We start from the raw sequence: 55,316 nt of genomic DNA, 5'->3' as shown, positions 1-55,316 counted from the left end.
CGCGGTCGGATGCACGGCCGTCCATCGCACGCACGGCTACATCCCGCCGCGGGAGACGCTCGCGCAGCTCACCCCCGGCGAGGACACGCGCGCCACGGTCGAAGAGATCGCCGGGCCACCGACCACGGGCAGTGCCCTAGGCGATGGCAATTTCTATTACGTCCAGAGCCGGTTCCGGCATTTCGCTTTCACCGAAGCCACCGAGGTTGAACGGGAAGTTCTGGCCGTCAGCTTCGATTCGCGCGGCGTGGTGCGCAACATCGAACGCTTCGGCCTGGAGGACGGCCGCGTCGTGCGCCTGTCACGGCGGGTCACCGACGACGGTATTCAGGACACCAGTTTCCTCGGCCAGCTTCTGGGGTCGATCGGCAATTTCGACGCGGGCAGCCTGCTCGAGGCACCGGGCGGCTGACGCCCCGGGCCGCTTTCGGCACACGGTGGGCTGACCCGGCAACACAGGGAGCCGAGGGTGCGCCAGCCCCCCATCCTCGAACGCGGGCGCTTTGCGGCGCGGATCGCCCAGACCGGCGCCGATCTGGCCGCCGCGCAGGCGCTGCGCCGGACCTGCTTCGGCCGGGGCGACCGGGCCGGGGCCTCGGGCACGCCCGACGCGATCGACACCCTGTGCCAGCACGTTCTGATCTTCGATCGCGGCGGCGCGGTCGCCTGCACCTACCGGCTGCGCCTGTTCGAGACCGGCGCGGACCTGTCCGACAGCTACGCCGCCGGGTTCTACGACCTTGCACCGCTGGCCGCGCGCCCCGGCCCGCTGATCGAGCTGGGGCGGTTCTGCATCCGGCCCGGTGTCGGCGACCCCGACGTGCTGCGGCTGGCCTGGGCGGTGCTCACGGCCATCGTCGACCGGGCCGGGGCGGCGATGCTGTTCGGCTGTTCGTCGTTTCCGGGCACCGATCCCGCCCCCTATGCGGAGGGCTTCGCCCTGCTGGCGGACCAGCACGTCGCGCCGACGGCGTGGCGGCCGGGCCAGCGCGCGCCGCGGACCGTGGCGCTGGCCGGCGGGGGCCCGCCGGGGCCGCGGGCGGGGCAGGCCTTGCCGTCGCTGCTGCGCAGCTACCTCGGGATGGGCGGACGGGTCAGCGATCACGCGGTGATCGACGCGGTGCTCGGCACGCTGCATGTCTTCACCGGCCTCGAGGTTGCCGCGATCCCGCCCGCTCGGGCGCGGGCGCTACGGGCCATGGCCGCGGGGCTCGAGATGCCGGCGTTCCCGTCGGGCGCTGGCGTGAAGGCCGATGCCCGGCCCCTTGCAGGCGGCCGCACCTCGGCGTAGCAGGCGGGCATGGCCCGTGCTCCGCTTTTGCAGCTCTCCGACGTTTCGCTCACCTTCGGCGGCGACCCCGTCTTCGACGACCTGTCGCTTGTCGTCCAGCCCGGGGACCGGGTTGCCCTGGTCGGCCGGAATGGATCGGGAAAGTCCACCCTTCTCAGGGTGATGGCCGGTCTTGTTGAACCCGACCGCGGCAGCCGCGTGGTGCCGCCGGGGCTGTCGGTGGGCTACATGGAGCAGGACCCGACGATGGAAGGGTTCGCCACACTTGGCGACTTCGCGTCGGCCGCGCTGGACCCGGCCGAGGCCTGGCGCGTCGAGGCGGTGGCCGAGGGGCTCAAGGTGCAGCTGGACCAGGACCCGAGCCTGGCCTCGGGCGGGGAACGCCGCCGCGCGGCGCTGGCGCGGCTGATGGCCGAGGCGCCCGACCTGATGCTGCTGGACGAGCCGACCAACCACATGGACATCCAGGCGATCCGCTGGCTGGAACATGAACTGTCGCAGACAAGGGCCGGATTTGTAATGATTTCCCACGATCGGGCCTTCCTGTCGGCGCTAACGCGCGCGACGCTCTGGATCGACCGGGGCCAGGTGCGCCGGCAGGAGCGCGGCTTTGCCCGGTTCGAGGAATGGCGTGACAAGGTCTGGGAGGAAGAGGACCAGCAGCGCCACAAGATGGACCGCCGCATCAAGGCCGAGGCCCGCTGGGCCGTCGAGGGAATTTCCGCGCGGCGCAAGCGCAACCAGGGCCGGGTGCGTGCCCTGCAGGACCTGCGCGCCGAACGCGCGGCGATGATCCGCCGCCAGGGCACCGCGGCCATGGCGCTGGAGGACGGCCCGAAGTCCGGCAAGAAGGTCATCGAGGCCGAGGGGCTGGCCAAGTCCTACGACGGCACACCCATCGTCACCGGGTTCGACCTGACCGTTCACCGCGGCGACCGGGTCGCCTTCGTCGGGCCAAACGGTGTCGGAAAGACGACGCTCATCAAGATGTTGCTGGGCGAGGTTGATCCCGATGCAGGTTGGGTCAAGCACGGCACAAACCTTTCCGTCGCCGTCTTTGACCAGGCGCGCGCGCAGCTCGACCCGGACATGACGCTCTGGGACAGCCTGACCGGCGATCCGTCGATGCGGGTCAGCGGCCAGGCCGACCAGATCATGGTGCGCGGCCAGCCCAAGCACGTCGTCGGCTACCTCAAGGAGTTCCTGTTCGACGAACGCCAGGCCCGCGCGCCGGTGCGCTCGCTCTCGGGCGGGGAAAAGGCGCGGCTGCTACTGGCCAAGCTGATGGCGCGCGAGTCCAACCTGCTGGTGCTGGACGAGCCGACCAACGACCTGGACATCGAGACGCTGGACCTGTTGCAGGACATCCTCGGCGATTACGCGGGCACCGTGCTGCTGGTCAGCCACGACCGCGATTTCATCGACCGCGTGGCGACGACCACCGTCGCGATGGAGGGCGACGGGCGCGCGACCTTCTATGCCGGCGGCTGGACCGACTACCAGGCCCAGCGGGGTGCCGAGGCGGCGCCCGAGGCCGCCGCGAAACCGAAACCCAAGGCCGGCAAGGCCGCCCCCGCGCGCAAGGCGCAGCCGGGCCTGTCCTTTACCGAAAAGCATCGGCTGGAGGCCCTGCCTGGCGAGATCGACCGGCTGGAAGCCGAGATCGCCAAGCTGGAGCAGCTGCTGGCCGACCCCGATCTGTTCACGCGCGAGCCGGTCAAGTTCCGCAAGGCCACCGAGGCGCTTGAGGACCGGCAGGGCAAGCTGTCGGCGGCCGAGGACGAGTGGCTGCACCTGGCCGACAAGGCGGAAAGTGCTGACGGGGCGGCGGGGCCGCGCTAGCCTGCGCGGAATCGCTGCAACGGGGAAGGGCGCGCATGGCCGGGGATCGACCGCTTCGCGACAGGGTGCGGCTGCTCTATGAGGGGCGCAGCAAGCGGGCCTCGCGGTTCCGTTACGCGCTGCTTGCCTTCGACCTGCTCAGCATCGCGTTCTTCCTGGCCACGGCCGCCATGCCCATCACGCGCGAGCTGCTTGTCGCGGACGCGGTGATCGGCGGCCTGATCGCGCTGGACCTCGGGCTGCGGTTCTGGATCTCCGAGAGCAAGCTGCGCTTCCTGCGGCGCCTGCACGTGATCGTGGATATCGCCGTGCTGGCCGCACTGCTGGCGGCACCGTTCGTGGGGCAGGGGCTGGTGGTGCTGCGGGTGCTGCGCGCCCTGCGGTTGGTGCATTCCTACCACCTTATGCGCGATCTGCGCCGCGATTCGCTGCTGTTCCGGCGCCACGAGGACACCTTCGTCGCCGCGCTGAACCTGCTGGTCTTCATCTTCGCCATGACCGCGGTGGTCCTCGTGCTGCGCGGGGCCGAGGAACCGGGGATCGGAAGCTATGTCGACGCCCTCTATTTCACGGTTGCGACGCTGACGACGACCGGGTTCGGCGACATCACCATGACGACTGCCGCCGGGCGGCTGCTGTCTGTGGGAATCATGGTGGTCGGCGTGGGTCTGTTCCTGCAGCTGGTGCGCGCGATCTTCTCGCCCGCCAAGGTCAAGCACACCTGCGGCACCTGCGGTCTGACCCGGCACGACACCGACGCCATTCACTGCAAGCACTGCGGCGCGGACCTCAAGATCGAGACCGAGGGCGCGACTTGACCGCTTGGAGTGTGTCGCGTTCATTCGCATTCACGCGGCACACTCAAATTATATGACTCCTCATGTCCGAGGAGCGCAAAACCGGTTCCCACTTTCGCGCGACATGCTCTAGGGTCGGGCGAGGATCACCATCAGCGCCATGTGTACCGGAACATAGGTCAGCGCGATCACGACCAGCGCGGGCAGACCCCAGGTGGCCACCGACAGCACCAGGACGGTCAGCAAGATCACCAGGAAATACCAGACGTTGTCGCTGTCGCCGAAGGCCAGGTCGCGGGCGAGCCAGCCTATGACGGGCAGTTTGTAAAACGCCCTGGCATACCAGGGCTGGGCGGGGGGAACTGGGGTCAGTATGCTCATAGTGTCGAGATATAGACACCCGCGCGGGGCGCTATGCGCCACGCTGCCGCAGGCCGGCCACGCTCACGCTTTCTCGGCCCGTTTGGCAGCGGTCCAAAGCGCGTCCATCTCTTCAAGGGTGCTGTCGGCCGGGGTCTTGCCGATATGCGCCAGCGCGTCCTCGATCGCCGCGAACCGGCGCTGGAACTTGGCGTTTGCGCGGCGCAGGGCGGCCTCGGGATCGACGTCGAGATGCCGGGCCAAATTGGCCATGACGAACAGCAGATCGCCCATCTCGTCCTCGATCGCGTCGGCGCCCATCGCGTCGCGGGCCTCGGCCAGTTCGCGCGACTCCTCGGCAATCTTGTCGAGGACCTGCTCCACGTCCGGCCAGTCGAAGCCCACGCGCGCCGCGCGCTTTTGCAGTTTCAGCGAGCGCAACAGCGCCGGCAGGCCCAGGGCGACCCCGTCGAGCGTGCGGGTCTCGCCGCGCCGGGCGCGTTCGGCGGCCTTCACCGCCTCCCAGTCGCGGGTCTGCTCCTCGGCCGATTTCTCGCGGGTGTCGGCGCCGAAGACATGCGGGTGCCGGGCGACCATCTTGTCGGACATGGCCCCCGCGACCTCGGCGAAGGTGAAATGCCCGGCCTCCTCGGCCATCTGCGCGTGAAAGACCGCCTGGAACAGCAGGTCGCCGAGCTCGCCCTTGAGGTCGGCCATGTCGGCGCGGGCGATGGCATCGGCCACCTCGTGGGCTTCCTCGATGGTGTAGGGGGCGATGGTCCCAAATGTCTGTGCGATGTCCCAGGGGCAGCCCGTCTCCGGGTCGCGCAGGCGGCGCATGATTTCCAGCAGGCGGTCTATCTGGACCTCGGGCCGGGTGTCGCGGATCAGGTCGGTGCGCATGGCGGGCCTCTCATGGTTCGCCGCGACCCTAGCACTGTCACCCGGCGGGCCAAGGCCGGATCGGCGACGAAGGGCCTGTCAAATTGCGGCCCGGTGCGCTATGCCCCGCCCATGCGCTGGATCACCGTTCCCCTTGCCCTCGTCGCCTTGTTGGTCGTGCTCGCGGCGGCCTACGTCCGCCTCGCCCCCAGTGACCCGGACCGCTGGCACCGCTTCGCCCCGCCCGGGCCGCCCGGCGACGATCCGGCAACGGGCGGGTTCACCGCCCGGCGCGTCGTCAGTGGTGACCCCGCGGCAGTGATGGCCGCCCTCGACGAGATCGCCCGGGACACGCCGCGCACGCAGGTGTTGGCCGGATCGGCCGCCGAAGGGTTCGTCACTTATGTCACCCGCTCGGCGCTCTGGGGGTTTCCCGATTACACCACCGCCTACCTGACACGGAACGATGCGCAGGCCGATGGCGCCACGACGCTGACGGTCCACGCGCGGCTGCGCTTCGGCCAGTCGGACATGGGCGTGAACGCCGCCCGCGTGCACGCCTGGCTGGCGGCGCTGCCCGCGGGGGCCTTGCAAAGCGCGCCCGAATAGGCAAGAGCCTGCCGCATGATACCCCGGGACCGGCTGCAGCAGATCATCGACCGTTTCGAATACCTCGAGGCGCGCATGGCCGAGGGACTGTCGGGCGACGATTTCGTCGCGGTCGGCCGCGAATACGCCGAGTTGCGCCCGGTGGTCGAGACGCTGCGCGCCTACCAGGCCCTGACCGACGAGATCGCGGGGGCCGAGGCCATGCTGGATGATCCCGAGTTGGCCGAGATGGCCGAGGCGGAACTGGCCGAGCTGCGCGGGCGCCTGCCAGAGATGGAGCGGGCGGTGAAACTGGCCCTGCTGCCGCGCGACGCCGCCGACAGCCGCCCCGCCATCGTCGAGATCCGCCCCGGCACAGGCGGCGAGGAGGCCGCGCTTTTCGCCGGCGACCTGCTGCGCATGTACCAGCGCTATGCCGAAAGCCGCGGCTGGCGCGTCGAGGTTCTGGAAGAGGCGCAGACGGAACTCGGCGGCATCAAGGAGGTGACCGCCCGGATCAGCGGCGACAGCGTCTTCGCACGGCTGAAATTCGAATCGGGCGTGCACCGCGTGCAGCGCGTGCCGGAAACCGAAAGCGGCGGGCGCATCCATACCTCGGCCGCGACGGTGGCCGTGCTGCCCGAGGCCGAGGACGTCGACATCCGTATCGACCCCAACGACCTGCGCGTCGATACCATGCGCAGCTCTGGCTCGGGCGGCCAGCACGTCAACACCACCGATTCCGCGGTAAGGATCACCCATCTGCCTACGGGGATCGTGGTCACCAGTTCGGAAAAATCCCAGCACCGCAACCGCGAGATCGCGATGCAGGTGCTCAAGACCCGGCTGTTCGACATGGAACGCCAAAAGGCCGATGCCGACCGCGCGCAGGCGCGCGCCACGCAGGTGGGCAGCGGCGACCGGTCCGAACGCATCCGCACCTACAATTTTCCCCAGGGCCGCATGACCGACCACCGCATCAACCTGACGCTGCATGCGCTGGACAAGGTGATGGGCGGCGATCTGGACGAGGTCATCGACGCGCTGATCGAGGATGCCCAGGCCCGGCAACTGGCCGAGATGGGCGCGTGACCGAGGCCGAGGCCGCGGACCGGCTGGCGGCAGCCGATATCCCCGATCCGCGCCGCGAGGCGCGCCGTCTGGCCCGGGCGGGATCGGGGCGCGCGCTGGCAGAGATGGTGACGCGGCGCTGCGCGGGTGAGCCAATGTCGCATATCCTCGGCTACCGCGATTTCTGGCATCACCGCTTCGAGGTCACGGCCGATGTGCTGGACCCGCGCCCCGAGACCGAAACCCTCGTGGCCACGGCGCTTGAGGGCGCTGTCGAGCGGGTGCTGGACCTCGGCACCGGGTCGGGGTGCATTCTGCTCAGCCTGCTGGCGGCGCGCCCGGCGGCGCGGGGCACCGGCACCGACCTGTCATCGGCGGCGCTTGCGGTGGCGGCGCGCAACGCTCAGGCCCTCGGCGTGGCTGACAGGGTGACGCTGCACCCCTCGGACTGGTGGGACCGGGTGACCGGCCGTTTTGAGCTGATCGTGTCTAACCCGCCCTATATCGCGGCCGATGACATGGCCGATTTGCAACGCGAACTGGGGTTCGAGCCGCGCATTGCGCTGACCGACGGGGGCGACGGGCTGTCGGCCTACCGCGCGATCACCGCCGGGGTCGCCGCGCACCTGGCACCGAGCGGGCGGCTGTTGCTGGAAATCGGCCCGACGCAGGGGGCGGCGGTGTGCGCGATGGTGCAGGCGGCCGGACTGGGGCAGGTGCAGGTCCTGCCGGATCTGGACGGCCGCGACCGTGTCGTCACCGGCACACAGCCGCCCGGCGCCCCCTGATCGGGCGGCCCTGCACGCATTTTTTGCCGAATCCCCTTGCGGACCACGGCCCTCAATGCTTAGTCAGGTTTATCGGATGGATGTGGGCCGGACCCGCTCTTCGATCATCGCCAGAAAATCGCAGGCCGAAAATCACACGAAAGACCTCTGCACGAGGCGGGGTCGGGCCGCGACAAGAAACAGGCTGGAACCTTACATTCATGAAATCCTCACGATCCAGGTCGCGGAAAAACCGCAACAACCGGCCCTCGGGCGGCAATGTCATCAACCGGGTGTTCGACAGTTCGGGCCCCGAGGGCAAGGTGCGCGGCACGCCGCAGCAGATCATCGACAAGTATCAGCAGTTGCACCGCGACGCGGTACTGTCGGGTGATCGCGTGAACGCCGAGAATTTCGCGCAGCACGCCGAACACTACCTGCGCCTGCTGGCCGAGGCCCAGCGCGAGGTCGAGGCAAAGCGCGAGGAACAGGAACGCCAGAACCGCGAACGCCAGGCCGAGCGCGACCGCGAGCGCACCGAACGGCTCAAGGCGCAAGAGGCTGCAGCGGCTGGTGAGGCCGCGAAGACTGCCGAGGCCGACGACGCCAACACCACCCTTGTCGAGACACCCGAATCCAAGCCCGAGCCGAAGCCCAGGCCCAAGCGCAAGCCGCGCAAGCCCAAGGCGCAGCAGGGCGACACCGGTGGCGCGGCGACGGATGGCAAAGAGACGTCCGGCCCTGGCGGGACCGACAGCAACGGTGATACCACCAAGGCGGCCGAGTAGCGCGCGCTTTCAGCGCCGACGGGCACCACGCACCGGAAACCATTGGACAAGAACGAGGCGGCCGCGCACGGCCGCCCCGGGTCCGTTTGCCGCCTATTCCACGGTGAGGGGCGACCGGGCCGCGACGGTGTCGCCCTGTGCCAGAACATACCGGACCTCGTAATCGCCGGGCGCCTCGGGCACCGCAATCTGGGCCGGGTTGCCGCTCCCGCTGTAGCTATAGGTCTCGTAGCCGTCGTCGCCGACCCGCGAGATCGTGATGTAATCACTGCTGTAATCCGGCCCGTCCCAGCCGACCGTCAGGGTGCCGCCCGCCGGTGCGCGCGCGTCATGGGTCAACGCCACCTCGATCGGCGCGACGGTGATGGCGCGGCGCGCGGCCACGGTCCGGTCCTGTCGGACCACATAGCGGATCTCGTAGTCGCCCGGTTCGACCGGCATGGTCAGCTGCCCCGGGGCACCGCCGCTGGTGTAGACATAGTTGACGTAGCCATCCTCACCCGGTCTGGACACGGTCAGGTAGTCACTGTCGTAGTCCGGGCCGGTCCAGTCAACGGGGATGGTGGCACCCATCGGGGCACTCTCCTGCGCGTCCAGGGTGGCCTTGATCGGGGTCACCGTGATCGGCTGGCGGGCCAGAACCTGCCGGTCCTGCCGCATGACGTAGCGGATTTCGTAATCGCCGGGCTCCACCGGCATGGTCAACTGCCCCGGAGCGCCGTCGCGGGTGTAGACATAGTTGACGTATCCATCCGCGCCCGGTTCGGACACGGTCAGGTAGTCGCGGTCATGGTCCGGCCCGGTCCAGTCCACGGGGATGGTGGCGCCCGCCACGGCCTCGCTTGGCGCGTCCAGCGCGCTTTGCACATCCGTGACCGATATGGGCCGGCGGGCCAGAACCTCACGGTCCTGCCGCAGGACGTAACGGATTTCGTAGTCGCCCGGTTCCGGCGGCATGGTGAGCGTGGCCGGCGTGCCGTCGCGGGTATAGACGTAGTTGATGTAGCCGTCCTCGCCCGGCTCGGACACGGTCAGGTAGTCCCTGTCGCGGTCCGGACCCTGCCAGTCCACCGTGATATCCGCGCCGCGCGCGGCCTGGTCGGGCGCATCCAGCGTGGCGCCCACCTCCGTCACGGTGATCGGCGTGGTCGCCATGACCCGCCGGTCCTGGCGCATGATGTAGCGGACCTCGTAGTTCCCCGGCTGCGAGGGCATCTTGAGCGTCGCCGGCGCGCCGTCGCGGGTGTAGGCGAAGTTGACATAGCCGTCCTCGCCGGGGACCGAGACGGTTACGTAGTCCCTGTCGTAGTCCGGTCCTGTCCACTCGACGGGCACCTCGGCGGCGATCCCGGCCTCGGCCGGCGCGCTGACCGATGCCGCGACCGGCGTCACCTCGATGGCGGCGCGCGCCAGCACCTCGCGCCCCTCGCGGCGGACATAGCGCAGCTCGAACGTGCCCGGTTCGGACGGCATCTGCAGCAGCAGCGGATTGCCGTCGCGTGCATAGGTGAAGTTGACATAGCCTTCTTCGCCCGGTTCCGAGACGGTGATGTAGTCACGCTCCTCGTTCGGTCCGTCCCAGCCGACCTCGATCGTGGCCCCCTGGGCGGCGCTGGCCGGGCCGATGACTCGGGCCGAGGGGGCGGGGGTATCGAAGACGAGCGTCACATCGCGGCCGTCGCCCACGACGACGAACTGCGTGCTCTGTTCGATCTCCTGCGCGGTCCAATAGGCCGTGGCGGTATAGGCGCCCTCGCGCAGGTCCAACTCCAGCGGGTTGGCGGCTTCGCCCTCGGCGACCGCGCCCGACTCGCCGGTCACGTCCCAGAAAACGGGCGTTTCGATCAGGCTGTCATCGTCCAGCACGGCGGTGAAGGTGACCGGCAAGACCTGAGGCTCGGGTTCGGGCGCGGGGGCCACGGCCACGGTTTCCAGCGCGCTGGTCAGTTCGGCGGCATCGGCGGCGGTGGTGAAGCTGCCGCCCGTCTCGTCGGCCAGGCACTGCATCTGGGACAGCGCCTCGGGGTCGGTCACGTCGAAACCGACGACATGCGCGGTGAAGCCGATCCCGGCCTGTTCCAGCGCGCGGGCCGCGGCGCAGGGGTCGGGATTGCAGGTCTCGATCCCGTCCGAGACGAGGATCACCGTCGCCTCTTCCTCGGTATAGCGCAGCGCCTCGGCGGCGGCGATCACGGCGTCGGTCATGGGGGTCTTGCCGCGCGGGTTGATCCCGTTCACGGCCGCGCGAATCGCATCGCCCGTGCCGGCGCCGGGGGCGACGATCGTCTCGATATCCGAACAGTCGCCCCGGCTGCGGTGGCCGTAGACGGTCAGCCCGAGGTTTTCGCCGTCGGGGAAATCGTCGAGGATCGTGCCGACGACGTCGCGGGCGATGACGATCTTGTTGGTCCCGTCGATCTGGCCCCACATCGAGCCGGAGCCGTCGAGGACGAGGATCGTGTTCGGCCGGTCCTGCGCGGCGGCCAGCGCAGGGATCAGAAGGGCGAGGGCAAGGGTGACCAGGCGCAGCATGCGAAACCTCCGGGTATCCAGTATTTGACGCTGAGTTAACCACGTTGTCGCAGCCGACCCAAGGGCCAATGGCCCCGTGCGCGCGGGGTATCTTGCAGTTCCAGCATCGAGCCGCCCTGCCGTGCTCGTGACCGCTTTGGTCGGCCCCGAGCATGTTCGCGGATCGTTCCGTTTTTTTGGTTGGAGACTCCGCCCGGCTCCTCTATCTCTTGGCCAGTCTGACCGGGGGCGAGCATGGCCGAATTGAAGCAGATCGAGGTGCGCGGCGCGCGCGAGCACAACCTCAAGAGCGTGGACGTCGACATTCCGCGCGACCGGCTCGTGGTCATCACCGGGCTGTCGGGGTCGGGCAAGTCCTCGCTGGCCTTCGACACCATCTACGCCGAGGGACAGCGCCGCTATGTCGAAAGCCTGAGCGCCTATGCGCGCCAGTTCCTCGACATGATGGAAAAGCCTGACATGGACCATATCACCGGCCTGTCCCCGGCGATTTCCATCGAACAGAAGACCACCAGCAAGAACCCCCGCTCGACCGTCGGCACGGTGACGGAAATCTACGACTACATGCGGCTGCTGTTTGCACGCGCGGGCACGCCCTATTCGCCCGCCACCGGCCAGCCCATCGAGGCCCAGCAGGTCCAGGACATGGTCGACCGCGTCATGGCGATGGAGGAGGGCACGCGCGGCTACCTGCTGGCCCCCATCGTGCGCGACCGCAAGGGCGAGTATCGCAAGGACTTTCTGGAACTGCGCAAACAGGGATTCCAGCGTGTCAAGGTGGACGGCGACTTCCACGAACTCGACGAGCCGCCGACGCTTGACAAGAAATACCGCCACGACATCGACGTGGTGGTCGACCGGATCGTGGTGAAAGAGGGCATCGAGACCCGGCTGGCCGACAGTTTCCGCACCGCGCTGGACCTCGCGAACGGCATTGCCGTGCTGGAAACCGCCCCGCGCGAAGGCGACCCGGAACGCATCACCTTTTCCGAGAATTTCGCCTGCCCGGTCAGCGGCTTCACCATCCCCGAGATCGAGCCGCGGCTGTTTTCCTTCAACGCGCCCTTCGGGGCCTGTCCGTCGTGTGACGGGCTGGGGGTGGAGCTGTTCTTCGATCCGGCGCTGATGGTGCCGGATGCCACGCTGACGCTGGGCAACGGGGCCATCGCGCCCTGGCGCAAGGGCAAGTCGCCCTATTTCCTGCAGACGATCGAGGCACTGGCCAAGCACTACCAGTTCGACCGCGGCACCCGCTGGAAGGACCTGCCCGAAAAGGTGCAGCGCGTGTTCCTTTACGGGTCGGGCGATGAGCAGATCCGGTTCCGCTACGACGAGGGCGGCCGCGTCTACGAGGTCACACGCAGCTTCGAGGGCGTGATCCCCAACATGGCGCGCCGCTACCGCGAGACCGACAGCGCCTGGATCCGCGAGGAATTCGAACGCTACCAGAACAACCGCCCCTGCGGCGCCTGCGGCGGCTACCGCCTGCGCGAAGAGGCGCTGGCGGTCAAGATCGCTGGCCTGCACGTCGGCCAGGTGGTCGAGATGTCCATCAAGGAGGCGCTGGCCTGGATCGACAGCGTACCCGATAGCCTGACCCAGCAGAGGAACGAGATCGCCCGCGCGATCCTGAAAGAGATCCGCGAGCGGCTGGGTTTTCTCAACAACGTGGGCCTCGATTACCTGACGCTGTCGCGCAGCGCCGGCACCCTGTCGGGCGGCGAGAGCCAGCGCATCCGGCTGGCTAGCCAGATCGGCTCGGGCCTGACAGGCGTGCTCTACGTGCTGGACGAGCCGTCGATCGGGCTGCACCAGCGCGACAACGACCGTCTGCTGACCACGCTCAAGAACCTGCGCGACCAGGGCAACACCGTGATCGTCGTGGAACACGACGAGGAGGCGATCCGCGAGGCCGATTACGTGCTCGACATCGGCCCCGGCGCCGGGGTCCACGGCGGCGTCGTCGTCGCCCGCGGCACGCCGCAGCAGGTCATGGACACGCCCGACAGCGTCACCGGCGACTACCTGGCGGGTCGTCGCGAGATCGCCATCCCCGCCGCGCGCCGCAAGGGCAACCGCAAAAAGGTGACGGTCAAGAAGGCCACCGGCAACAATCTGCAGGCCATCGACGTGGACTTTCCGCTGGGCAAGTTCGTCTGCGTCACGGGCGTGTCGGGCGGGGGCAAGTCCACCCTGACCATCGAGACTCTGTTCAAGACGGCCTCGGTGCGGCTGAACGGGGCGCGCCAGACGCCCGCGCCCTGCGAGACGATCAAGGGGCTGGAACACCTCGACAAGGTCATCGACATAGACCAGCGGCCCATCGGGCGCACGCCCCGGTCGAACCCCGCGACCTATACCGGCGCCTTCACGCCGATCCGCGACTGGTTCGCGGGCCTGCCCGAGGCCAAGGCGCGCGGCTACAAGCCGGGCCGGTTCAGCTTCAACGTCAAGGGCGGGCGCTGTGAGGCCTGCCAGGGCGACGGCGTGCTCAAGATCGAGATGAACTTCCTGCCGGATGTCTACGTCGAATGCGAGACCTGCAAGGGCGCGCGCTACAACCGCGAGACGCTGGAAGTCCGCTTCAAGGGCAAGAGCATCGCGGACGTTCTCGACATGACCGTCGAAGAGGCGCAGGAGTTTTTCAAGGCCGTGCCGAGCATCCGCGAGAAGATGGATGCGCTGATGCGCGTCGGGCTGGGCTACGTCAAGGTCGGCCAGCAGGCCACCACGCTGTCGGGCGGCGAGGCGCAACGGGTGAAACTGTCCAAGGAGCTTGCGAAGCGGTCGACGGGCCGCACGCTCTACATCCTCGACGAGCCGACGACCGGCCTGCACTTCGCTGACGTCAAGAAACTGCTCGAAGTGCTGCACGAACTGGTCGATCAGGGCAACACGGTGGTGGTGATCGAGCACAACCTCGATGTCATCAAGACCGCCGACCACATCATCGATATCGGCCCCGAGGGCGGCGACGGTGGCGGGCAACTGGTCGCCACCGGCACGCCCGAAGAGGTGGCCGAGCAGGGTGACAGCCATACCGGCCGCTACCTCAAGCCGATGCTGGACAGGAACAGGCTCGCCGCGGAATAGGGCCGGGCGCTACTCTGCCGCGATCTTTATGACCGGCTCCATCGCCGCGAAGTCGGCCTCGCTCAGGTGGCATTTCACCTGGTGGCCGTCGGCCAGGGTCCGCACCGGGGGTACCTCGCTTTCGCACAGGGATTTGCCGGCCCGGTTCTTCCAGTGGCAGCGCGTCTGGAACGGGCAGCCCGAGGGCGGGTCCATGGCCGAGGGGATGTCGCCCTCCAGCACGATGTGCTGTTTCTGCACTTGGGTGTCGGCGATGGGCACCGCCGACAGGAGCGCCTCGGTATAGGGGTGATAGGGGGGCGAGAAGACCTGTTCGGTCGTGCCCAGTTCCACCACGTGGCCCAGATACATGACCATGACCCGGTCGCTGAGGTAGCGCACGATGGACAGGTCGTGGCTGATGAAGAGCAGCGTCGTCTTCTCTTCGCGCTGGATTTCCATCAACAGGTCGGTCACGGCGGCCTGCACGCTGACGTCGAGCGCCGAGACAGGCTCATCAGCCACCACGATCCGGGCACCCCCGGCAAAGGCGCGGGCGATGCCAACGCGCTGTTTCTGCCCACCCGAGAGCTGGCGCGGCATGCGGTCGGCAAATTCGCGTGGCAGCTTGACGAGGTCGAGCAGCGCGCGCATCTTCTCGCGCCGCTCCGGGTCGGTCCGGCCGATCCCGAAGACTTCGAGCGCGCGGGTGATCTGGCGGCCCACGGTCATCGAGGGGTTAAGCGTGTCGAAGGGGTTCTGGAACACCATCTGGATGTCGGCCACGGTGCGGGTGTCGCGGTCCTGGATCGGGGTCGCGCCGATTGATGTATTGTCCAGCAGGATATCGCCCTCGGTCGCCGTCTCGAGCCCCATGAGCACCTTGGCGAAGGTGGACTTGCCGCAACCCGACTCGCCCACGATGGCCAGCGTCTCGCCCTCACGGGCCTCGAAGGACAGGGTCTCGTTGGCCTTGACCACGCGCTTTTCGCCGCCGCCGAAGAGGGCATTGGCCGCGACCTCGTAGTATTTCTTGAGGGCGTCCATCTTGAGGACCACCTTGCCGGGTTCCGTTTCCCGCGTGCTTTGCGCGGCCACCGGCGGCGCGTCCCAGTCGATTTCCCCGAATCGCAGGCAGCGGCTCTCGTGCCGGTCGTCGCCGGGCACCGGTGCCATATGGACCGGCCCGGCGTCGCAGCGGCCGGCCTCGAAATAGTCGCAGCGCGGGCCGAAGTTGCAGCCCGGCGGGCGTTCGTGGGGCAGGGGAAAGTTGCCCGGGATCGCCACCAGCGGCCGCGTGGTCTTGTCCGCCCCGGGCAGCGGGATCGAGCGGAACAGCGCTTGCGTGTAAGGATGGCGCATCCTGTCGAAGACATCCCCGATGCTGCCGCGTTCCACGGCCTCGCCGGAATACATCACGCAGATGCGGTCGCAGGTTTCCAGCACCAGCCCGAGGTTGTGGCTGATGAAAAGCATCGAGGTGCCGTATTTCTTGCCCAGGTCTTTGACGAGGTCCACCACCGCGGCCTCGACGGTGACGTCAAGCGCCGTGGTCGGCTCGTCGAGGATCAGCAGGCTGGGCTTGGACATGAGCGCCATGGCGATGACGATGCGCTGTTGCTGGCCCCCCGAGAGCTGATGCGGATAGGCGCGCAGGATGCGCTCGGGGTCGGGCAGTTTCACGTCGGCGACCACGTCGAGGGCGCGCGCCCGAGCCTCGGCCCGTGACACGCCCTCGTGGATCATGGGCACTTCCATCAACTGCCGCCCGATCCGCATGGCCGGGTTCAGGCTGGCCATGGGTTCCTGGTAGATCATGGCGATCTCGCGGCCGCGGATGGCGCGCAGCTCGTCGGGGTCCATCTGCCCGAGGTCGCGGCCCTTGAACCGGATCGCGCCGCCGACGATGCGGCCGTTGGTGCCGAGGTCCTGCATCACCCCCAGCGCCACGGTGGACTTGCCGCAGCCGGATTCGCCGACCAGCCCCAGCGCCTCGCCCGGCATGACCCGGGCCGAGAAATCCATCACCGCCGGAATCTCCCGCAGCCGCGTAAAAAAGCTGATGGACAGGCGGTCGATCTCGAGGATGGGTTGATTGGTCATGGCTCGGTCCTTGTCAGTCGGGAAAGGCGATCCCTTGAAACGGCGGAAAATCGGCGTAAGCGGCGCGGCGGTCTTGCCGCGAAATCGGGGGCGGGCCGGCTGGCGTTGTCAGGTTGCCGCGCGGGGCGGCGTAGCTGCCAATGCGCCGCTCGGGGTTTTCGCGCCAGCACAGGTTGAACGCGGCGCGTTTCGTAAAGAACTGGACATCGTGAAACACGAGGTGATCGTAGAGCCACCAGGCCAGATCACGCCAGTCCCGGCCCTGTTCGAACCGCCGCGCGAACCACGGGATGACGACCGATGCCGATGCCCCCATGTTGCCCTGCGCATCGCGCTGATCCCAGATATGGGCGGCACGATTGGCTTCGTTCGACGAGCAGCTCTTGTAGTGCTTCTGGCCATAGGCGTTCACCTCCGGCGCCCTATAGGCCGAACGGACGACGATAGGACCGAATGTGGCAACCAGCGGCTCCAGCAGGTCTTGCGCCAGCCTGCGCCCGCTCTGGATCGCCAGCGCCGGATCATCCGGTATATTGTGCAGCCCGTGAACCGCCGCGATCTCACTGTAAAGAAAATCCCGCATGTAGAAGTGTGCCGACAGCTGTTCGCGCCCGAGTTTCTCGAGCGTGGGCACCGAGACCGGCTTGCCGCGATAGGATGGTGCGGGAAAATCGGGGGCATCTTCCATGAATCAATCCTTCAGGCTTTCCTCGCGCAGGCCGTCGGCCATCAGGTTAAGGCCCAGCACCAGGCTCAGCAGCGCCAGCGCGGGCGGCAGGGCCGGGTGGGCGTAGATCATCAGCAGCTTGCGCCCCTCGTTGATGGTCGAGCCCCAGTCGGGGCTTTCCGGCGGCAGCCCGAGGCCGAAGAACCCCAGCGTGCCCAGCAGGATAGTGGTATAGCCGATGCGCAGGCAGAAATCGACGATCAGCGGCCCGCGCGCATTGGGCAGGATTTCCCACAGCATGATGTACCAGGGCCGCTCGCCCCGGGTCTGGGCGGCGGCGACGTAGTCGCGCGTCTTGATGTCCAGCGTCAGGCCCCGGACGATGCGGAACACCGTGGGGCTGTTGACGAAGACGACGGCCACGAAGACCACGAGGATGCCGCCTGGGATGTCGAAAAAGTCCAGCGGCCAGAAATCCACCGGCGTGCCCGCCTGGTTGACGACCGACAGGTAGAGCAGGACCAGCGGCCCCAGCACGAGCGCCAGGATCGCCCGGCTCTGCCCGGCCCGGTTGCGGAACCGCGCGTGTATCAGCACCCCGAGGAAGACCAGCGGAAACACGAACAGCACCATCGCCATGAAGGTGGGCAGGCCGGTGGCGATGATCTCGGGAGTGACCAGCAGGTAGAACAGCAGGATCACCGGGAACGCGAGGATCAGGTTGGCGGCAAAAGACAGCACCGTGTCCAGCGTGCCGCCGTAGTAGCCCGCGGGCAGGCCGAGGGTGATCCCCACCATGAAGGCGAAGAGCGTCGCCAGCGGGGCAATCATCATCACCACGACCGAGCCTTCGACCATGCGGCTGAAGATGTCGCGGGCGAGGTTGTCGCCGCCCAGCAGGTATGTCGGGAACGCGGCCTCGTCCGCGGGCACCGGCACGCCCGGCGGCGCGTTCTTGAGCCCCGAGACCTGGGCGAGGGGATCATGGGTGCCGATCAGGTCGAACAGGCCCACGAAAAGGGCGGTGAAGACCCAGAACATGACCAGCCCGAAGCCGATCATGCCGATGGTCGAGTCGAACAGCTTGCCGTAAAGCCCCAGCCGGCGCTTGAACCGGATCGACAGGCCGAAGGTCGCGATCAGCGCGATCCAGACCGGCAGGAAGCGTTGGATCATGCCACCCATGATGCCGCCCGACTCGTGGCCGACGACCAGGCTGATCCCGGCAAAGGCCAGCATCAGGGCGACCAGCCCCGCGAAGATCAGCCCCGGTAGCCGGTCGAGCCGCCCGAAGATGTCGGCGCGCTGGCGCAACGTGCCGTCGTCGCGCGTCTGCGGCTTGTGATGCGGGGCGAAAACCCCAGCGATGAACTGCACCACCAGCGCGAGGCCCAGCGCGGCGGCACCGATCCCGAAGGCCGGTCCGAAAAACGGGGCCAGCGCCCCCAACCATGTCAGGCTGTCCATGCGCGTTCCCCCTCAGGACATGCGGATGCGCGGGTTGAGGAAGACATAGCCGATGTCCGAGATCAGCTGCGTGGCCAGGACCACGAAGACGGACACGACCGAAACGCCGAGCAGCAACTCGATGTCGTTGTTGCCCGCCGCCTGCACCAGCGTCCAGCCGAAGCCCTTGTAGTTGAAAAGCGTTTCGACGATGACGACGCCGTTCAGCAGCCATGGAAACTGCAGCATGATCACCGTGAAGGGCGCGATCAGCGCGTTGCGCAGCGCGTGGCGCAGCACGATGCTGCGAAACCCGACGCCCTTGAGGCGCGCGGTGCGGATATACTGCGCGGTCATCACCTCAGTCATCGCGGCGCGGGTCATCCGCGCGATGTAGCCCATCCCGTAAAGGGCCACGGTCAGCACCGGCAGGGTGAAATTCTCGAAGGTGATGTTGTCCATCGCCGAGGTCGCCGTGCCCTTGAACCACTGCATGTTGAAGGCCGCGGTCGCGAAGACGGCAATGAAGACCACGCCCGAGACGTATTCCGGTGTCGCGGTCGAGAGGATCGAGACCGTCGAGAGCGACCGGTCGGTGCGCGAGCCCTCGTTCATGCCCGCCAGGACGCCGATAACCAGCGCGCCGGGCACCATGACCAGCATCACGAAGAACATCAGCTTGGCAGTCTGCCAGCCCCTCTCGCCGAGGATTCGGGCCACCTCGTCGCGAAAGACGGTGGAATAGCCCCAGTCCCCCTGCAGCACGCCGCAGAAGGTCGCCGTCTCCGCGGTCACGGCGCCGCCGTCGGCGCAGCGCGCGCGTGTCTCGCCGTCGCGGCCCGTGCTGACATGGCCCGGCAGAACGCCGAGCCACTCTCCGTATTTGACAAGCACGTTGCGGTTGTAGCCGCGTTCGTCCAGCCACGAGGCGACCTGCGCATCGGTCATGCGCATGTTGCCCTGCGTCTTGGCCAGTTTCTCGAGGTTGGGCTGCAGGTTGGTCAGCCAGAAGACGATGAAGGTCAGGCACAGGGCCGTCAGAAGCATGACGCCGGCGCGGCGGAGTATGAAAACGCCCATGGGATTTTCCCTCTTCGGTCCGGCGCGCCCGGCGTGTGCAGCCGCGTGCCCGCACGCGGCCGCAGGATGGTGTCGTCAGGCGGCGAAGCCGAACTTGTAGAGGTGGAATTCCTGCGCGGGATGCTTTTCGACACCGACAAGAGTGCCGTTCTGGTGGCTGAAAAGCGACCGCCAGTAGGGCTGGATCATGACGCCGTCGTCCCGCATCACCTGCTCGATCCGCGCCATGACCTCGCGCCGCGCGTCAGCATCGGCGATGGACAGGGCCTCGTCCAGCAGGGCCTCGAATTCGGGGTTGGAATATGCCGACTCGTTCCAGGCCTCGCCCGAGACATAGGCAAGCGCGAGGACCTGAACGGCCAGCGGGCGATGCGCCCAGCTCGTGGCGCTGAAGGGGAACTTGTTCCAGTCGTTCCAGTATGTCGCGCCGGGCAGCACCGACCGGCGAACGGCAATCCCGGCATCGCGCAACTGCGCGGCGACAGCATCGCCCGAGTTGCGCTCCCAGTCGTCGTCGATCGTGACAAGCTCGTGCTCGAAGTCGGCGAAGTCGGTGGTGTCGAGCAGGGCGCGCGCGCCCTCGGGGTCGAACGGTGCAGGGCCGATATCGGCATAGGCCGGGTGGATGGGGCAGACGTGGTGATCCTCGCCGACCGAGCCGCGATCCGAATACCCCAGTTCGAGCACGATTCTGTTGTCCACGGCGAGGGCGAGCGCGCGGCGCACGTCGGCGCTGGCATAGGGGACGCGGCCATCGACCTCGGCCACCTGGTTGAAGCGGAAAACAAGGGTTGCAGCGGTGATGGTCTCGCTCTTGGTCCAGCCCAGCTGGTCGAACAGGTCGATGAATTCGCCCACGGTCTCGTAGGTCATGTCGACCTCGTCGGCGGCAGCAGCGGCCACCCAGGACGCCGGGTCGGTGCCGTAGTCGATGAACTCGATGCGGTCCAGGTAGGGTCCGCCATAGACCTCGGTGCCCCACCAGTCATGGTCGGGATGCCGCTCGATCACCGCCTTGACGCCCACCTGCAGCGACACCGGGCGGAAGGGGCCGGTGCCGATTCCGTGTTCGTAGATATCGCCGCCGTTGTAGCTTTCGTGCACGATCGCCGCGGGGTAGTCCGACATGTTGGCGATGATGGCGATGTCGGGCCTGGACAGCCGCAGCCGGACGGTCAGCTCATCGACGATCTCGATGGCGCCTTCGCGGGCTTGGCCGGTGTCCGGGTCGATCAGCCCGCCCATGCGGGCCGACATGGAGTTTTCCTCCAGGCTGGTATCGCACCAGCCGGCAATGTTGCGCGCCACGTCTGTGGCGGTGAAGGGGTCGCCGTTGTTCCAGGTGACACCGGGCCGGACGTTCAGCAGGTATTCCGTCGCGTCGTCGTTGACCTCCCAGCTTTCGAGCAGCATGCCGCGGAAGCTGCCGTCGGTGGTGTATTCGACGAGATATTCCAGAAAGCCCCGCGCCAGGTTGCCGACTTCCGACCAGTCGAAGGCGCGCGGCTCCTTCATGGCCTTGACACTCATCTGGATACGCAGGGTGCCGCCCTGTTGCGCTTGGCCGGCGGCCTGTGCGGGTTGTTCAAGGCCCAGCAGCCCGTAGGCCGCGGCCGAGGTCACGCCAAGCGCGGTGGTGCGTGCAAGGAATTCGCGGCGCGACAGTTTTCCGGCCTTGGCGTCCTTTACGTAGGTCGCCACCGCCGGGTGCAGCGGGCCCCCTGTAAGGGTCTGTTCGGTCATGACTTGTCTCCCTGTGACACATTGATCTCGGTGTGCGTCGGGCCGCAACCCATGGCCACCCACCACCCGCTATTGAACTTTGAAAACAGGCCTGTGCAGGGCGGCCTTGTCGGGTTTGGTTTCCCGCGGGGTCTCAATCGCCGCACTCGATCATCTCGACGTCAGTTTGCGACAGTCCCATGTTCCGAAAGCGACATCAAGACAGAAAACGTCCGCCCGGCCCCGGGGCGACCCGGGTGTCGGCGCCACCCGGCGTGCCGCTGCTCTTGCGAAAGGCCGAGGGCGTCTCGCCGGTGCGGCCCTGGAAGGCGCGGGTGAAATAGGCCGCCGAGCCGAAGCCGAGACTGCTGGCGATCTCGCGTATGGGGCGATCGCTGTCGCGCAGCAGTACCCGTGCCTCGTAGAGGATACGATCGTTGAGGAGGTCCAGCGCCGACTTGCCGCAGGTCTGCTTGCAGCACCGCGTCAGGTGCGTCGGCGTCACGCCCAGCCCGGCGGCATAGTCCGCCACCCCCTTGTGGGCGTGAAAATCCCGCTCGACCAGGTCAGTGTAGGCGGCCACCAGACGGGCGGCGGCGCTCTGGTGACGGCGGTCGAAAGGCTCGGTGCCCTGGGCGGCGAGCTGGCGCTCGAAGAAGACGGAAAGCAGGCTCAGGTGGTGATGCGCCGCGCGTTCGGCGCCCGGCTGGCTGGATTGCAGTTCCCGTTCCAGGTGGTCGAAATGGGTGGCAAGTTCCTTTTGCGCGGCGACGTCGCGCAGCCGCAGGTGCCGGCTTTCCTCGGGCCAGTCCGTCGTCATAGCGCGCGGGATGGTCACGATCTGGCCGAAGACCGCGGCGCCCACCTCGAAGCCGTACATCGTGCGCGCGGGCACGAAAATCAGGTTGTTCGGGCCGTAGCCGCTAGTCAGCCCCGCGACGGTGATACGGCCCTGACCCCTGGCGAAGAAGATCAGGCGGGCGCTGTCATGGCTGCGCATGGCCTCGGTGCGCCACTTGCTGCGGGCGCTGCCCTGGCCGAAGGCGGTCAGCGTCAGCCGGTTCGGGCCGTCAGGCGGCATGGCGCGTCCTCGAAAAGGTTCGATTTCGTCAATCATGCGTGGCAAAGCCCCAGCAATCAACGACTGATTTGTCGAAAAACTGCCAGTCGTGTGGATAACCCGGTGGACAGCCTGTGCGTTACTCCGATTCCGGCGGGGTCAGCCAGCGCCAGCGCCCCAGCCGCGCGCGGGCCCATGTGCGCTGGCGCTTGGCATAACGGCGCGAGGCGATCACGGCCCGCGTCCGGGCCGTATCCAGCGTGATCTCGCCGTCGAGGTGCGCGATCAGCTCTTTCGCGCCGATGGTGCGCGCGGATTGCTGTGCCGGGTCCCAGTGCGGGTGCATGGCGCGGGCCTCCTCCAGCGCGCCGGCGGCAAGCATGCGCGCGAAGCGGGCTTCGATGCGTGTGTTGAGCCAGTCCACCCCTGGCGCCAGCACAAGCGGTGCCGCCTCCGAGACGGGCAGCAGCGGCGGCGGCGTCGCCGCCTGCCAGGCCCGGATCGACCGGCCGGTGGCGCGCTGCACTTCCCAGGCGCGCTGGACCCGGGCCCGGTTTTGCAAGTCCAGCCCGGCGCGGGTCTCGGCATCGAGCGCCGCGATGAGCGCATCCAGCGCCAGCGCATCGCCGGCCTGCCGCACCTCGGCCGGGGTCGGCGGGATATCGGCCAGCCCCTCCGTCAGGGCCATGAAGTAAAGCCCGGTGCCGCCCACGATGATCGGGCGCTCCGGACCGGCCAGCAGGGGCGCGACATCGCGCAGCCAGTCGCCCGCCGAATAGGCCGCGTCATGGGGCAGGTGGCCGTAGAGGGCATGCGGCGCGGCGGCGCGGTCGGCCGCGTCCGGCTGGGCCGACAGCAGCGGCCATCCACGATAGACCTGCAGCGCGTCGGCGTTGACGATGACCCCGCCCTGCGCCCGCGCGATGCGCAGCGCCAGCGCGGATTTGCCGCTGGCCGTGGGGCCATGGATCAGCACCGGGCGCGCCGGGTCGATGGTCGTCAGGTCAAGCATCACTTTAAGCCGGGTCCGCCATTGCACAGGCCGGGGTTTTCCGACATTTTGGCGCTGGCGAAAAGCAATTGCAGGGGACCCCGATGTCAGACACCCGGAAGACGGCGTTCAGCAGGGTCCTTCTGAAAATCTCCGGCGAGGCCCTGATGGGCGACCAGGCTTACGGCCTGCATCCGCCCACGGTTGAACGGATCGCCCGCGAGGTGCAATCGGTCCACGAGATGGGCGTCGAAATCTGCATGGTGATCGGCGGCGGCAATGTCTTTCGCGGGTTGCAGGGCAGCGCCCAGGGCATGGAACGGACGACCGCCGACTACATGGGGATGCTGGCCACGGTGATGAACGCGCTGGCGATGCAGGCCGCGCTCGAGGGACTGGGGGTCTATACACGAGTGATTTCGGCGATCCGTATGGACGAGGTCGCCGAACCCTACATCCGCCGCCGCGCGGTGCGTCACCTCGAAAAGAAGCGCGTCTGCATATTCGCCGCCGGCACCGGCAATCCGTATTTCACCACCGATACCGCCGCGACCTTGCGCGCCAACGAGATGAACTGCGAGGCCATCTTCAAGGGCACCAAGGTCGACGGGGTCTATGATCGGGACCCGGTGAAATACGCCGACGCGGTGCGCTACGACCACATTTCCTATGACGAGGTGCTTCAGAAGCATCTGGGCGTGATGGACGCCAGCGCCATCGCGCTGGCCCGCGACAACACCCTGCCGATCATCGTCTTCTCTCTGGACGAGCCGGGGGGCTTTCGCGGAATCCTCGCGGGCGAGGGCGCCTACACCCGCGTCGGGGGGTAGGCGCGGCCGCGCGCGGGCGGTCGACCACCCGCCCTGCCGGCGTCGACGCAGACTGTCCGCGGGTCCCGCGGGCGATTTCGCCGCGCCCGCGACTATACAAGGCCCCGCCCTTGCCTGTATAGCGGGGCGAAACGCAAGACCGAGAGCAGCTACATGTCAGACGATTTCATCCTCGATACCGACGACCTAACCCGCCGCATGGAGGGCGCGATGTCCAACCTGCGCACCGAGTTCGCCTCGCTGCGCACGGGCCGGGCCTCCGCCTCGATGCTCGAGCCTGTCCAGGTCGAGGCCTACGGCCAAATGACCCCGATCAACCAAGTCGGCACGGTCAATGTGCCCGAGCCGCGCATGGTCACCGTCAACGTCTGGGACAAGTCCATGGTGAACAAGGTCGAAAAGGCCATCCGCGAAAGCGGGCTGGGCATCAACCCGCAACTCAACGGCACCATCATCATGCTGCCCATCCCCGAGCTGAACGAGGAACGCCGCCGCGAGCTGGGCAAGGTCGCCGGGCAGTACGCCGAGAACGCCCGCGTCTCGATCCGCAACGTGCGCCGCGACGGCATGGACCGCATCAAGAAGGCCAAGGCCGACGGCCTGTCCGAGGACGACCAGAAGTTCTGGGAACAGGAAGTGCAGGAGATGACGGACAAGTATATCAAGCAGGTGGACGACGCGCTGGAGCACAAACAGGCGGAGATCATGCAGGTTTGATCCGGCATCCCGGAAATGGTCCGGTGGACCAATTCGCCGGATCAAAGGGCGGAGCCCCGGACGCGGCCGTACCGACAAGAGGCGTCCGTCACGGCGCAACGAGTTCGGGGTACAGACATTCGGCGGTTCGCGCGACACACCCGCCCGGGGCGATGACAGACAGGCGGCGGGCACACGCCCGCGCAGGCAACGGAGGCCCGGGATGGGCACACAGATCAAGACCGGCGGACCGCGCCACGTGGCCATCATCATGGACGGCAACGGCCGCTGGGCGCAGATGCGGGGTCGGCCGCGGCTCTTCGGTCATCAGGCGGGGGCGCGGCGCGTGCGCGAGATCGTCCAGGCCTGCCCGGACAACAACGTCAAGTATCTGACGATCTTCGCCTTTTCGACCGAGAACTGGAAGCGCACCCAGGCCGAGGTCGCGGGCCTGATGAAGCTGTTCCGCCGCTACATCGAGCGCGAGGCGCAGGATCTTCTGCGCAACGGCGTGCGGGTGCGCTTCATCGGCGACCGCGTGCGGCTGGACGAAAAGCTTGTCGCAATGATGGACGAGCTGGAGCTTCTGACCGCCGACAACGACCGGGTGCACCTGACCGTGGCCATCAACTACGGCGGCCGCGACGAGGTGGCTCGCGCCACCCGCCGCCTGGCTCAGGACGTCGCCGCCGGCCGGCTGTCGCCGCGGGACGTGGGAGACGAGACCCTGCCGCGTTACCTCGATACCTGCTTTCTGCCCGACCCCGACCTGGTGATCCGCACCAGCGGCGAGGCGCGCATCTCGAATTTCCTGCTCTGGCAGTCGGCCTATGCGGAATACGAGTTCATCGACACGCTCTGGCCCGACTTCACCCGGGCCGAGTTCGCGCGGGTCGTGGCCGGCTACAAGACGCGCGATCGGCGCTTCGGGGCGGTCAGGGCCTGAGCCCCGTGACGATGCCGCCGCCCGCACGACCCGGCAAATGGGGGGATCTCTCCGCAAGGTTCTGGTCGGGGGTGGCCATGGGCGTTGTCGGCATCGGCGCGATCCTGCTGGGCGGGGTCTGGTTCCAGATGCTGGTGATCTTCGTCACCGCCGTGATGGTCTGGGAATGCTGGATCATGATCCGCGGCGCCTCGCCCGTCTCGGGGATGCTGGTTGCTGCCGGGGTCGCCTCGGTGATGGCCGCGCAGGTCTTCGACGGGCCCGAGACGCGGCAATTCCTGCCGCTGTTCCTGGTCGCGCCGCTGGTGGGGGCCTGCGTGCTGCCGCGCGAGCGGCTGACTTTTGCGGTCTTCGCGCTGGCCATCCAGGTGGCGGGCTGGGGGCTGGCGCATCTCCGGCTGGACTACGGTATGACCTGGCTGCTCTGGCTGGTTGGTCTCGTGGTGGTCACCGACATTGCCGGCTATTTCGCGGGCAAGGCCCTGGGCGGGCCGAAGTTCTGGCCCGCCGTCAGCCCCAAGAAGACCTGGGCCGGCACCCTTGCGGGTTGGGCCGCCGCCGCCGGGGTCGGGGCCGGTGTTGCCGCGCTCACCCCGGCGGGGGCGGGGATCGTCGTGCTGTCGGTTCTGCTCAGTTTCGCCGGGCAGATGGGCGATATCCTGGAAAGCGCCTTCAAGCGGCGCCAGGGGGTCAAGGACAGCTCGGCGCTGATCCCCGGCCACGGCGGGTTGTTCGACCGGTTCGATGCGCTGTTGGGCGCGGCGCTGGCGCTTTTGCTGGTGGCGGGCGTGGCGGGCCTGCCCGGAGGCCCGTCATGAAGCGGATCAGCATTCTCGGCGCCACCGGCTCCATCGGGCAATCCACGCTGGACCTGGTGCGCCGCGCGCCCGGGGCCTACCGGGTCGTGGCCCTGACCGGCGGGCAGAACATCGCCCGGCTTGCCGCCGATGCGCGCGAAGTCGGGGCCGAGATCGCCGTGACGGCCGACCCCGCGCGGCTGGCCGACCTGCGCGCCGCACTCGCCGGATCGGGGGTGGCGGCCGCCGCCGGCGCCGCGGCCATCGCCGAGGCCGCCGCGCGGCCCGCCGACTGGATCATGTCGGCCATCGTCGGGGCCGCGGGCCTGCCGCCGGGGCTGACGGCGCTGGAACAGGGCACCACGCTGGCGCTGGCCAACAAGGAATCTCTGGTTACCGCCGGGCCGCTGCTGCTGGGGCAGGCGGCCAAACACGGTGCCACGGTCCTGCCCGTGGACAGCGAACATTCGGCCATCTTCCAGGCGCTGGCGGGCGAAGACATCGCCACGGTCGAGCGCGTCATTATCACCGCCAGCGGCGGCGCCTTCCGGGATCGCCCGCTGGAGGATCTGGCCCGCGTCACCGTGGCCGAGGCCTCGGCCCACCCCAACTGGGACATGGGCCAGCGGATCACCATCGACAGCGCCTCGATGTTCAACAAGGCCATGGAGCTGATTGAAACCCATGAGTTTTTTGGCATCGCCCCCGACCGGATCGAGGCCATCGTCCACCCCGAGAGCCTGGTGCACGCGCTGGTGGGGTTTACCGACGGGGGCCTGATGGCCCATGTCGGCCCGCCCGATATGCGCCACGCCATCGGCTATGCGCTGCACTGGCCCGACCGCGGCCCGGTTCCGGTCGAGCGACTGGACCTGGCCCGCATCGGCCAACTGAATTTCCGCGCGCCCTGTCACGACCGCTACCCGGCGCTGGCGCTGGCGCACCGCGCGATGGCGCAGGGCGGGCTCGCCGGAGCCGTCTTCAACGGCGCAAAGGAGGCGGCGCTGGACGGCTTCATCGCCGGCGAGATCGGGTTTCTCGACATGGCGCGCGTCGTCGAGGCGGTACTCGACGACACTTTGTCCCGCGAGGGGCTGCAAAATGCCACGATTAGCCTAGATACCGTGCAGCACGCAGATGCGGTGGCCCGCCGGGCCGCCCGCGCCCGGATCGAGCAGAAAAGAGCCTGACACGTGGATTTCATCAATTTCCTTCCGAATTTCGGCAGCCCCGTCCTGACCATCCTGGCCTTCGTGCTGGCCCTTTCTATCATCGTGGCGATCCATGAATACGGCCATTACATTGTCGGCCGCTGGTCGGGGATCGAGGCCGAGGTCTTTTCCATCGGTTTCGGCCCGGTGATATGGTCGGGTACGGACCGGCGCGGCACCCGCTGGCAACTGGCCGCGCTGCCGCTGGGCGGTTACGTCAAGTTCCTGGGCGACGGCAACGCCGCCAGCGTGGGCGGTGACGATACGGCCGAGAAGGGCCGCAACACGATGCTGGGCGCGCCGCTCTGGGCGCGGGCGGCCACGGTGGCCGCCGGGCCGGTGTTCAACTTCATCTTGTCGTTCTTCATCTTCGCGGGGCTCCTGGTCTCGCTGGGTCAGCCGATGACGCCGCTGACCGTGTCCAGCGTGCCGGAGTGGCCCGAAAGCCGCGCCATGGGGCTGCAACCGGGCGACACAATCCTGCGAATCGAGGGCAAGCGGCTGAACTATCCCGAGGGTTTCGGCGCCGCGCTCGAGGCGCTGCCCTCTGAGCCGGCGCTGGCCTACGAGGTTCGCCGCGACGGCGAGCGCATTACCGTGCGCGGCCCGCATCCGGCCCCCTCGCGGGTGCAGTCGATCACGCCTCGCTCGGCCGCCGACGATGCCGGGCTGCGCATCGGTGACCTAATCCTGTCGATGAATGGCACCCCAGTCTACAGCTTCATGGACATGGTCGATGTGGTGAATGACACCGGTGCCGCACCGATCACCCTGTCTGTCTGGCGGGACGGCACTGTGCGCGAGGAAATCCTGACGCCGCGCATGGTCGCCATCCCGCAGGAGGACGGCTCGATGCGCGACGAGCCCAAGATGGGCATCGGCGATGGCGGGCTGTTCTTCGAGCCGCAGACCATGACGGTCGGCCTGTTGGAGGCCGTGAAACTCGGCGCGCAGCAGGTCTGGTTCATTATCGCGCAGTCGCTCAACGGACTCTGGCACATCCTGTCGGGGGCGATTTCCACGTGCAACCTGTCCGGCCCTGTGGGGATCGCCGAGACCGCCGGCTCGATGGCCAGCCAGGGGGCCGAATCCTTCATCACCTTTATTGCGGTGATGTCGACGGCGATCGGGCTACTGAACCTGTTCCCGATCCCGGTGCTGGATGGCGGCCACCTTGTCTTCCACGCCTGGGAGGCGGTGACCGGCAAGCCGCCCAGTGACGGCGCGCTGCGCGTCCTCATGGCGATCGGGCTGTCACTGATCGGCACGCTGATGCTCTTCGCGATCGCCAACGACCTGTTCCTGTGCCCCTGACATAACATGGCCTTGCCCTCTTTCGGTCACAATTGACGGCCATCCTAACGGCCAGGTAATCCGAAAGGAGGGAACCCATGCAGACGCTCACAGCCGGATACCGCGGGGTGTCCCTGCTGGTCGATCTCAACTGGGATCGGCTGCTTTACATCGGGACGCTCTTTGCCGCGCTGCTCTTCGGGGCCTGGCTCGGCAGCACGCTTTAGCGCCGCCACCGTCTGACACTGCAAGATCCCCGCGTGACCGGGCCCGCGGTTGCGCGGCCCCGGGGGCATGTCACCGCACACCGGCGCGACGCGGCTTTGACATCGTTGCTTTGACAAGCCCGGTGGCGGGGGATAGACCGTTCCCATCTGGGATGTCTGAACGAGCCAACAAAATGAGCAGTATTGCCGCGACCGCGCCGCCGCGTTTCTCCGGGTCTTTCCGAGTGTCGATCGGGGCCATCGCCTTTCTTGTCCTCTTGGCGATACTGGCGCTGCCCGCTGGCATGGCCCGGGCCCAGAGTTACAGCTTCTCCAACGTGCAGGTGCAGGGCAACCAGCGCATCGAGACGGGCACGATCCTAAGTTACCTGGGCTTCGGCCAAGGCGAGACGGTGTCGGCGGCCGAGGTCAACGCCGCCGCCCGGCGCATCCGCGACACCGGCCTGTTCGAGACCGTGTCCGTCACCCCGCGCGGCGGCACGCTGGTCATCGCCGTCGACGAGAATCCCACCGTCAACCGGATCAGTTTCGAGGGCAATTCGCGTCTGAGCGACGACGAACTGGGCCCCCTTGTGCGAAGCCAGCCGCGCCGGGTGTACTCGCCCGTCCAGGCCGAGGCGGACACCGCGCGGATCGTGCAGGCCTACATCGAGCAGGGCCGCGTCAACGCCAGCGTCACCCCCCGCATCATCGCGCGCAGCGACAACCGCGTCGACCTGGTGTTCGAGATCTTTGAGGGCGGCGTGACCGAGGTCGAACGCATCAGCTTCGTGGGCAACCGCACCTATTCCGACCGGCGCCTGCGGCGGGTTCTGGAAACCAAGCAGGCGGGCCTGCTGCGGGCCATCATCCAGAACGATACCTTCATCGCCGACCGGATCGAGTTCGACCGCCAGGTCCTCACCGATTTCTACCGCTCGCGGGGCTACGTTGATTTCGAGGTTCTCAACGTCGATGTGGCGCTGACCCGCGGCCGCGATGCTTACCTGATCACCTTCAACGTGCAGGAAGGCCAGAAGTTCCGCGTGGGCGACGTGCAGGTCACCTCCGAGGTGGCCGAGGCCAACCCGGCCCTGTTCGAACAGGCGCTGCGCCTTCGCAGCGGGGCGGTCTATTCGCCCACCCTGATCGAGCGTGACATCGCGCGGCTGGAACGCCTGGCCATCCGCGAGGGGCTGACGCTGGTCCGGGCGGACCCGCGCATTTCCCGCAATGACCGCGCGCTGACACTGGACGTGAACTTCGCGCTGGTGCGCGGCGAACGCATCTTCGTGGAACGGATCGACATCGAGGGCAACACCACCACGCTGGACCGGGTGATCCGCTCGCAGTTCGAGGTGGTCGAGGGCGACCCCTTCAACCCGCGCCAGATCCGCCAGAGCGCCGAACGCATCCGCGCGCTGGGGTTCTTTTCCAACGTTGACGTCAACACGAGCCAGGGTTCGGCCCCCGACCAGGTCGTCGTCGACGTGGACGTCGAGGAGGGCCCCACCGGGTCGCTGTCCTTCGGCGGCAACTACTCGACCGACAACGGGTTCTCGCTGCTGGCCTCCTACAACCAGCGCAACCTGCTGGGCCGCGGGCAGGCGCTGGCCTTCGACCTGCAGTGGTCGCAGGATGCCCAGAACCTGAGCCTGGATTTCACAGAGCCGCGTCTGCTGGGCCGCGACCTGCGCTTCGGCTTCGCGGTGAACTATCGCCAGACCGACAACGAGGGCGCCACGCTCTATGACACGCAGAATTTCGGTCTGCGTCCGTCGCTGAACTTCCCGGTCAGCGAGAACGGCCGCCTGACGGTCTACTACGAATACGACTACACCGACCTGTTCAACATCGACACGACCTCGGCCTATATCGCGGATGACGCGGGGTCGGTCGGCACCAACAGTCTCGGCTATACCTACAGTTTCGACACCCGCCGCACCGGGCTGAACCCGACGGCCGGCGTGCTGCTGCGTTTCGGTCAGCAGTTCGGCTTTGGCGACGATACCTTCGTCAAGACCTCGGCCGAGGCGACGGCGCAGACGCTTGTCCTCAACGAGGAGGTGACACTGCGCGCCACCATCGAGGGCGGGGCGCTGTCCTACAACGACGGGCAGAGCCGGATCACCGACCGCTATTTCCTTGGCAGCAGCATCATGCGCGGCTTCGAGCCGGGCGGCGTGGGGCCGCGAGACAAAACGACTGACGATGCCCTCGGCGGTAACTACTACGCGGTGGCGCGGCTGGAGGCGGAATTCCCCCTCGGTCTGCCCGAGGAATACGGGATCACCGGCGGTGTCTTCCTTGATCACGGGTCCGTCTGGGACATCGGTCAACCAACTGGCGGGAACGTTGATTACAACGACTACACGCCGCGCACGATCGCCGGTGTCTCGATCTTCTGGACCACGCCGATCGGGCCGCTGCGCTTCAACTTCTCCGAACCGATCGACGTCCAGCCCCGCGACGAGACGCAGGGCTTTGACCTGACAATCTCGACGGAGTTCTGATGGCCCGGGCCGGGCGGTGGCTGGCGATACTCGTGCTGGGGCTGCTGGGGCATGTCGCGGCCGCGCAGGATGCTCCCGAGGGGCCGTTGGACACTGACTTCCCCGTGGCCACCATGGACACGCCGATCCTGACCATCGACCTGGAGCAGTTGTTCCAGGAGTCGCGCTTCGGCAAAGCCGTGGTCGAGGATTACAACGCCGAGCGCCGGGCGCTGGCCAACGAGAACCGCAAGATCGCCGAGGACCTGCGCGCCGAGGAACTGGAACTGACCGAGCGCCGCCCGGACATGGATCCGGAGGTCTTCCGTGAGGAGGCCGCGGAATTCGACGAGAAGGCGCGCGGTATCCGCGAGGCCCAGGACGCCAAGGAGGCGGCGATCGAGGACAGCCTGGCGCGGGCGCAGGATGAATTCGTGCGCGTCATCCAGCCCATCCTCGGCGAGATCCTGACCGACCGGGGCGCCTCGGTCATCATGCACCAGCAGTCGGTCCTGCTGTCGCTCGACCGGATCGACATCACCGAGCCCGCCATCGACCGCATCGACGACCAGATCGGCGACGGTGCCGAGTTCCGCCAGGACTGAGCCTGCTTGCCCCCGCCGGGTCCAGTTGCTAACCCCGGTGCGATCATCCTGCAGGAGTTGCCATGACCGCGCCCGTCACGACCGCCGACATCCAGTTGATCCAGCGCATCCTGCCGCATCGCTATCCCTTCCTTCTGGTTGACCGGGTGGTGGATATCGACGGCACGTCCTCGGCGCGCGGGCTCAAGAACGTCACCATGAACGAGCCGCATTTCCAGGGCCACTTTCCCGGCACTCCGATCATGCCCGGCGTGACGATCATCGAGGCCATGGCCCAGACCGCCGCCGTCATGGTGGGCACCACGATGGGCCTGGCCGACAAGAATATGCTGATCTACTTCATGGGTATCGACGGGGCCAAGTTCCGCCGCAAGGTGGTCCCCGGCGACATTCTGGAAATGCAGGTCGACACGACGCGTGGCAAGCCCGGCGGCAAGGTCTGGAAGTTCCGCGGTGTCGCCACGGTGGAGGGCGAGATGGCCGCGGAGGCCGATTTCACCGCCATGATGGACCTGTCCGGGTGAGCGCCGAGGTCCACCCCAGCGCCATCGTCGAGCCCGGCGCCGCGCTTGGCGAAGGCTGCCGGGTCGGGCCGTTCTGCGTTGTCGGGCCGCAGGTGCGGCTGGGCGACGGGGTCGAGCTCAAGTCCCATGTCGTCGTCACCGGCGACACCCACGTCGGCGCGGGCACGACGATCTTTCCCTTCGCGGTGATCGGCGAGATCCCGCAGGACCTCAAGTTCGGCGGCGAGGACACCAAGCTGCGCATCGGCGCGCGAAATCGCATCCGCGAACACGTCACCATGAACCCCGGCACCGCCGGCGGTGGAGGGGTGACCCGCGTGGGCGACGACGGCCTGTTCATGGCCGGCTGCCACATCGCGCATGACGCGCAGGTCGGGAACAACGTGATCGTCGTCAACCAGAGCGCCATCGCCGGGCATGTCGTGCTCGAGGATGACGTGATCGTCGGCGGGCTGTGCGGCATTCACCAGTTCGTGCGCATCGGCAAGGGGGCCATCATCGGCGCGCTTTCCATGGTGGCCAACGACGTCATCCCGCACGGGCTGGTGCAGGGCCCGCGCGGCGAACTGGACGGGCTGAACCTCGTGGGGCTCAAGCGCAAAGGGGTCAAGCGCGACGACATCACCGCCCTGCGCGCCGCCTTCCAGACGTTGCGCGACGGCGAGGGCAGTTTCATGGACCGCGCCCGGCGCCTGTCCGAGGAAAGCGACAGCGCCCATGTCGCCGAGATGGTCGCCTTCATCCTTGGCGAGAGCGACCGCAGCTTCCTGACGCCGTGATGCTGGCGCTGGTCGCAGGGCAGGGCGGTCTGCCGCCCCATCTGGCCCGAGTGCTGGCCGACCAGGGCGCGGCGCCGATGATCTGCGAAATGGAGCAGTTCCCGTCCGAGGTGGCGGGCGATTTGCCGCGCCTGATCTTCCGGCTGGAAACCCTGGGCAGCGTCCTTGCCACGCTGGTGGACCGCGGCGTGACCCAGGTCTGCCTGGCCGGCGCGGTGCAGCGCCCGCAGGTGGACCCGGCGCGCATCGACGCGGCCACGACACCGTTGGTGCCGCGGCTCACGGCGGCCATGGCCCGGGGCGACGACGGCACCCTGCGCGAGATCATCGCGATCATCGAAGAGCATGGCCTGACGGTGGTCGGCGCGCATCAGATCGACCCCGATTTGCTGCCCTCCGAGGGTATCCATTGCGGCCGCCTGCCCGACGCGATCGCGAACGATCAGGCTGCCGCCCGCGCCGCGCTGGACCAGATGGGCCGCGACGATCAGGGCCAGGCCGTCGTCGTGGCCCGGGGCGACGTGATCGCGCGCGAGGACGCGCGCGGTACCGCGGCCATGCTCGACGACCTCGCCACAGGAACGCCGCCGCCGCCCGAGGAAGATGCCTGGGATACCCTGGCCAGCCCCTTCACGGCCATGGCTGACTGGTTCACTGGCCAGCAGCCCCCGCGCCCCGACCCGGCCGGCGGGGTGCTGTTCAAGGCCCCCAAGCCGGGCCAGGAGCTGCGCGCCGACATGCCGCTGATCGGGCCAGACACGGCCGATCGGGTGGTCCGCGCCGGTCTGGCGGGGATCGCGGTGCAGGCGGGCGGCGTCCTGGTGCTTGACCGGGTCCGCGTCGTCGAGACGCTGGAAGCGGCGGGCAGGTTCCTCTGGGTGATGCCGTGAAGGTCTTCGTCATCGCCGGCGAACCCTCGGGCGATCGGCTGGGCGCGGCGCTTCTGGCGGGGCTGAAGGAACTGGCGCCGGGCGTCGTAGTCGAGGGCGTCGGCGGGCCGCTGATGCAGGCCGAGGGGCTGGACAGCCTGTTCGACATGGACGAGCTGTCGGTCATGGGACTGGCCGAGATCCTGCCGAAATACCGTCACCTGCAACGCCGCATCCGACAGACGGCCGAGGCCGCCATCGCCGCGCAGGCAGACGTGGTCATCGGCATTGACAGCCCGGAATTCTGCCTGCGCGTGGCGCGGCGGGTCAAGGCGGGGTCCAATATCCGCACTGTGCATTACGTCGCCCCCACCGTCTGGGCCTGGCGGCCGGGCCGGGCGGACCGGATGGCGCAGGTGATCGACCAAGTGCTGGCGCTGTTTCCCTTCGAGCCGCCCTACATGCGCGCCGCCGGGATGGCCTGCGATTTCGTCGGCCACCCCGTCGCGACCGAACCGCCCGTGACCGCGGCCGAGATCGCCGCGTTCCGCGTTCGCCACGGGCTGGAGGCGGGGCGCGAGACGCTGATGATCCTGCCCGGCTCGCGCCGCTCCGAGGTCGCGCGGCTGGCCTCGCCCTTCCTTGCCGCGCATGACCAGGCCGGGCTGGGGGAGATGCAGGTGCTGGTGCCGACCCTGCCGCACCTGCGTGCCACGGTGGCCGAGCAGTTCGGCGGGATCGAGGCGCGGGTGATCGACGGGGCCGGGCAGGGCGCGGCGCAGGCCGCGCGCGAGCGGTTCGTGGCCATGGCCGTGGCCGATCTGGCGCTGGCCGCCTCGGGGACCGTGTCGCTGGAACTGGCCGCGGCGCGCACGCCCATGGTGATCGCCTACGACATGGCCTGGCTGAGCCGCCAGATCATCGGCCGGATGCTGCGCACCGACACGGTGACGCTGGTCAACCTCGTCTCGGACACCCGCGTGGTGCCGGAATTCATCGGCGCGGATTGCCGCCCCGCACCCATTGCCCAGGCCTTGCGCGCCGTCCGCGCCGCGCCAGAGACGCAACTGCAGGCGTTGGACCTGACGATGGACCGGCTGGGGCGCGGGGCAGCACCGCCGGGCCTGCGCGCCGCGCGCGCGGTTCTTGACCGGCTGGCGTGACTTGCCGGCACCGCCCGCGTGCCGCAAGGTGATCCGCGAAAGGAGACGCCGATGCCCGCACCGCGCAACACCCTCAAGGCCGCCCTGAACAGGGGCGAAATGCAATCGGGCCTCTGGCTGGCCATGGCCAGCCCGCTGGGCGCGGAACTGGCGGGCAATGCCGGGTTCGACTGGTGCCTGATCGATGCCGAACACGGGCCAAACACGCTGACGACGATCATGGCGCAGCTCCAGGCGCTGGCCGGCACCCGGGCCCAGCCGGTGGTGCGCGTGCCCTTCGGCGCGGACTGGATCCTCAAGCAGGTGCTCGACCTCGGGGTTCAGACGCTGGTGGTGCCCATGGTCAACACGCCCGAGCAGGCCCGGCAGGTCGCCGCCGCCGTGCGCTATCCGGGGCAGGGCGTGCGCGGCATGGGCGCGGTGCTGTCGCGCGCCTCGGGCTATGGCGAGATCGTGGATTACGTAACATCGGCCAATGACGAGATCTGCCTCTTCGTGCAGATCGAGAGCGCCGAGGCCGTCGCCAACGTGGACGAGATCGCCGAAGTCGAGGGCGTGGACGGGCTGTTCGTCGGCCCCGCGGACCTCTCGGCGGACATGGGGCATGTCGGCCAGCCCGGCCACCCGCAGGTGCAGGCGGCCATCGCGCAGGCCCACGCGGCCGCGCAGGCGGCCGGAAAGATCGCCGGCACGATCACCTTCGACCCGGCGGAGTTCCAGGCGCTCGCCGCGCAGGGCGTGCGGTTTCTCGGGCTGGGCGGGGATGTGCAGGTGCTGCGCACGGCGCTGGTGGCGCTTTGGGACCAGCGGCCGAGCCCCGAGCGGCAGGGTTTGGGGTGAGCTTTTCGGCAGGTGGGTCCGCCGGCGCGGGGGCCGGCGGCAACCGTCAAACCCCAGCCTAGACGCCCTGACACGGTTTCAGGCGGTCACCGGTCGCCTCCTCCAGTGCCCTGCCGCACGGATGCCGCATGGGCCACTGACACCGCACCACCGCCCGGCCCCCGCGCGACGGTTGGCCGTCAAACCCGCAACGCGTCAGCCGGCCCGGCGGCGGCGCCCGCCCGAGCGGCCGCCGCGGCCGCGGGCCTCTTCGCCCGGCTTGGGCGGCGCCTTGTTGAACCGGATCCAGGCGGCGCCGCCGTCGTCCTGGTTCATCAGGAAGTTGGCGGCGCGGATCGCCTCCATCTCCTTGCCCGGGCGCGGCTTGGTCGAGCCGAGGCCGAACATCTGGCAGAACACCTCGTCGTCCATCTCGGGGGGCAGCACGATCCCGGCGGCGGCGACCTCGGCCTTCTTGGCCTCGATCTCGGCCGCCTTCACCGGCAAGGCCACGGGGTTCATGATGGCACTGGTCATCCCCGTGGCCATGGCCATGGGCAGGAAGGCGTTGTTGATGCCGTGCCGGTTGGGCAGGCCGAAGGAAATATTCGACGCGCCGCAGGTGGTGTTGACGCCAAGCTCGTCGCGCAGGCGGCGCACCAGCGTGAAAACCTGCAGCCCGGCCGACCCCATCGCGCCGATGGGCATGACCAGCGGGTCGACCACGATGTCATGCGCCGGGATGCCGTAGTCGGCGGCGCGTTCCACGATCTTTTTCGCCACGGCAAACCGCACCTCCGGGTCCTCGGAGATCCCGGTGTCGTCGTTCGAGATCGCCACCACCGGCACGTCGTATTTCTTGACCAGCGGCAGCACCATTTCCAGGCGCTCTTCCTCGCCGGTGACGGAATTGAGCAGGGGGCGCCCCTCGGCGGTGGCCAGACCGTTTTCCAGCGCGCCGGGCACCGAGCTGTCGATGCACAGCGGCACGTCGACGATCTTCTGCACCACCTCGACAAGTTGCTTCATCAGCGTCGGCTCGACAAAGTTGTTGTCGGCATAGCGCGGGTCCTCGGCCATGCGGTTGGTGAAGACCGCGCCCGAGTTGATGTCGAGCACCGTCGCCCCGGCGGCCACCTGCGCGATGGCATCGGCCTCGACGCGGCTGAAGTCGTCCTGTTCCAGCTCGGCGGCGAGGATCTTGCGCCCGGTGGGGTTGATGCGTTCGCCAATCACGCAGAACGGTTCGTCAAAGCCGATAACGGCGGTCTTGGTCTTGGATTCGACAACGGTGCGGGTCATGATCGGTCCTTAGGCGTGAGAGGCGGGCACGGCAGCGGCGCCGCCGTGGTCGATGGCCCATTGGGCGGCGGTCTTGATGCCGCCCAGCGGGAAGACGTGCACGTTCGTGACGTTGAAATCGGGGTTGGCGGCCTTGTGCGCGGCCAGCCGCGTGACGACCTCGGTCGGCTCGAAGGGCAGCAGCAGCTTGGAGACATCCTTGGCCCGCCTCTGCAGCACCCGGATGGAGGGGCCGACGCCGCAGGCCATGGCGAACTTGATCATGGTCTGCAGCTTGGCCGGCCCGGCGATGCCGATGTGGACGGGCAGGTCGATCCCACCGGCCCTGAGGCTGTCGGCCCAGTCGATGATGGGCTGCGCCTCGAAGGCGAACTGCGTGGCAATGGCCATCTCGGCGTCCGTGGTCTCGGAAAACCGCTGCTTCCAGCGCAGCGCCGCGTCCACGTTCGCATTGCCGCCCGAGGGGTCGATGTCGCGATTGCCCTCGGGGTGGCCGGCGACGTGCAGGCGCTTGAAATCGCCGAAGAGGCCGGTTTCCAGCAGCTGCATGGAACTGTCGAATTGGCCGTGCGGCGTGTCCACGCCCCCGGCCAGCATCAGCGCCTGATCCACGCCGGCCTCGCCCTGATACCGGGCGATCCAGTCGGCCAGCATGGCGCGGTCCTTGATGATGCGGGCCGGGAAATGCGGCATAACCGGATAGCCCTCGCGCGCCAGGCGCCTGGCGGTGGCGACCATGTCCTCGATCGGCGTACCCTCGATGTGGGCGATGTAGACGCGGGTGCCGGCGGGCAGCCAGTCGCGGAAATCCTCGACCTTCTCGGCGGTGCGCGGCATCACCTCGATCGAGTAATCCTCGAGGAAGGCCGCGACCTCCGGGTTGACGTCCTGCGCGGTTGCAGGCGTGGCCTCGGTCGGTTTCTTCTTGAACTGCAACAGCGCCATGAGTGCCTCCTTCAGGCGGGAAACGGGGGGTGGGCCGGTCACGCCCGGCCGTCGTTGTCGATCAGGGCCTTCAGCCGGGCCGCGTCGTAGTCGGCCTCGATGCGGGCGACCTCGGCCTCGGCGACCTGCGCGGCGTCGCCCTCGCGCGTGTAGGGGGCCGCGCGGTGCCACTCGGCCAGGTAATCATCCGTCTCGGCGGCGCCTGACTTCATCGCGGCGCGGTCGATGGCCTGTTCGAACCGTTCGCTCAGCGGCAGTTTCGCTGCCCGGCGTCCCTTGCCGACGATGACCTGGGCCGGAATGTCCCGCCAATAAACGATGGTGACCTCGGCCATCTGCGCGATTCCCTCTCGTAGGGGTGATTTGCCCCTTACTATCCGCCTCGGCGGCATGTGCGGCGCTTGTTTTCGACATGACACCCCCGGTGAACGACGCCGTGGGCGCAAAGCGACGCGCGCCCGGCACAAGACTTGCGCATGACTCCCCGCCGCTCTACCTTATGAACAACTCGAAATCGGAGGGCGTGACGATGACGCCCAGGCGTCCCAATGGTGCGGGCGCTGTCCCGAACCCGGTCGAAAGCCCCGCGCCGACCCCGCCCGGTCCGCCAGAGCTCTATGCAGCGCTGGACCTGGGCACAAACAGTTGTCGCATGCTGATTGCCCAGCCGCGGGGCAGCCAGTTCGACGTGGTCGACAGTTTTTCGAAATCCGTCCAGCTCGGGCAGGGTCTGGAATCGAGTGGAAAGCTCTCGCGCGCCTCGGTCTGGCGCACGATCAACGCGATGCGCGTCTGCCGCCAGAAGCTGCAGCGCCACAAGGTCCGCCGGATGCGGCTGGTGGCGACCGAGGCCTGCCGACGCGCCATCAACGCACGCCAGTTCATCAAGCAGGTCCGCCGCGAAACCGGGTTGCGGCTGGAAATCATCCAGCCCGAGGAAGAGGCGCGCCTGGCGGTGATTTCCTGCGCGCCGCTGGTGTCGCGCAAGACCGAACAGCTGCTGGTGGTCGACATCGGCGGCGGCTCCACCGAACTGGTCTGGATCGACCTGACGCGGGTCCCCTCGCGCGACCGGCCACGCGCCATCATGCGACTGCATTCGGGGTTCCGTCAGGCCGCGGGCCCGGTCCCCTCGGCCGAGGTCGTGGACTGGATCTCGGTGCCGCTAGGCGTGGCCACCCTGCGCGACCAGTTTTCCGATGTCGAGGACGACTCGGCGCGTTTCGCGCTGATGAGCTGGTTCTTCGAGGAATCGCTCGAGAAATTCGCCCCCTCGGCCGCGGAACAATCGCGCGAGGGCTTCCAGATCATCGGCACCAGCGGCACGGTCACGACGGTGGCCGCCAGCCACCTGGGCCTGCGCCGCTACGACCGCACCAAGGTCGACGGGCTGCGCATGAGTTCGGACGAGATCGACTCGGTGATCCGGCGCTATTTGTCGCTGGGTCCCGAGGGGCGGCGCAGCGATCCGCGCATCGGCAAGGACCGACAGGCGCTGATCATGTCAGGCTCGGCGATCCTGCAGGCGCTGATGCGGCTCTGGCCCACCGACCGTTTGTCGGTGGCCGATCGCGGCCTGCGCGAGGGGCTGCTTTACCAGCAGATGAGCCTGGACGGCGTGCTCGACGAGGCGCCCGACTGACGTACGGGCGGCTTATCGCCCCAGCACCCGCATGCCGCGGTCGATCCCGTCGAGTGTCATGGGCACCATCCGCTCGGGGCCGAGAAGCTGGCGGATCATCCCGATTGACTGTGTGTGGCCCCAGTGGTGTTCGGGCACCGGGTTGAGCCACAGCGCGTCGGGCCATTGTGCCAGCGCGCGCGACAGCCAGACCGCGCCGGCCTCCGCGTTCCAGTGTTCGTTGGCGCCGCCCGGCCAGGCGATCTCGTAGGGCGACATGCTGGCGTCGCCCACGAAGATGCACTTGTAGTCGGCACCGTAGGTGCGCAGCACCTCCCATGTCGGAGTCTGCGCGGACCAGCGCCGGCGGCTGTCGCGCCAGACGCCCTCGTAGAGGCAGTTGTGGAAGTAGTAGTTTTCCAGGTGCTTGAACTCGGAACGGGCGGCGCTGAACAGTTCTTCGACCAGTTGCACATGCGGGTCCATGGAGCCGCCCACGTCGAGAAACAGAAGCACCTTGACCGCGTTGCGCCGTTCGGGGCGGGTCCGGACGTCGAGGTAGCCGTTCTCGGCGGTCGCCCGGATCGTGCCGGGCAGATCCAGCTCGTCCGCGGCCCCATCGCGCACCCATCTGCGCAGGCGTTTCAGCGCCACCTTGATATTGCGGGTGCCGATCTGGACCTGGTCGTCGTAGTCGCGGAATTCGCGCCTGTCCCAGACTTTCACCGCGCGCTGGTGGCGCGAGCCGTCCTGCCCGATGCGCACGCCCTCGGGGTTGTAGCCATGCGCCCCGAATGGCGAGGTGCCGGCGGTGCCGATCCAGGTGTTGCCGCCCTGATGGCGCTCGGTCTGTGTGCGCAGCCGCTCTTTCAGCGTCTCCATCAGCGTGTCGAAGCCGCCAAGCGCGGCGATCTCGGCGCGGTCTTCCTCGCTCAGCTGCGTTTCGGCCAGCTTTTCCAACCATTCCGCCGGCAGGTCCACCGCCTCGATCATCTCGGCGGTGTCGACCTGCTCAAGCCCCGCGAAACTGGCGGCGAAGGCGCGGTCGAAGCGGTCGATGAGGGTTTCGTCCTTCACCAGCGTGGCGCGGGCCAGGTAGTAGAAGGCGTCGATGTCGTAGGTGGCCATCCCCGTGGCCAGGGCATCGAGAAACGACAGGTGCTCGCCCAGCGACACCGGCACTCCATGCGCGCGCAGGGTCTCGAAAAAGCGCAGGAACATTGGGCCTAGACGGCCGCGCGCGTGATGCCCACGGTCACGAACATGCCCAGCACGCCGAGGATGATGGCCATCACTGCCGCCCATTGCAGCATGTCCAGCCGGCTGCCGCCCTTGCGCCGGGCCATCACGGCCCCGGCCAGGGCACCGATCACGAGGCCGCCAAGCGGGTAGATCATCGTCAGGGTCCTTGTGTCGGGGTCAGCGCCCGGATTTCGCGCATCCGCGCGCGCACGTTCGTTTCTGTGCCGAAGCCGTAGCGCGCCCATCCCAGAGAGTCCATGCGCATCGCCTGTGCCTCGGCGTCGCGGCCGCGCAGGGCCAGCGCCTCGGCCTTGAACATCATCAGCGTGGCCAGCAGCGCGGCGTTCTCGTGGCGCCGGGCCACGGGGATCGCGCCGTCGACCAGCCTCTCGACCATCGCCGCGTCCCCAGACGACAGCGCGAAGGCGGCCAGCTGCACGGCCACATGCGCGGCGTGCAGCCGCGTCAGGGGATTGCCCTGGTAGAACTGCATCGCCCGGCGGAAACTGGCCAGCGCCACCTCAGGGTCGTGGCTGACATTCAAGCGGCCAAAGGCGTAATGCGCGAAACCGTCGCGCGCGTCGCGCCAGTTCTTCGTCTCGCCAAGTCGGATCGCCGCCTGGGCCGCGTTGCGCCGCCGGGCGGGCGCCGCGCCTGCCGAAAGCGCCAGTTCGATGTCGTCGATCCAGTCGCGCGGAGTGTCGGCATGCGGCCGCACCGGCCGGGCCTGGCCGGCGGGGTTCAGCCGCGCCAGGATGCCGGGCAGGCGCGCGGCCACAGCGCCCCGGCGCATCCCGTTGGCCAGCGCCGGGTCGTAGTAGGCGCGCAGGATAAGCATGTCGAACCCGGTCAGCACCGCGTGGATATTGTCGTCGTTGAAGGTGCTGTCGGGCAGCCGGTAGAGATCGTTGAGCGGCCCCAGCGCCTGGGCCAGTTCCTCGTGCAAGCAGTCGCGGATCTCCTGCGGGGCGGCGTCGGAGGGAACAAAGACTGCGGCACGGTCGCGGCGCTGCAGCGTCGTCCAGTCTACCTGCGCGGTTCGGCGTGCGCGGTCGAACGCGGCCCAGGTCGAGACCCGCGGCACCACGAAGCAGGCCGCGCGCGGCACCGCGTCGTTGAGCACGGCCCGCGGCAGCGCCTGGACGGTGATCCCCGCGTCAGGGCCATCGGTCTCGAAGATCTCGATACCGGCCTCGCGGCGCAGGCGGGCCAGCAGCGCCCGCAGGTCACGGGTCAGGCTGGCGGGCGCCGGCCCGGTGACGCGCACGCTGACGGGGGTTTCGAAGCGGGTTAGCCGCGGGACCCGGCGTCCGCTTTCCATGCGGAAGGTCAGGTCCATGAAATCGCGGCCGATCTCGCGGTTCGAGCGGGTCGGCGTCTCGACGCGCTGACCGGGGAAGGACCGCATGGCGGGCAGGACCCGGTCGGGCAGGCCGCTGATCGCGCGCGACGGCGTCTCGGGCCCCGGCGGCACCGGCGTGCAGGCGGTCAGCAGCGCCATGCAGAGCGTGGCCAGGCGGCGCAGCGCGCGGCCGGTCATGGCGCGGGCCTCTGGTACTTGATGAAGGGGGTCAGGACCCCGACCCGGTCGTAGAGGTGGCGGGCGGCATGGTTGAAATCCTGCGTCAGCCAGTAGACCGCGGGCGCGCCGCCCGTGTCGGCGGCGGCATATACAGCCTCGATCAGGGCGCGGCCGACGCCATGGCCCCTGACGCGCGGATCGGTGTAAAGGTCTTGAAGGTAGCAGACGTTCTCGACCCGCCAGGCATGCCGGTGGAACAGGTAGTGCACCAGGCCGACGGGCCGGTCGTCCACCACCGCCAGGCGACAATTGAAATCGCCGGGGTCGTCGCCCAGCAGGCGGGCGAACGTGCTGGCATAGACAGCCTCATCGACGCCGGTGTCGTAAAAGGTCAGGTAATCGGTCCACAACCTGCGCCATTCCGCCGCGTCGGCCGAGGTCAGCGGGCGGATATCGACCGGCATCTTTGCCTTGGCCAAACCTGCTCTCCTTCAAACTTGAAGCTCCGGCGTGCCAGCGGACTGCGGCGCCTTTGAGAACGAATTGCGGCAATTGCGCGACCCGCGCGGGCGCGGGTCCTGTTAGAGCGCAGGGCAGGCGACCAAGGCGAGGGGCAACCGCGCCGGGTGCGGGCGTTCCTGGCCCGGTGTGATGCAAAAGACTCAACGCCTTAGTGGCAGCGCGTCACGGCGCCCCAACATCTTGGGCACGGGATCGCCGCGCCATCTTGCAGATCAGCCCCGCGACCTTCTCTGCGCAAGCGTCCGCTCGGACTGTTTCAGGCGCGCAGTCAGCGCCCGGCGCGCGCCATGAAGGCCAGGCGTTCGAAAAGCTGCACGTCCTGTTCGTTCTTGAGCAGCGCCCCGTGCAGCCGGGGCAGGGTCGAGGCCCCGTCGCGGGCCAGGTCATCCGGGTCCAGGTCCTCGGCCAGAAGCAGCTTGAGCCAGTCGAGCACCTCCGAGGTCGAGGGTTTCTTCTTCAGCCCCGCCTGGTCGCGAATCTCGTAGAATTGCGTCAGGGCCGTGGTCAGCAGCGCATCCTTGATGCCGGGGTGATGCACCGCGACGATGCGCTTGAGCGTCTCCATGTCCGGAAACCGGATGTAGTGGAAAAAGCAGCGCCGCAGAAAGGCGTCGGGCAGGTCCTTTTCGTTATTGGAGGTGATGATGACGATGGGGCGCTGGCGCGCGCGCACCGTCTGGCCGGTCTCGTGGACGTGGAATTCCATCCGGTCGAGTTCCTGCAGCAAGTCGTTGGGAAACTCGATGTCGGCCTTGTCGATCTCGTCGATGAGCAGGACCGTCCGTGCGGGTGCCTCGAAGGCCTCCCACAGCTTGCCGCGGCGGATGTAATTGGCCACGTCGTGCACGCGTTCGTCGCCCAGCTGGCTGTCGCGCAGGCGGCTGACCGCGTCGTATTCGTAAAGACCCTGCTGGGCCTTGGTGGTGGACTTGATGTGCCATTCCAGCATATCCAGCCCCAGCCCGGCCGAAACCTGGCGGGCCAGCTCGGTCTTGCCGGTGCCCGGCTCGCCCTTGACCAACAGGGGCCGTTCCAGCGCGATGGCGGCGTTGACGGCCACCATGAGATCATCGGTGGCGACATAGGATTCGGTGCCCGAGAAATGCATGTTTTCTGGCCTCTTGCAGCGAAACGGGGCGGAGGACGAGCGCGGAGCCTAGCAGGTCGCGCGGGACCTTCAAGCGGTGCGGGCAAAGCCCCAGATCGGGGGGTGACAGGTGGACATGATCGGGGTAAGACGCGCCACAGAAGGAGGCCGCACATTGTCAGACGAGTCCGATGCGACGGCGCCCATCCTGTCCAGGAGAGACGAGATGAAAGCAGAAGTTTTCCTGCCGGAGGATTACAAGCCGGCCGAAGACGAACCCTTCATGAACGACCTCCAGCTGGAGTACTTCCGGCGCAAGCTGATCAACTGGAAATCCGAGATCCTCGAGGACAGCCGCGACACCATCGAGGGGATGAAGGACAGCACCCGCAACATCCCCGACGTGGCCGACCGCGCCAGCGAGGAGACCGACCGCGCACTGGAATTGCGCACCCGCGACCGCCAGCGCAAGCTGGTCTCCAAGATCGACAGCGCCCTGCGCCGCATCGAGGAAGGCGAATACGGCTACTGCGAGATCACCGGCGAGCCGATCAGCCTCAAGCGGCTGGACGCGCGGCCCATCGCCACGATGTCGCTCGAGGCGCAGGAGCGGCACGAGCGCCGCGAGAAGGTCCACCGGGACGACTGACGTGACCCGTGACAACCCGACAGCATCGCGCGGCGGCCGCAACCGGGGCCGCCGTATTGCTGTGGTGGGGGGTGGCCTGGGAGGTCTTGCCGCCGCGCTGGCCTTCGCTCAGCGGGGCGCGCGGGTCGAGGTTTTCGAGCGGGCGCCCGAGATTGCCGAGGTGGGCGCGGGCATCCAGGTCTCGCCCAACGGCGCGCGGGTGCTGGCCGCGCTGGGGCTGGACGGCGCCGCCGCCGAGCGGTCCGTCGCCGTGCAGGCCGTCGAGCCGATGGACGCGGTCACCGGGCGCAGCCTGACGCGCTTCGACCTGTCCGGCCGCCCCGGCCCGGCCTATCGCTTTTTCCATCGTGCCGCGCTGATCGACATTCTGCTGAAGGGCTGCAGCGCGGCAGGTGTCACCCTGCACACGGGGGCCGAGATCACGCCCGATGCGCTGCCCGCGGCCGACCTCGTCGTCGGTGGCGACGGCATCCGCTCGGTGCTGCGCCCGCTGCTCAACGGGGCTGATACGGCCGAGTTCACCGGCCAGGTGGCCTGGCGGGCGGTGATCGACCACCCCGGGGCGGCGCCGGTGGCCCGTGTCTGGACGGCCCCCGGACAGCACGCCGTGACCTACCCGCTGCCTGGCGGGCGGCTCAATATCGTGGCGGTACAGGAGCGGCGGCAATGGGCCAAAGAGGGATGGAACATCCCCGACGATCCCGGCAACCTGCGCCATGCCTTTCGCGGCCTGTCGGGGCGGCTGACAGGACTGTTGGAACAGGTCGACGCGGTCGGCCTCTGGGGGTTGTTCCGCCACCCAGTGGCCGACCACTGGCACACTGACACGATCGCGATCCTGGGCGACGCGGCGCATCCGACGCTGCCCTTCCTGGCGCAGGGGGCGAACCTGGCCTTCGAGGACGCCTGGGCGTTGGCCGCCTGCTGCGACGGTGACGAGATCGCGGCGGCGCTGCCGCGCTATCAGCAGATGCGGCGGGCGCGGGTGCAGCGGGCGATTGCGGTCGCCAACGGCAACGCGGTGAAATACCACCTGTCGGGCCTGCCGCGCCGGGCGGCGCATCTAGGCCTGCGCGGGATCGGGGCGCTGTCGCCCAATGCCTATCTGAACCGGCTGAACTGGCTTTACGATCACGACGTGACCCGGGCGTGACACCGGGCGCCGCTGTTCGGGCCTGTCGGCCCGAAGGCGCCCCGCCCGCCGTCCCGGTCAGCGCATCAGCACCACCGGCACCTTGCACGAGCGCAGCATTTCGGTGGTGGTCGACCCGATCAGCAGCGACCGCACACGGCTGTGGCCGTAGGCGCCCATGACCAGCAGGTCGTGGCCGTCGGCCCCGGTCATCTGCGCGAGCACCTTTTCCGGCTCACCGGGGGCGGTGCGGGTCTCCGCCTCGAAGCCGCCCGCGCGCAGCGTCGCGGCGGCATTCGCCAGCGCCGCGTCGATCTCGGGCGTGGCGGCGCCGGCAAAGACCAGCGTGATCTGCAACCCGGCGAAGACCGGGCTGCGGGCGATGTAATCCACCGCCTTGAGCGACGAGGCCCCGCCGTCGAAGGCGACCAGCACCTTTTGCGGCACCGTGAAGGCGCGGTTGGCCACGAAGACGGGCCGATGGCTGGCCCGCACGATGCGTTCGAGGTTCGAGCCGAGGTGCTCCATGGCCATGCCGGCCGCCTCGCCGCGCTTGCCGATGACGATCATGTCGCCGGTGTCTTCCTTGGCGGTGATCGTCTCGACCAGGTCACCCTGGCGCAGGCGGGTCTGCACGGAAATGGCCCCGTCGCCCGCGATGATCGCCTTGGCGTCCTCGAGGATGGCGCGGCCGTGGTCATGGGCCAGCTTGGCGCGCTCGGCGTCCAGCTCGGAGAGCTGTTCGAGCAGGCGCGAGCGCGCGCCCAGCCGGATCGCGCCGCTCAGGTCCTGGTTTTCGGGTGCGCTGCGGCGGCCCATGACGTGGTAGACCTTGACGGTAAAGCCGGTGCGGCCCGCGATCCAGGCCGCGTGGTGGCACACGCTTTCCGAATAGGCCGAGCCATCGACAAGGGCGATCAGGGTATTGGTGGTCATCTCGTCTCTCCTCAGTGGCCCAGCAACTCGTCCATGGCGCCGGGCTTGTCATGCACGGCCAACCGGTCGACGATGGTTTCCGAGGCCGCGTTGAGGCCGATCAGCTCGACCTCGGCGCCCTCGCGGCGGAACTTGAGCACGGCCATGTCCAGCGCGGCCACCGAGGAAATGTCCCAGATATGGGCGCGGCTGACGTCGATGGTGACGGTGTCGGGGGCTTCCTTGAAATCGAAGGCGGCCATGAAATCCTCGGCCGAGGCGAAGAACAGCTGCCCTTCGACGAAATAGGTCCGGTGGGTGCCGTCGGCGGTGATCTCGCTGCGCACGCGGAACAGCTGCGCGATCTTCCAGGCAAAGAAAAGCCCCGACAGCAGCACGCCCACCAGCACGCCGATGGCCAGGTTGTGCGTGTAGACCACGAAGAACACCGTCGCCAGCATCACGATCGAGGAACTGCGCGGATGGTCGCGCAGGTTCCTGATGGAGGACCAGGAGAAGGTGCCGATCGAGACCATGATCATGATCGCCACCAGCGCGGCCATGGGGATGACGGCGACGATGTCGCCCAGCCCCACCACCAGGATCAGCAGCACGACCCCGGCGGCGAAGCTGGACAGCCGCCCGCGGCCGCCGGATTTCACGTTGATGATCGACTGACCGATCATGGCGCAGCCGGCCATGCCGCCGATGAAACCGGTGGCGGTATTGGCCAGGCCCTGGCCGATGCATTCCTGGTTGCGGTCCGAGGCGGTGTCGGTGAGGTCGTCGACGATCTGCTGGGTCATCAGGCTTTCCAGCAGGCCCACGACGGCCACCGCGAGGGCATAGGGAAAGATGATCTGCAGCGTCTCGAAAGTCAGCGGGATGTCGGGGATCAGGAAGACCGGCAGCGTGTCGGGCAGTTGGCCCATGTCGCCCACGGTGCGCACGTCCCAGCCCATGGCGAGGGTCAGCGCGGTCAGCACCACGATGGTCACCAGCGGCGAGGGCACCACGGTTGTCAGCCGCGGGAACAAGTAGATGATGGCAAGGCCCCCGGCGACAAGCGCAAAGGTGATGGGCGGCACCGTGCGCGGGTCAAGCTCGGGCAGTTGCGCCATGAAGATCAGGATCGCCAGTGCATTGACGAAGCCGGTCATGACCGAGCGCGAGACGAAGCGCATGACATGGCCCAGTTTCAGCAGGCCCGCGCCGATCTGCAGCAGGCCGGCCAGCACCGTGGTGGCCAGCAGGTATTCCAGCCCGTGGTCGCGGACGAGCGTGACCATCAGCACCGCCGTTGCCGCCGTCGCCGCCGAGATCATGCCGGGCCGGCCGCCGGTGATCGCAGTGATCACGGCGATGGAGAAGCTGGCGTAAAGCCCGACCTTGGGATCGACGCCGGCGATGATGGAAAAGGCGATGGCCTCGGGAATCAGGGCCAGCGCGACGACGATACCGGACAGAACATCGCCGCGGATATTGCCGAGCCAGGCGTGCCGGTAGGCGGAAAGGGACATCATGCGCAAATTTTCCTTGGGCCGCGCGCCGGGCGCGGTCTTGGGGCAGGCCGCGGGGCCTGATCGATTGTCCGGCGGATGGGCGGCCGGAAGAGCCGTCCGGCGGCACGCGCGCCGCCGAATCCCTGTTCGCTGCGTTGCGGCGTATAGGCCGCAACGGGCCGGTGTTCAATGCCCCCGTCGCGCGCGGCGCGGTGTCAAATAGCGAGGTCGACCCAGACGGGGACGTGATCGGAGGGTTTCTCGCGGCCGCGCATCTCGGCCTCGATCCAGCAGTCCTGCATCAGGTCAGCGGCCTGCGGGGTCAACAGCACGTGGTCGATGCGGATGCCGTCGTTGCGGTCCCAGGCCCCGCCCTGGTAGTCCCAGAACGAGTAGTGCCCCGGGCCGCGGGTGCGGGCGCGGAACGCCTCGGTGTAGCCGAGGTTGAGGAGCCGGCGAAAGGCGGCGCGGCTTTCGGGCAGGAACAGCGCATCGTCGCGCCAGGCCTCGGGCCGGGCGGCGTCCTCGTCCTGCGGGATGACGTTGTAATCCCCGGCCAAGAGAGCGGGCGCCTCGGCGTTCAGCAGGTCCTGCGCGCGGGTGCGCAGCCGGTCCATCCAGCGCAGCTTGTAGTCGTATTTCGGCCCCGGCGCCGGGTTGCCGTTGGGCAGATAAAGCCCGCAAAGCCGGATCGCCTGCTGGCCGACGACCGTCGCCTCGATGTAACGCGCCTCGGCGTCGTCGGCCCCGTCTCGGCCCGTGCCTTCGCCGCCGGGCAGGCCGCGGGTGACATCCTCCAACGGGTATTTCGACAGCAGGGCGACACCGTTGAACCCCTTCTGCCCATGGGTCTCGACGTTGTAGCCAAGGTCCTCGATGGCCTCGCGCGGGAAGGTTTCGTCAACCGACTTGATTTCCTGAAGCAGCACAACGTCTGGCTGGCTATCCGACAGCCAGTCCGTCAGCGCCCCGATCCGCGCTTTGACCCCGTTGATGTTGAATGTCGCGATCCGCATGGGCGCCTCCGTTTCCACGGGTTGTCGCCCATGCACACGAAGCCCGCAAGGCCTTGCACAAAGGTGCGGACAATTGCACCGGCCCGTCGCGACTACGCGTCACCGAGTATATCTAAAAGGCCAGATCGCCTCAGATCGCGAACGAGGTTCCGCAGCCGCAGCTGCTGGTGGCGTTGGGGTTGTCGATCACGAACCGCGCGCCGATCAGTTCCTCGGAGAAATCGATCGTCGCATCGGCCAGGAAGGGCAGGGAGGTGCTGTCGACCACGACCTTTTGGCCCTGACCTTCGAGAACCAGATCGTCCTCGGCGGGGGCGTCGAGGTCGATCTCGTACTCGAAACCGGAGCACCCCCCGCCCTTGACGCCCACGCGCAGCGCCTTGCCCTGATCGGCGGCGGCGATCTCGCTAAGGCGCGCGAAGGCGCGGTCGGTCACTTTGGGTGGAACGCTCAGCATGACGGCCCCTGTCGGTTTCGTTTCACTTGTAATATAGGGATCTCGGGCCGGTGCGGCAAGGCAGGCCGCGGCGGCGATGTGATGAGGGGGCAGGGCGATGGCAGCGCCTTTTGCATGCGGTCCGGGCGCGACCCGGGGACGGGTCCACGCCGAGGACGAAAGCGCGCATCGCACGCCCTTTCAGCGCGACCGCGACCGGATCATCCATTCCAGCGCCTTCCGGCGGCTCAAGCACAAGACGCAGGTCTTCGTCGAACACGAGGGTGATTATTTTCGCACCCGCCTGACCCATTCCATCGAGGTGGCGCAGGTGGCGCGCACGCTGGCTCGCGCCCTCGGCCTGAACGAGGACCTGACCGAGGCGGTGGCGCTGGCTCACGATCTGGGCCACACCCCTTTCGGCCACACCGGGGAGGAGGCGCTGTCCGCGCTGATGGCGCCCCACGGCGGGTTCGACCACAACGCCCAGGCGATACGCATCGTGACGTCGCTGGAACGCCACTACGCCGGCTGGGACGGGCTGAACCTGACCTGGGAAACCCTTGAAGGGATCGCGAAACACAACGGCCCTGTGGGCGACCCGGTGCCGGTGGCCCTGGCCGACTACAACGCGCGCCATGACCTGGAGCTGGCCACGCACGCCAGCGCCGAGGCCCAGGTCGCGGCGCTGTCCGACGACATCGCCTACAACAACCACGACATCCACGACGGCCTGCGCGCGGGGCTGTTCACCACCGAGGACCTGCTGGCGCTGCCTCGCGTCGGCGACTGTTTCCGCGCGGTCGACCGCGCCTGGCCCGGGCTGGACCCCTCGCGGCGGCGGCACGAGGCGCTGCGGCGCTTCTTCGGCGTGCTGGTCGAGGACGTGATCGACACGACGCGCGCCAACCTCGTCGCGCTGGCCCCGGCAACGCCGGCGGATATCCGCAGGGCCGGGCGCATGACGGTGTGTTTTTCGCCCGCGCTCTGGGCCGACCTGCGAGAGCTGCGCGCCTTCCTGTTCACGCGGATGTATCGCGCCCCAAGCGTGGTCGAGATGCGAAGCCGGGTCACGCAGGTCGTTGAAGAGCTTTTCCCGCTGTTCCTGGCCACGCCGGAGCATCTGCCCGGCGAATGGCAGGGCGACGTGGCCCGGGCCGGGGACGCGGCGCAGCTGGCGCGGATCGTCGCCGACTACATCGCCGGGATGACCGACCGCTTCGCGCTCAAGACCCATGCCGCGCTGACCGGGCGGCGCAGTGCTCTGTGCGGCGACTACGCCGACGCCCCCTGAGTCCAGCACCGCCCTCGGCCGGTTGCGCGTTGACCGTGGCCCTGCAGGTGCTAAACCGCCCGCGCCATGCCAGAGGACGCGCCAATGAACCTGTTCGCCGATATCCGGTCGCTCGTGATCGACTGTCTCGATGCCCTGGCAGCCGAGGGGCAGCTGCCCGCCGGGCTGGATCATGCCAACGTGTCGGTCGAGCCGCCGCGCGACCCGGCCCACGGCGACATGGCGACCAACGCGGCCATGGTGCTGGCCAAGCCCGCCGGGCTGAAACCGCGCGACATCGCTGAGGCGCTGGCCGGCACCCTCGCCGCCGATCCGCGCATCGCGCAGGCCGAGGTCGCCGGGCCGGGCTTTCTGAACATGCGCCTTGCCGCGCCGGTCTGGCACGATGTGATCCGCGCGGCCCTGACTGATCCCCGCTACGGCCGCTCCGACCTCGGGCAGGGGCAGAGCGTGAACGTCGAATACGTCTCGGCGAATCCCACCGGTCCGCTGCACGTGGGCCATACCCGCGGCGCGGTCTTCGGCGATGCGCTGGCCAGCCTGCTGGATTATGCGGGCTTTGAGGTCACGCGCGAATACTACATCAACGATGGCGGCGCCCAGGTCGACGTGCTGGCCCGGTCGGTCTACCTGCGCTACCTCGAAGCGCACGGGCAGGAGGTCGCCTTCGAGGACGGCACCTATCCCGGCGACTACCTGATCGCGGTTGGCGAGGCGCTCAGGGACGAGGTCGGCGACGCCTATGTCGGCAAGGGCGAGGAGGTCTGGCTGGACGCCGTGCGCAGCTTCGCGACCGAGAAGATGATGGCGATGATCCGCGACGACCTGGCGGCGCTGGGCGTTGAAATGGACGTCTTCTATTCCGAGAAGTCGCTTTACGGCACCGGCCGGATCGAGGCCGCGATCGAGGACCTGCGCGCCAAGGGACTGATATATCGCGGCACGCTGGCCCCGCCCAAGGGCAAGCTGCCCGAGGACTGGGAACCGCGCGAACAGACACTGTTCAAGTCCACCGACTACGGCGACGACGTGGACCGCCCGATCATGAAATCCGATGGCGGCTGGACCTATTTCGCCCCCGACATCGCCTATCACCACGACAAGGTCAGCCGCGGTTTCGACGCCCTGATCGACGTCTTCGGCGCCGACCATGGCGGCTATGTCAAGCGCATGAAGGCCGCCGTGGCGGCGCTGTCGGGGGAAACCGTGCCGCTGGACGTCAAGCTGACCCAGCTGGTCAAGCTCTACCGCAACGGCGAGCCTTTCAAGATGTCCAAGCGCGCGGGCACCTTCGTGACCCTGCGCGACGTGGTCGAGGCCGTGGGCCGCGATGTCGCCCGGTTTCACATGCTCACGCGCAAGAACGACGCGCCGCTGGATTTCGATTTCGACAAGGTCACGGAACAATCCAAGGACAATCCCGTCTTTTACGTGCAATACGCCCATGCGCGGGTGCACTCGGTGCTGCGCAAGGCTGATGTGGACGTCTCGCCGGCGGCACTGGCGCAGGCCGACCTGTCGGGTCTCGCGCATCCGGCCGAGCTGGCGCTGGCGGCGAAACTGGCCGAATGGCCGCGCCTGGTCGAGATTGCAGCGCGCACGCACGAGCCGCATCGCATCGCCTTCTACCTGTACGATCTGGCCTCGGAGCTGCACGCACTGTGGAACCGCGGCAACGACGATCCCGCCCTGCGCTTTCTCCAGGAGGGTGATTCTGCGGCAACACAGGCGAAAATCGCCCTGATCCGGGCCGTTTCCGTTGTCATTTCGCACGGGCTTGGTATCCTTGGGGTGACCCCGGTCGAAGAGATGCGCTGAAGCGCACGCGCGCCGGGGCCCTTGAGGCGACGCAGTAAACCGGCGCGCAAGCCGGGCGATGAGGCGCAGAAATGGCAGAGATGACGGCAGGGTCTCAGGCGACCCGGCACACTAGTCACACCCCCCACCACCAAGATCCGGACTGGGGGCCAGAGCAGGCTAATCCTGTCGGCAATGTTGTCACCCTGGCCGGCGCGGCGCTGTCGCTGACGCTGGCGGTTGGCGTGGCGGTCTGGGGCTACAAGATCCTGATGCGCGACGTGACCGGCGTGCCGGTGGTCCGTGCCATGCAGGACGAGATGCGCGTGGCCCCCGACAACCCCGGCGGCGAGATCGCCGCCCATACCGGGCTGGCGGTCAACGCGGTGCCGGCCGAGGGCGGCGCCGCCGCCCCCGAGGACAAGCTCGTGCTGGCCCCGGTAGAGGCGCCCTTGCAGGACGAGGACCTGGCCGTGGCGCCCGCGGAGGCCAAGACCGCGGCCGACCCTGCTGGCAAAACAGTCGCGGACGGCGCTGCGGCCCCGGCCACGGCCGACGCGCCGGAGCCGCGACCTGCAGACGCGACGCCCGCCCGGATCACGCCGGCCTCGGCCGACGCGACCGAGGCCGCCCCGACCCGCGACAGCTTGAGTGCCGAGGAAGTGCTGGCCCTCGCCGACGATATCGCCGCCGATGCCGCGCCGCTGTCGGACCTGCCCGAGGGAGAGGACGCGCCGGTTCAACTCGCCGTCAACGGCGTCAGCCGCACCGATGTCGTGGACTCGGGCGTGCCCGGTGTCGCCAATTCCCTGCGGCCGCGCGTGCGCCCGGCCAGCCTTGCCCCGGCCCCCGAAAGCACTCAGACCGACAGCGCGGAGGACGCACCCGATGCCCCAGCCGCGCCGACCCTGACCGGCCCCTTGCCCGCGGGCACAAAGCTGGTGCAACTGGGCGCCTTCGACAGCCCCGAGATCGCGGCGCGGGAATGGACGCGCGTGGCGGGCCGGTTCGGTGATTTCATGGGCGGCAAGTCCCGCGTCATTCAGGAGGCCGAGTCCGGCGGGCGCACCTTCTACCGGTTGCGAGCGCAAGGATTTTCGGACCTGAGCGATGCCCGCCGGTTCTGTGCCGCGCTGGTGGCCGAAGACGCCCCCTGCATCCCGGTCGTGGTGCGCTGAATGGCGCCCTGCGCGGCCGTCTTCGGGCCGGCGGGGACAGAGATAACAGACTGGGAGCGCGGCTTTTTCGCTGAAACCCGTCCCTTGGGCTTCATCCTGTTCGCGCGCAATTGTGACACCACCGATCAGCTGCGCCGCCTGACCGACGACCTGCGCACCGCGGCCGGGCATGACGCGCTGGTGCTGATCGACCAGGAGGGCGGCCGCGTCCAGCGCCTGCATCCCCCGCACTGGCGCGCCTGGCGCCCCCCGTTGGAGGACGCGGCGCGCGCCAGCGATCCGGCCCGTGCCATGGCGCTGCGCTACCGGATCATCGGGCACGAATTGCGCAGTCTCGGCATCGACGTCAATGCCGTGCCCTGCGCCGACCTCGCCCGACCGGAAACCCATGCCTTCCTGCGCAACCGCTGCTATGGCGAGGCGGTCGCGGATGTTACCCGCATCGCCCGCGCGGTTGCCGACGGGTGCCTGGCGGGCGGGGTGCTGCCCGTGCTCAAGCACCTGCCGGGCCACGGGCGCGCGCAGGCCGACAGCCACCTGCAACTGCCTCGCGTGGCGGCCCCGGCGGCGGCGCTTGCCGCCACGGATTTCGCCCCGTTCCGGGCGTTGTCGGACCTGCCGCTGGGCATGACGGCGCATGTCGTCTACGAGGGGCTGGGCCAGAGCGCCCCGGCCACGCAGGCCCCCGACATGATCCGGCTGATCCGCCACGACCTTGGCTTCAGCGGGCTGCTGATGAGCGACGATATCGGCATGGAGGCGCTTGCCGGGCCGGTGGCCGCGCGCGCCAGGGCCGCGTTGGCCGCGGGCTGCGACGTGGTCCTGCATTGCAACGGCGACCCGGCCGAGATCGCCGCGGTCGCCCGG

52 protein-coding genes and 1 other annotated feature (1 of these 53 running past the window's edge) are annotated in these 55,316 nt (G+C 68.3%); of the genes, 30 read left to right on the top strand and 22 right to left on the bottom strand.

Going from position 1 to position 55,316, the window contains the following annotated elements:
- The 4 genes in view from BU124_RS07010 to BU124_RS06995 are tightly spaced (at most 57 nt apart) and all read left to right on the top strand, a layout consistent with a single transcriptional unit that may run on beyond the window.
- A protein-coding gene (locus BU124_RS07010; protein WP_084862072.1) for an outer membrane protein assembly factor BamE crosses the window boundary here: on the top strand, window positions 1–412 show its 3' portion. Its footprint begins 56 nt before the window's first position; only the last 412 of its 468 coding nucleotides appear in the window; the start codon falls outside the window, past its left edge; the stop codon is at window positions 410–412.
- A 57-nt stretch (window positions 413–469) separates the two neighbouring features.
- Window positions 470–1,291 (top strand): GNAT family N-acetyltransferase, encoded by an 822-nt coding sequence (locus BU124_RS07005; RefSeq protein ID WP_245831633.1) that lies wholly within the window; start codon window positions 470–472, stop codon window positions 1,289–1,291.
- A gap of 9 nt (window positions 1,292–1,300) precedes the next feature.
- Entirely contained in the window at window positions 1,301–3,133 is a 1,833-nt protein-coding gene (locus tag BU124_RS07000; RefSeq protein ID WP_084862070.1) for an ABC-F family ATP-binding cassette domain-containing protein, read from the top strand.
- A 35-nt stretch (window positions 3,134–3,168) separates the two neighbouring features.
- Window positions 3,169–3,951: a potassium channel family protein gene (locus BU124_RS06995; RefSeq protein ID WP_084862068.1), complete on the top strand. Its 783-nt coding sequence runs from the start codon at window positions 3,169–3,171 to the stop codon at window positions 3,949–3,951.
- Between the two features lie 108 nt (window positions 3,952–4,059).
- Here the strand turns inward: BU124_RS06995 and BU124_RS06990 are convergent, their stop codons facing one another.
- Complete coding sequence (locus tag BU124_RS06990; RefSeq protein ID WP_084862066.1) at window positions 4,060–4,311, bottom strand: hypothetical protein; 252 nt, start codon at window positions 4,309–4,311, stop codon at window positions 4,060–4,062.
- Window positions 4,312–4,374: 63 nt separating this feature from the next.
- Window positions 4,375–5,193 (bottom strand): nucleoside triphosphate pyrophosphohydrolase, encoded by an 819-nt coding sequence (mazG, locus tag BU124_RS06985; protein ID WP_084862064.1) that lies wholly within the window; start codon window positions 5,191–5,193, stop codon window positions 4,375–4,377.
- Window positions 5,194–5,304: 111 nt separating this feature from the next.
- On the opposite strand from mazG, the gene BU124_RS06980 reads away from it, so the two are divergent.
- The 4 genes from BU124_RS06980 to BU124_RS06965 all read left to right on the top strand — a co-directional run bounded on the left by BU124_RS06980 (window position 5,305) and on the right by BU124_RS06965 (window position 8,386).
- The gene (locus BU124_RS06980; RefSeq protein ID WP_084862338.1) at window positions 5,305–5,781 is read left to right on the top strand and encodes a DUF1499 domain-containing protein; all 477 of its coding nucleotides are present in this window, start codon (window positions 5,305–5,307) and stop codon (window positions 5,779–5,781) included.
- 15 nt (window positions 5,782–5,796) lie between these two features.
- Window positions 5,797–6,852 (top strand): peptide chain release factor 1, encoded by a 1,056-nt coding sequence (gene prfA / locus BU124_RS06975; protein ID WP_084862062.1) that lies wholly within the window; start codon window positions 5,797–5,799, stop codon window positions 6,850–6,852.
- The gene (gene prmC / locus BU124_RS06970; RefSeq protein WP_245831632.1) at window positions 6,849–7,619 is read left to right on the top strand and encodes a peptide chain release factor N(5)-glutamine methyltransferase; all 771 of its coding nucleotides are present in this window, start codon (window positions 6,849–6,851) and stop codon (window positions 7,617–7,619) included. The genes prfA and prmC overlap by 4 nt, the downstream gene beginning before the upstream one ends.
- A 200-nt stretch (window positions 7,620–7,819) precedes the next feature.
- Window positions 7,820–8,386, top strand: a complete 567-nt coding sequence (locus tag BU124_RS06965; protein WP_084862061.1) for a DUF4167 domain-containing protein — start codon at window positions 7,820–7,822, stop codon at window positions 8,384–8,386.
- A 93-nt stretch (window positions 8,387–8,479) separates the two neighbouring features.
- Here the strand turns inward: BU124_RS06965 and BU124_RS06960 are convergent, their stop codons facing one another.
- Complete coding sequence (locus BU124_RS06960; RefSeq protein WP_084862060.1) at window positions 8,480–10,918, bottom strand: VWA domain-containing protein; 2,439 nt, start codon at window positions 10,916–10,918, stop codon at window positions 8,480–8,482.
- A 234-nt stretch (window positions 10,919–11,152) separates the two neighbouring features.
- On the opposite strand from BU124_RS06960, the gene uvrA reads away from it, so the two are divergent.
- The gene (gene uvrA / locus BU124_RS06955; RefSeq protein WP_084862059.1) at window positions 11,153–14,011 is read left to right on the top strand and encodes an excinuclease ABC subunit UvrA; all 2,859 of its coding nucleotides are present in this window, start codon (window positions 11,153–11,155) and stop codon (window positions 14,009–14,011) included.
- A 9-nt stretch (window positions 14,012–14,020) separates the two neighbouring features.
- Here the strand turns inward: uvrA and BU124_RS06950 are convergent, their stop codons facing one another.
- The 7 genes from BU124_RS06950 to miaA form a co-directional block, all read right to left on the bottom strand.
- On the bottom strand, window positions 14,021–16,093 hold the full coding sequence (locus BU124_RS06950) for a dipeptide ABC transporter ATP-binding protein (RefSeq protein WP_084862057.1): 2,073 nt from the start codon (window positions 16,091–16,093) through the stop codon (window positions 14,021–14,023).
- Window positions 16,094–16,106: 13 nt separating this feature from the next.
- Window positions 16,107–16,781, bottom strand: a complete 675-nt coding sequence (locus BU124_RS06945) for a hypothetical protein (protein ID WP_179141879.1) — start codon at window positions 16,779–16,781, stop codon at window positions 16,107–16,109.
- 3 nt (window positions 16,782–16,784) lie between these two features.
- A complete protein-coding gene (locus tag BU124_RS06940; RefSeq protein ID WP_084862055.1) occupies window positions 16,785–18,227 on the bottom strand; it encodes an ABC transporter permease in 1,443 nt (480 codons plus the stop codon).
- Window positions 18,228–18,239: 12 nt separating this feature from the next.
- Window positions 18,240–19,286, bottom strand: coding sequence for an ABC transporter permease (locus BU124_RS06935; protein ID WP_084862053.1), 1,047 nt, complete (start codon window positions 19,284–19,286; stop codon window positions 18,240–18,242).
- A gap of 75 nt (window positions 19,287–19,361) precedes the next feature.
- The gene (locus BU124_RS06930) at window positions 19,362–21,029 is read right to left on the bottom strand and encodes an ABC transporter substrate-binding protein (RefSeq protein ID WP_084862051.1); all 1,668 of its coding nucleotides are present in this window, start codon (window positions 21,027–21,029) and stop codon (window positions 19,362–19,364) included.
- Window positions 21,030–21,225: 196 nt separating this feature from the next.
- Window positions 21,226–22,089, bottom strand: a complete 864-nt coding sequence (locus BU124_RS06925) for a helix-turn-helix domain-containing protein (RefSeq protein WP_084862049.1) — start codon at window positions 22,087–22,089, stop codon at window positions 21,226–21,228.
- Between the two features lie 118 nt (window positions 22,090–22,207).
- Window positions 22,208–23,080 carry a tRNA (adenosine(37)-N6)-dimethylallyltransferase MiaA gene (gene miaA, locus BU124_RS06920; RefSeq protein ID WP_084862047.1) on the bottom strand — a complete coding sequence of 291 codons (873 nt, stop codon included), beginning with the start codon at window positions 23,078–23,080 and terminating at the stop codon, window positions 22,208–22,210.
- An 83-nt stretch (window positions 23,081–23,163) separates the two neighbouring features.
- On the opposite strand from miaA, the gene pyrH reads away from it, so the two are divergent.
- From pyrH to BU124_RS06855, 14 genes are all read left to right on the top strand, one after another.
- On the top strand, window positions 23,164–23,889 hold the full coding sequence (gene pyrH, locus BU124_RS06915; protein WP_084862045.1) for a UMP kinase: 726 nt from the start codon (window positions 23,164–23,166) through the stop codon (window positions 23,887–23,889).
- Window positions 23,890–24,042: 153 nt separating this feature from the next.
- Window positions 24,043–24,606 carry a ribosome recycling factor gene (gene frr / locus BU124_RS06910; RefSeq protein ID WP_084862043.1) on the top strand — a complete coding sequence of 188 codons (564 nt, stop codon included), beginning with the start codon at window positions 24,043–24,045 and terminating at the stop codon, window positions 24,604–24,606.
- A 202-nt stretch (window positions 24,607–24,808) separates the two neighbouring features.
- Window positions 24,809–25,531 (top strand): polyprenyl diphosphate synthase, encoded by a 723-nt coding sequence (gene uppS, locus BU124_RS06905; protein ID WP_084862040.1) that lies wholly within the window; start codon window positions 24,809–24,811, stop codon window positions 25,529–25,531.
- A gap of 11 nt (window positions 25,532–25,542) precedes the next feature.
- Window positions 25,543–26,349, top strand: coding sequence for a phosphatidate cytidylyltransferase (locus tag BU124_RS06900; RefSeq protein WP_084862038.1), 807 nt, complete (start codon window positions 25,543–25,545; stop codon window positions 26,347–26,349).
- Window positions 26,346–27,518, top strand: coding sequence for a 1-deoxy-D-xylulose-5-phosphate reductoisomerase (dxr, locus tag BU124_RS06895; protein WP_084862036.1), 1,173 nt, complete (start codon window positions 26,346–26,348; stop codon window positions 27,516–27,518). Before BU124_RS06900 ends, dxr begins: the two co-directional genes overlap by 4 nt.
- A gap of 3 nt (window positions 27,519–27,521) precedes the next feature.
- A complete protein-coding gene (gene rseP / locus BU124_RS06890; protein ID WP_084862034.1) occupies window positions 27,522–28,853 on the top strand; it encodes an RIP metalloprotease RseP in 1,332 nt (443 codons plus the stop codon).
- Between the two features lie 77 nt (window positions 28,854–28,930).
- Window positions 28,931–29,059, top strand: a complete 129-nt coding sequence (locus tag BU124_RS15125) for a hypothetical protein (protein ID WP_281250896.1) — start codon at window positions 28,931–28,933, stop codon at window positions 29,057–29,059.
- 173 nt (window positions 29,060–29,232) lie between these two features.
- The gene (gene bamA / locus BU124_RS06885; protein ID WP_143529910.1) at window positions 29,233–31,551 is read left to right on the top strand and encodes an outer membrane protein assembly factor BamA; all 2,319 of its coding nucleotides are present in this window, start codon (window positions 29,233–29,235) and stop codon (window positions 31,549–31,551) included.
- Complete coding sequence (locus BU124_RS06880) at window positions 31,551–32,135, top strand: OmpH/Skp family outer membrane protein (RefSeq protein WP_084862030.1); 585 nt, start codon at window positions 31,551–31,553, stop codon at window positions 32,133–32,135. Before bamA ends, BU124_RS06880 begins: the two co-directional genes overlap by 1 nt.
- Window positions 32,136–32,197: 62 nt before the next feature.
- Window positions 32,198–32,659, top strand: a complete 462-nt coding sequence (gene fabZ, locus BU124_RS06875) for a 3-hydroxyacyl-ACP dehydratase FabZ (protein ID WP_084862028.1) — start codon at window positions 32,198–32,200, stop codon at window positions 32,657–32,659.
- Entirely contained in the window at window positions 32,656–33,438 is a 783-nt protein-coding gene (gene lpxA / locus BU124_RS06870) for an acyl-ACP--UDP-N-acetylglucosamine O-acyltransferase (RefSeq protein ID WP_084862026.1), read from the top strand. The genes fabZ and lpxA overlap by 4 nt, the downstream gene beginning before the upstream one ends.
- Window positions 33,438–34,328, top strand: a complete 891-nt coding sequence (locus BU124_RS06865) for an LpxI family protein (protein ID WP_084862024.1) — start codon at window positions 33,438–33,440, stop codon at window positions 34,326–34,328. Before lpxA ends, BU124_RS06865 begins: the two co-directional genes overlap by 1 nt.
- Complete coding sequence (gene lpxB, locus BU124_RS06860) at window positions 34,325–35,470, top strand: lipid-A-disaccharide synthase (RefSeq protein WP_084862022.1); 1,146 nt, start codon at window positions 34,325–34,327, stop codon at window positions 35,468–35,470. The genes BU124_RS06865 and lpxB overlap by 4 nt, the downstream gene beginning before the upstream one ends.
- A 51-nt stretch (window positions 35,471–35,521) precedes the next feature.
- Window positions 35,522–36,310, top strand: coding sequence for an HpcH/HpaI aldolase family protein (locus tag BU124_RS06855; protein WP_084862020.1), 789 nt, complete (start codon window positions 35,522–35,524; stop codon window positions 36,308–36,310).
- 195 nt (window positions 36,311–36,505) lie between these two features.
- On the opposite strand, the gene BU124_RS06850 is transcribed toward BU124_RS06855, so the two are convergent.
- From BU124_RS06850 to BU124_RS06840, 3 genes are read right to left on the bottom strand one after another with little or no spacing between them, the layout of a single operon-like run.
- Window positions 36,506–37,591, bottom strand: coding sequence for a methyltetrahydrofolate cobalamin methyltransferase (locus BU124_RS06850; protein WP_084862018.1), 1,086 nt, complete (start codon window positions 37,589–37,591; stop codon window positions 36,506–36,508).
- 9 nt (window positions 37,592–37,600) lie between these two features.
- Window positions 37,601–38,536 (bottom strand): methylenetetrahydrofolate reductase, encoded by a 936-nt coding sequence (locus BU124_RS06845; protein ID WP_084862016.1) that lies wholly within the window; start codon window positions 38,534–38,536, stop codon window positions 37,601–37,603.
- Between the two features lie 38 nt (window positions 38,537–38,574).
- Complete coding sequence (locus BU124_RS06840) at window positions 38,575–38,871, bottom strand: virulence factor (RefSeq protein WP_084862014.1); 297 nt, start codon at window positions 38,869–38,871, stop codon at window positions 38,575–38,577.
- Window positions 38,872–39,065: 194 nt separating this feature from the next.
- Between BU124_RS06840 and BU124_RS06835 the strand changes: the two genes are divergently transcribed.
- Entirely contained in the window at window positions 39,066–40,178 is a 1,113-nt protein-coding gene (locus tag BU124_RS06835) for a Ppx/GppA phosphatase family protein (RefSeq protein WP_084862332.1), read from the top strand.
- A 12-nt stretch (window positions 40,179–40,190) separates the two neighbouring features.
- Here BU124_RS06835 and BU124_RS06830 read toward each other — a convergent pair whose 3' ends face one another.
- The 5 genes from BU124_RS06830 to BU124_RS06815 all read right to left on the bottom strand — a co-directional run bounded on the left by BU124_RS06830 (window position 40,191) and on the right by BU124_RS06815 (window position 44,551).
- Window positions 40,191–41,378, bottom strand: a complete 1,188-nt coding sequence (locus tag BU124_RS06830; protein WP_084862012.1) for a vWA domain-containing protein — start codon at window positions 41,376–41,378, stop codon at window positions 40,191–40,193.
- A 5-nt stretch (window positions 41,379–41,383) separates the two neighbouring features.
- Window positions 41,384–41,554, bottom strand: a complete 171-nt coding sequence (locus BU124_RS14765) for a hypothetical protein (RefSeq protein WP_179141878.1) — start codon at window positions 41,552–41,554, stop codon at window positions 41,384–41,386.
- A 2-nt stretch (window positions 41,555–41,556) separates the two neighbouring features.
- Window positions 41,557–42,939, bottom strand: a complete 1,383-nt coding sequence (locus tag BU124_RS06825; protein ID WP_084862010.1) for a DUF2927 domain-containing protein — start codon at window positions 42,937–42,939, stop codon at window positions 41,557–41,559.
- Window positions 42,936–43,385, bottom strand: a complete 450-nt coding sequence (locus tag BU124_RS06820; RefSeq protein WP_084862330.1) for a GNAT family N-acetyltransferase — start codon at window positions 43,383–43,385, stop codon at window positions 42,936–42,938. Before BU124_RS06820 ends, BU124_RS06825 begins: the two co-directional genes overlap by 4 nt.
- Window positions 43,386–43,711: 326 nt before the next feature.
- The gene (locus tag BU124_RS06815; protein WP_084862009.1) at window positions 43,712–44,551 is read right to left on the bottom strand and encodes an AAA family ATPase; all 840 of its coding nucleotides are present in this window, start codon (window positions 44,549–44,551) and stop codon (window positions 43,712–43,714) included.
- Between the two features lie 205 nt (window positions 44,552–44,756).
- Here BU124_RS06815 and dksA point away from each other — a divergent pair, with 205 nt between their 5' ends.
- Together dksA and BU124_RS06805 are read left to right on the top strand one after the other, a co-directional pair.
- The gene (dksA, locus tag BU124_RS06810; protein ID WP_084862007.1) at window positions 44,757–45,179 is read left to right on the top strand and encodes an RNA polymerase-binding protein DksA; all 423 of its coding nucleotides are present in this window, start codon (window positions 44,757–44,759) and stop codon (window positions 45,177–45,179) included.
- A gap of 1 nt (window position 45,180) precedes the next feature.
- Entirely contained in the window at window positions 45,181–46,332 is a 1,152-nt protein-coding gene (locus BU124_RS06805) for an FAD-dependent monooxygenase (RefSeq protein WP_245831631.1), read from the top strand.
- 57 nt (window positions 46,333–46,389) lie between these two features.
- On the opposite strand, the gene BU124_RS06800 is transcribed toward BU124_RS06805, so the two are convergent.
- From BU124_RS06800 to BU124_RS06785, 4 genes are all read right to left on the bottom strand, one after another.
- Window positions 46,390–47,247, bottom strand: a complete 858-nt coding sequence (locus BU124_RS06800; RefSeq protein ID WP_084862005.1) for a universal stress protein — start codon at window positions 47,245–47,247, stop codon at window positions 46,390–46,392.
- 11 nt (window positions 47,248–47,258) lie between these two features.
- Window positions 47,259–48,749, bottom strand: coding sequence for a SulP family inorganic anion transporter (locus BU124_RS06795; RefSeq protein WP_084862003.1), 1,491 nt, complete (start codon window positions 48,747–48,749; stop codon window positions 47,259–47,261).
- 62 nt (window positions 48,750–48,811) lie between these two features.
- Window positions 48,812–48,874: a sequence feature (sul1 is cis-regulatory element that is thought to sense ions involved in sulfur or methionine metabolism; They are found in Alphaproteobacteria), on the bottom strand.
- A 69-nt stretch (window positions 48,875–48,943) separates the two neighbouring features.
- Complete coding sequence (gene xth / locus BU124_RS06790) at window positions 48,944–49,744, bottom strand: exodeoxyribonuclease III (RefSeq protein WP_084862002.1); 801 nt, start codon at window positions 49,742–49,744, stop codon at window positions 48,944–48,946.
- A 130-nt stretch (window positions 49,745–49,874) separates the two neighbouring features.
- Window positions 49,875–50,198, bottom strand: a complete 324-nt coding sequence (locus tag BU124_RS06785; protein ID WP_084862327.1) for a HesB/IscA family protein — start codon at window positions 50,196–50,198, stop codon at window positions 49,875–49,877.
- Between the two features lie 100 nt (window positions 50,199–50,298).
- Between BU124_RS06785 and BU124_RS06780 the strand changes: the two genes are divergently transcribed.
- The 4 genes from BU124_RS06780 to BU124_RS06765 form a co-directional block, all read left to right on the top strand.
- Window positions 50,299–51,474: a deoxyguanosinetriphosphate triphosphohydrolase gene (locus BU124_RS06780; RefSeq protein WP_084862000.1), complete on the top strand. Its 1,176-nt coding sequence runs from the start codon at window positions 50,299–50,301 to the stop codon at window positions 51,472–51,474.
- A gap of 84 nt (window positions 51,475–51,558) precedes the next feature.
- Window positions 51,559–53,292: an arginine--tRNA ligase gene (gene argS / locus BU124_RS06775; protein WP_084861998.1), complete on the top strand. Its 1,734-nt coding sequence runs from the start codon at window positions 51,559–51,561 to the stop codon at window positions 53,290–53,292.
- Between the two features lie 71 nt (window positions 53,293–53,363).
- The gene (locus BU124_RS06770) at window positions 53,364–54,449 is read left to right on the top strand and encodes an SPOR domain-containing protein (protein ID WP_245831630.1); all 1,086 of its coding nucleotides are present in this window, start codon (window positions 53,364–53,366) and stop codon (window positions 54,447–54,449) included.
- Between the two features lie 84 nt (window positions 54,450–54,533).
- Window positions 54,534–55,316: glycoside hydrolase family 3 N-terminal domain-containing protein (locus tag BU124_RS06765; protein WP_342743727.1), on the top strand; the 783-nt coding region annotated here is incomplete at its 3' end.

It is taken from the genome of Salibaculum halophilum (genome assembly GCF_002094885.1).
In the GTDB taxonomy this organism is placed as follows: domain Bacteria; phylum Pseudomonadota; class Alphaproteobacteria; order Rhodobacterales; family Rhodobacteraceae; genus Salibaculum; species Salibaculum halophilum.
Note: the sequence above shows the minus strand (reverse complement) of the source record. Positions and strands in the feature narration are given on the sequence as shown.

What these genes read in the sequence shown, in the direction of transcription:
- BU124_RS07000 (WP_084862070.1), top strand. Translation starts at nt 1,301, where the DNA reads ATGGCCCGTGCTCCGCTTTTGCAGCTCTCCGACGTTTCGCTCACCTTC.
- BU124_RS06995 (WP_084862068.1), top strand. Translation starts at nt 3,169, where the DNA reads ATGGCCGGGGATCGACCGCTTCGCGACAGGGTGCGGCTGCTCTATGAG.
- BU124_RS06990 (WP_084862066.1), bottom strand. Translation starts at nt 4,311, where the DNA reads ATGAGCATACTGACCCCAGTTCCCCCCGCCCAGCCCTGGTATGCCAGG.
- mazG (WP_084862064.1), bottom strand. Translation starts at nt 5,193, where the DNA reads ATGCGCACCGACCTGATCCGCGACACCCGGCCCGAGGTCCAGATAGAC.
- BU124_RS06980 (WP_084862338.1), top strand. Translation starts at nt 5,305, where the DNA reads ATGCGCTGGATCACCGTTCCCCTTGCCCTCGTCGCCTTGTTGGTCGTG.
- prfA (WP_084862062.1), top strand. Translation starts at nt 5,797, where the DNA reads ATGATACCCCGGGACCGGCTGCAGCAGATCATCGACCGTTTCGAATAC.
- BU124_RS06965 (WP_084862061.1), top strand. Translation starts at nt 7,820, where the DNA reads ATGAAATCCTCACGATCCAGGTCGCGGAAAAACCGCAACAACCGGCCC.
- BU124_RS06960 (WP_084862060.1), bottom strand. Translation starts at nt 10,918, where the DNA reads ATGCTGCGCCTGGTCACCCTTGCCCTCGCCCTTCTGATCCCTGCGCTG.
- uvrA (WP_084862059.1), top strand. Translation starts at nt 11,153, where the DNA reads ATGGCCGAATTGAAGCAGATCGAGGTGCGCGGCGCGCGCGAGCACAAC.
- BU124_RS06950 (WP_084862057.1), bottom strand. Translation starts at nt 16,093, where the DNA reads ATGACCAATCAACCCATCCTCGAGATCGACCGCCTGTCCATCAGCTTT.
- BU124_RS06945 (WP_179141879.1), bottom strand. Translation starts at nt 16,781, where the DNA reads ATGGAAGATGCCCCCGATTTTCCCGCACCATCCTATCGCGGCAAGCCG.
- BU124_RS06940 (WP_084862055.1), bottom strand. Translation starts at nt 18,227, where the DNA reads ATGGACAGCCTGACATGGTTGGGGGCGCTGGCCCCGTTTTTCGGACCG.
- BU124_RS06935 (WP_084862053.1), bottom strand. Translation starts at nt 19,286, where the DNA reads ATGGGCGTTTTCATACTCCGCCGCGCCGGCGTCATGCTTCTGACGGCC.
- BU124_RS06930 (WP_084862051.1), bottom strand. Translation starts at nt 21,029, where the DNA reads ATGACCGAACAGACCCTTACAGGGGGCCCGCTGCACCCGGCGGTGGCG.
- BU124_RS06925 (WP_084862049.1), bottom strand. Translation starts at nt 22,089, where the DNA reads ATGCCGCCTGACGGCCCGAACCGGCTGACGCTGACCGCCTTCGGCCAG.
- miaA (WP_084862047.1), bottom strand. Translation starts at nt 23,080, where the DNA reads ATGCTTGACCTGACGACCATCGACCCGGCGCGCCCGGTGCTGATCCAT.
- pyrH (WP_084862045.1), top strand. Translation starts at nt 23,164, where the DNA reads ATGTCAGACACCCGGAAGACGGCGTTCAGCAGGGTCCTTCTGAAAATC.
- frr (WP_084862043.1), top strand. Translation starts at nt 24,043, where the DNA reads ATGTCAGACGATTTCATCCTCGATACCGACGACCTAACCCGCCGCATG.
- uppS (WP_084862040.1), top strand. Translation starts at nt 24,809, where the DNA reads ATGGGCACACAGATCAAGACCGGCGGACCGCGCCACGTGGCCATCATC.
- BU124_RS06900 (WP_084862038.1), top strand. Translation starts at nt 25,543, where the DNA reads ATGCCGCCGCCCGCACGACCCGGCAAATGGGGGGATCTCTCCGCAAGG.
- dxr (WP_084862036.1), top strand. Translation starts at nt 26,346, where the DNA reads ATGAAGCGGATCAGCATTCTCGGCGCCACCGGCTCCATCGGGCAATCC.
- BU124_RS15125 (WP_281250896.1), top strand. Translation starts at nt 28,931, where the DNA reads ATGCAGACGCTCACAGCCGGATACCGCGGGGTGTCCCTGCTGGTCGAT.
- bamA (WP_143529910.1), top strand. Translation starts at nt 29,233, where the DNA reads ATGAGCAGTATTGCCGCGACCGCGCCGCCGCGTTTCTCCGGGTCTTTC.
- BU124_RS06880 (WP_084862030.1), top strand. Translation starts at nt 31,551, where the DNA reads ATGGCCCGGGCCGGGCGGTGGCTGGCGATACTCGTGCTGGGGCTGCTG.
- fabZ (WP_084862028.1), top strand. Translation starts at nt 32,198, where the DNA reads ATGACCGCGCCCGTCACGACCGCCGACATCCAGTTGATCCAGCGCATC.
- BU124_RS06865 (WP_084862024.1), top strand. Translation starts at nt 33,438, where the DNA reads ATGCTGGCGCTGGTCGCAGGGCAGGGCGGTCTGCCGCCCCATCTGGCC.
- BU124_RS06855 (WP_084862020.1), top strand. Translation starts at nt 35,522, where the DNA reads ATGCCCGCACCGCGCAACACCCTCAAGGCCGCCCTGAACAGGGGCGAA.
- BU124_RS06850 (WP_084862018.1), bottom strand. Translation starts at nt 37,591, where the DNA reads ATGACCCGCACCGTTGTCGAATCCAAGACCAAGACCGCCGTTATCGGC.
- BU124_RS06845 (WP_084862016.1), bottom strand. Translation starts at nt 38,536, where the DNA reads ATGGCGCTGTTGCAGTTCAAGAAGAAACCGACCGAGGCCACGCCTGCA.
- BU124_RS06840 (WP_084862014.1), bottom strand. Translation starts at nt 38,871, where the DNA reads ATGGCCGAGGTCACCATCGTTTATTGGCGGGACATTCCGGCCCAGGTC.
- BU124_RS06835 (WP_084862332.1), top strand. Translation starts at nt 39,066, where the DNA reads ATGACGCCCAGGCGTCCCAATGGTGCGGGCGCTGTCCCGAACCCGGTC.
- BU124_RS06830 (WP_084862012.1), bottom strand. Translation starts at nt 41,378, where the DNA reads ATGTTCCTGCGCTTTTTCGAGACCCTGCGCGCGCATGGAGTGCCGGTG.
- BU124_RS14765 (WP_179141878.1), bottom strand. Translation starts at nt 41,554, where the DNA reads ATGATCTACCCGCTTGGCGGCCTCGTGATCGGTGCCCTGGCCGGGGCC.
- BU124_RS06825 (WP_084862010.1), bottom strand. Translation starts at nt 42,939, where the DNA reads ATGACCGGCCGCGCGCTGCGCCGCCTGGCCACGCTCTGCATGGCGCTG.
- BU124_RS06820 (WP_084862330.1), bottom strand. Translation starts at nt 43,385, where the DNA reads ATGCCGGTCGATATCCGCCCGCTGACCTCGGCCGACGCGGCGGAATGG.
- BU124_RS06815 (WP_084862009.1), bottom strand. Translation starts at nt 44,551, where the DNA reads ATGCATTTCTCGGGCACCGAATCCTATGTCGCCACCGATGATCTCATG.
- dksA (WP_084862007.1), top strand. Translation starts at nt 44,757, where the DNA reads ATGAAAGCAGAAGTTTTCCTGCCGGAGGATTACAAGCCGGCCGAAGAC.
- BU124_RS06800 (WP_084862005.1), bottom strand. Translation starts at nt 47,247, where the DNA reads ATGACCACCAATACCCTGATCGCCCTTGTCGATGGCTCGGCCTATTCG.
- BU124_RS06795 (WP_084862003.1), bottom strand. Translation starts at nt 48,749, where the DNA reads ATGATGTCCCTTTCCGCCTACCGGCACGCCTGGCTCGGCAATATCCGC.
- xth (WP_084862002.1), bottom strand. Translation starts at nt 49,744, where the DNA reads ATGCGGATCGCGACATTCAACATCAACGGGGTCAAAGCGCGGATCGGG.
- BU124_RS06780 (WP_084862000.1), top strand. Translation starts at nt 50,299, where the DNA reads ATGGCAGCGCCTTTTGCATGCGGTCCGGGCGCGACCCGGGGACGGGTC.
- argS (WP_084861998.1), top strand. Translation starts at nt 51,559, where the DNA reads ATGAACCTGTTCGCCGATATCCGGTCGCTCGTGATCGACTGTCTCGAT.
- BU124_RS06770 (WP_245831630.1), top strand. Translation starts at nt 53,364, where the DNA reads ATGGCAGAGATGACGGCAGGGTCTCAGGCGACCCGGCACACTAGTCAC.